30 protein-coding genes and 3 pseudogenes (2 of these 33 cut by a window edge) are annotated in these 57,671 nt (G+C 71.4%); 15 read left to right on the top strand and 18 right to left on the bottom strand.

Annotated features, from left to right (window positions below):
* A protein-coding gene (locus tag AB0A69_RS26940; protein ID WP_361427172.1) for a cytochrome P450 crosses the window boundary here: on the bottom strand, positions 1 to 521 show its 5' end (the start). Its footprint begins 847 nt before the window's first position; only the first 521 of its 1,368 coding nucleotides appear in the window; it begins with the start codon at positions 519 to 521; the stop codon falls past the left edge of the window.
* Between the two features lie 281 nt (positions 522 to 802).
* Here AB0A69_RS26940 and AB0A69_RS26935 point away from each other — a divergent pair, with 281 nt between their 5' ends.
* From AB0A69_RS26935 to AB0A69_RS26910, 6 genes are all read left to right on the top strand, one after another.
* Positions 803 to 8,119 (top strand): amino acid adenylation domain-containing protein, encoded by a 7,317-nt coding sequence (locus tag AB0A69_RS26935; RefSeq protein WP_361427169.1) that lies wholly within the window; start codon positions 803 to 805, stop codon positions 8,117 to 8,119.
* Entirely contained in the window at positions 8,116 to 9,300 is a 1,185-nt protein-coding gene (locus AB0A69_RS26930) for an FAD-dependent monooxygenase (RefSeq protein ID WP_361427166.1), read from the top strand. The genes AB0A69_RS26935 and AB0A69_RS26930 overlap by 4 nt, the downstream gene beginning before the upstream one ends.
* Positions 9,297 to 10,715 carry a short-chain dehydrogenase gene (locus AB0A69_RS26925; protein WP_361427163.1) on the top strand — a complete coding sequence of 473 codons (1,419 nt, stop codon included), beginning with the start codon at positions 9,297 to 9,299 and terminating at the stop codon, positions 10,713 to 10,715. Before AB0A69_RS26930 ends, AB0A69_RS26925 begins: the two co-directional genes overlap by 4 nt.
* A 51-nt stretch (positions 10,716 to 10,766) precedes the next feature.
* Positions 10,767 to 11,651, top strand: coding sequence for an SDR family oxidoreductase (locus AB0A69_RS26920; protein WP_361427160.1), 885 nt, complete (start codon positions 10,767 to 10,769; stop codon positions 11,649 to 11,651).
* Between the two features lie 65 nt (positions 11,652 to 11,716).
* On the top strand, positions 11,717 to 12,184 hold the full coding sequence (locus tag AB0A69_RS26915) for a nuclear transport factor 2 family protein (protein ID WP_361427157.1): 468 nt from the start codon (positions 11,717 to 11,719) through the stop codon (positions 12,182 to 12,184).
* An 80-nt stretch (positions 12,185 to 12,264) separates the two neighbouring features.
* A complete protein-coding gene (locus AB0A69_RS26910; protein WP_361427154.1) occupies positions 12,265 to 30,354 on the top strand; it encodes a type I polyketide synthase in 18,090 nt (6,029 codons plus the stop codon).
* Between the two features lie 96 nt (positions 30,355 to 30,450).
* Here AB0A69_RS26910 and AB0A69_RS26905 read toward each other — a convergent pair whose 3' ends face one another.
* Complete coding sequence (locus AB0A69_RS26905; RefSeq protein ID WP_361427151.1) at positions 30,451 to 31,203, bottom strand: helix-turn-helix transcriptional regulator; 753 nt, start codon at positions 31,201 to 31,203, stop codon at positions 30,451 to 30,453.
* A 419-nt stretch (positions 31,204 to 31,622) separates the two neighbouring features.
* On the opposite strand from AB0A69_RS26905, the gene AB0A69_RS26900 reads away from it, so the two are divergent.
* From AB0A69_RS26900 to AB0A69_RS26875, 6 genes and pseudogenes are all read left to right on the top strand, one after another.
* Positions 31,623 to 32,222 (top strand): ATP-dependent Clp protease proteolytic subunit, encoded by a 600-nt coding sequence (locus AB0A69_RS26900; RefSeq protein WP_361427148.1) that lies wholly within the window; start codon positions 31,623 to 31,625, stop codon positions 32,220 to 32,222.
* A gap of 153 nt (positions 32,223 to 32,375) precedes the next feature.
* Positions 32,376 to 32,999 (top strand): ATP-dependent Clp protease proteolytic subunit, encoded by a 624-nt coding sequence (locus AB0A69_RS26895; protein WP_361427242.1) that lies wholly within the window; start codon positions 32,376 to 32,378, stop codon positions 32,997 to 32,999.
* Between the two features lie 6 nt (positions 33,000 to 33,005).
* Positions 33,006 to 33,806, top strand: a complete 801-nt coding sequence (locus AB0A69_RS26890) for an alpha/beta fold hydrolase (protein ID WP_361427145.1) — start codon at positions 33,006 to 33,008, stop codon at positions 33,804 to 33,806.
* 24 nt (positions 33,807 to 33,830) lie between these two features.
* A complete protein-coding gene (locus AB0A69_RS26885) occupies positions 33,831 to 34,829 on the top strand; it encodes a hypothetical protein (RefSeq protein WP_361427142.1) in 999 nt (332 codons plus the stop codon).
* A gap of 268 nt (positions 34,830 to 35,097) precedes the next feature.
* A pseudogene (locus tag AB0A69_RS26880) lies at positions 35,098 to 35,858 on the top strand (inositol monophosphatase family protein).
* Positions 35,859 to 36,746: 888 nt separating this feature from the next.
* Complete coding sequence (locus tag AB0A69_RS26875) at positions 36,747 to 37,754, top strand: PIN domain-containing protein (RefSeq protein ID WP_361427139.1); 1,008 nt, start codon at positions 36,747 to 36,749, stop codon at positions 37,752 to 37,754.
* Positions 37,755 to 38,310: 556 nt separating this feature from the next.
* Here the strand turns inward: AB0A69_RS26875 and AB0A69_RS26870 are convergent.
* From AB0A69_RS26870 to AB0A69_RS26835, 8 genes and pseudogenes are all read right to left on the bottom strand, one after another.
* Positions 38,311 to 38,667, bottom strand: a pseudogene (locus AB0A69_RS26870) (lysine--tRNA ligase); the annotation flags it as partial.
* 1,257 nt (positions 38,668 to 39,924) lie between these two features.
* Positions 39,925 to 41,373: pseudogene (locus AB0A69_RS26865) on the bottom strand (SAV_2336 N-terminal domain-related protein); the annotation flags it as partial.
* Positions 41,366 to 42,352 (bottom strand): ATPase, encoded by a 987-nt coding sequence (locus tag AB0A69_RS26860; protein WP_361427136.1) that lies wholly within the window; start codon positions 42,350 to 42,352, stop codon positions 41,366 to 41,368. The gene AB0A69_RS26860 and the pseudogene AB0A69_RS26865, both read right to left, overlap by 8 nt.
* Complete coding sequence (locus AB0A69_RS26855; protein ID WP_361427133.1) at positions 42,349 to 44,322, bottom strand: hypothetical protein; 1,974 nt, start codon at positions 44,320 to 44,322, stop codon at positions 42,349 to 42,351. Before AB0A69_RS26855 ends, AB0A69_RS26860 begins: the two co-directional genes overlap by 4 nt.
* Positions 44,323 to 44,432: 110 nt before the next feature.
* The gene (locus tag AB0A69_RS26850; protein WP_361427130.1) at positions 44,433 to 45,398 is read right to left on the bottom strand and encodes a hypothetical protein; all 966 of its coding nucleotides are present in this window, start codon (positions 45,396 to 45,398) and stop codon (positions 44,433 to 44,435) included.
* A gap of 260 nt (positions 45,399 to 45,658) precedes the next feature.
* Positions 45,659 to 45,937, bottom strand: coding sequence for a hypothetical protein (locus AB0A69_RS26845; RefSeq protein WP_361427127.1), 279 nt, complete (start codon positions 45,935 to 45,937; stop codon positions 45,659 to 45,661).
* A gap of 188 nt (positions 45,938 to 46,125) precedes the next feature.
* Positions 46,126 to 47,451 carry a class I SAM-dependent RNA methyltransferase gene (locus AB0A69_RS26840; RefSeq protein ID WP_361427124.1) on the bottom strand — a complete coding sequence of 442 codons (1,326 nt, stop codon included), beginning with the start codon at positions 47,449 to 47,451 and terminating at the stop codon, positions 46,126 to 46,128.
* 67 nt (positions 47,452 to 47,518) lie between these two features.
* Complete coding sequence (locus tag AB0A69_RS26835; protein WP_361427121.1) at positions 47,519 to 49,585, bottom strand: APC family permease; 2,067 nt, start codon at positions 49,583 to 49,585, stop codon at positions 47,519 to 47,521.
* A gap of 248 nt (positions 49,586 to 49,833) precedes the next feature.
* Between AB0A69_RS26835 and AB0A69_RS26830 the strand changes: the two genes are divergently transcribed.
* Both AB0A69_RS26830 and AB0A69_RS26825 read left to right on the top strand, forming a co-directional pair.
* The gene (locus tag AB0A69_RS26830; protein WP_355356886.1) at positions 49,834 to 50,502 is read left to right on the top strand and encodes a TrkA family potassium uptake protein; all 669 of its coding nucleotides are present in this window, start codon (positions 49,834 to 49,836) and stop codon (positions 50,500 to 50,502) included.
* A complete protein-coding gene (locus AB0A69_RS26825) occupies positions 50,502 to 51,182 on the top strand; it encodes a TrkA family potassium uptake protein (RefSeq protein ID WP_361427117.1) in 681 nt (226 codons plus the stop codon). The genes AB0A69_RS26830 and AB0A69_RS26825 overlap by 1 nt, the downstream gene beginning before the upstream one ends.
* A 195-nt stretch (positions 51,183 to 51,377) precedes the next feature.
* On the opposite strand, the gene AB0A69_RS26820 is transcribed toward AB0A69_RS26825, so the two are convergent.
* The 5 genes from AB0A69_RS26820 to AB0A69_RS26800 form a co-directional block, all read right to left on the bottom strand.
* The gene (locus AB0A69_RS26820) at positions 51,378 to 52,094 is read right to left on the bottom strand and encodes a DUF3159 domain-containing protein (protein ID WP_361427114.1); all 717 of its coding nucleotides are present in this window, start codon (positions 52,092 to 52,094) and stop codon (positions 51,378 to 51,380) included.
* A gap of 3 nt (positions 52,095 to 52,097) precedes the next feature.
* The gene (locus tag AB0A69_RS26815; RefSeq protein ID WP_355356880.1) at positions 52,098 to 52,496 is read right to left on the bottom strand and encodes an OB-fold nucleic acid binding domain-containing protein; all 399 of its coding nucleotides are present in this window, start codon (positions 52,494 to 52,496) and stop codon (positions 52,098 to 52,100) included.
* Between the two features lie 143 nt (positions 52,497 to 52,639).
* On the bottom strand, positions 52,640 to 53,413 hold the full coding sequence (locus AB0A69_RS26810) for a DUF3710 domain-containing protein (protein WP_361427111.1): 774 nt from the start codon (positions 53,411 to 53,413) through the stop codon (positions 52,640 to 52,642).
* 1 nt (position 53,414) lies between these two features.
* The gene (gene dut / locus AB0A69_RS26805; protein ID WP_361427108.1) at positions 53,415 to 53,936 is read right to left on the bottom strand and encodes a dUTP diphosphatase; all 522 of its coding nucleotides are present in this window, start codon (positions 53,934 to 53,936) and stop codon (positions 53,415 to 53,417) included.
* Complete coding sequence (locus AB0A69_RS26800; RefSeq protein WP_361427105.1) at positions 53,936 to 54,511, bottom strand: hotdog domain-containing protein; 576 nt, start codon at positions 54,509 to 54,511, stop codon at positions 53,936 to 53,938. The genes dut and AB0A69_RS26800 overlap by 1 nt, the downstream gene beginning before the upstream one ends.
* A gap of 58 nt (positions 54,512 to 54,569) precedes the next feature.
* Between AB0A69_RS26800 and AB0A69_RS26795 the strand changes: the two genes are divergently transcribed.
* On the top strand, positions 54,570 to 55,052 hold the full coding sequence (locus AB0A69_RS26795; protein WP_361427102.1) for a DUF3093 domain-containing protein: 483 nt from the start codon (positions 54,570 to 54,572) through the stop codon (positions 55,050 to 55,052).
* Between the two features lie 26 nt (positions 55,053 to 55,078).
* On the opposite strand, the gene AB0A69_RS26790 is transcribed toward AB0A69_RS26795, so the two are convergent.
* The 3 genes from AB0A69_RS26790 to AB0A69_RS26780 form a co-directional block, all read right to left on the bottom strand.
* The gene (locus tag AB0A69_RS26790) at positions 55,079 to 56,029 is read right to left on the bottom strand and encodes a hypothetical protein (protein ID WP_361427099.1); all 951 of its coding nucleotides are present in this window, start codon (positions 56,027 to 56,029) and stop codon (positions 55,079 to 55,081) included.
* Between the two features lie 13 nt (positions 56,030 to 56,042).
* On the bottom strand, positions 56,043 to 56,339 hold the full coding sequence (locus AB0A69_RS26785) for a DUF4193 domain-containing protein (RefSeq protein WP_003955561.1): 297 nt from the start codon (positions 56,337 to 56,339) through the stop codon (positions 56,043 to 56,045).
* A 407-nt stretch (positions 56,340 to 56,746) separates the two neighbouring features.
* A protein-coding gene (locus tag AB0A69_RS26780) for an ATP-binding protein (RefSeq protein ID WP_361427096.1) crosses the window boundary here: on the bottom strand, positions 56,747 to 57,671 show its 3' portion. Its footprint extends 302 nt past the window's final position; 925 of the gene's 1,227 nt are visible here — the last part of the coding sequence; its start codon lies beyond the right edge, outside the window; it ends in the stop codon at positions 56,747 to 56,749.

The raw sequence follows: 57,671 nt of genomic DNA, 5'->3' as shown, positions 1-57,671 counted from the left end.
GGGAACTGGCGGCGCACCACGTCCACGGCGGCCTCGATGTCGGCTCCGAAGAGAATACGGCTCACCGCACGAAGGGCAAATTCCGTCATTACCGCGGACGCGTCCACGACACCGTCGGGCTGTGTCTGCCAGCCGGAGACGGACCGAATTATTTCAGCATGCACCGCGCCCGCGTATTCGTGCACCCGGCGCCGGGTGAACAACGGCTGAACCATGCGCCGCTGGAAGATGTACTCGTCGTCCTGGCTGGTGAGCAGGCCATTTCCGACGGATTCCCGGATCTCGGTGTACGTCGGATTGTCCTTGCGGAAATTGGCCGACTGCGAGGCGAGTACCTGCTGGACACCGTCGGCGGAGAAGACCCCGTACATCTCGGTCCGCGCGCCCGGCGGGCCGGCCTGGAAGCGCACCACGTCGCCGACGGTGCTCCGGGCCCGGAGGTAGGCCGCCAGCACATCGTGCCGCAGCTCCTTGAGCGATCCGAGTAGGGGATGGCCGACGACCAGCGGTACCTGTCTCACGGACTTCCTTTCCGGTCGAATTTCCTGGGACTCAGGATTCTGGCCAGATCACACCACGCTCCGCCAGGGGGGTAAGTGGAGTGTCCATATTTTTCCGAATGATCCAGGCAGGCGGTTCTCGGGTATGAGGAACCTATTGCCGGTGCGCCTGGTATCGGGAACCTATTGCCGGTGTGCCTGGTATCAGGAATACCAGGCACCGGAATTTCTGGATCGGCACGGACACATCCGTGCAGGCTGTGACCCTGAAGTCAGCATGCGATCGACTGAGCAGGGGAATCGTGAGTTCATCCGTGTGGTCACCGTTGACGGCCTACCAGCGCGACATCTGGGTGGCGCATGCACTGTTTCCACGGCTTCCCCAGTTCAACCTGTACCTGGCGCGCCGCTTCTCGGGCGCGGTGCGGACCGAGGAGCTCGCGGCGGCGCTCGGCGCCGTGGCGGCCCGTCACGACGCGCTGCGGCTGGAGTTCCGTGAGGTGGACGGGGTCCCGCAGCAGCGGGTGGCGCAGACCCGGCCGCAGGTCGAGGTGCTGGACTTCAGCGGGAGCGGAGCGGACGCCGGCGCCCGCATCACCGAGTGGATCGAGGCCGCGTACGACCGGCCGTTCGCCCTCGGCGAGGGACGGGCCTGCGAACTCGCCGTGCTCAAGGAGAGCGCGGACGCCGCCCACGTCTTCATCAGGGCGCACCACATCGTGGCGGACGCGTGGGCGCTGAACCTGCTGCTCGCGCAGACCGTCGCGGCGGCGGCCGCCGAGGAGCCGGCTCCCGACGCGGAGCCGGAGCCGTCGGCCCTGGCCGCCTTGGCGGACGAGGAGCGCTACCGCGGCTCGGCGCAGTACGCGAAGGACCAGGAGTACTTCCGCACCATGCTGGCCGGGCTGGAGCCCCCGCTGTTCGCCCGCAAGGCGCCCAGCGGGCAGCGCACTTCGGCCCGGCACTCCTTCGCGCTGCCGGCCGGCGCCGTCGCCCGGATCCGGGAGCGCGGCGAGTCGCCGTTCGCCTTCGTCGCGGCGGCCTTCGCGGTGCACCTCTCGCGTCTGCACCTGACCGAGGACGTGGTGCTGGGTGTTCCCCTGTTCAACCGCCGCGGCCGGGACCAGCGCCGCACGGTCGGGCAGTTCGCCAACACCCTGCCGCTGCCCGTGAGGGCGGACGCGTCCGCCACCTTCACCGAACTCGTCGGCTCCGTCCTGCGGGACTCGCGCGAACTCCAGCGCCACGAGCGGATGCCGCTGGGCGACGTGCTGCGCGAGGCGCCGGCCGCCGTCGGAGGGGGCGCGGCCCGGTCGCTGTTCGACGTGACGCTCTCGTACGTCCAGTGGCCCGCCGCCCACGACCTGCCCGGCACCACGCAGGAGACCACCGGCGCCACCCGCGCCCACGACCATGATGTGCTCGCGGTCGTCGTGAACGAGGTCGCGGACGGCGAGGACGTCCTGGTCGAGCTCGACTACGCCACCGACGTCTTCGACTCCGACTTCCCCGTGGAGTCCTTCGGCCGCCATGTGCGGAACCTGGTGCTCGCCGCCCTGGAGACACCCGACCGTCCGGTGTCCACGCTCTCCGCTCTCGACCCGAAGGAGCGGGCCGAACTGGTCGAGGGCCACAACCGCACCAGCGCCGCCTTCCCCGAGGACGCCACCCTGCACGGCCTCTTCGCGGAGCAGGCCGCCCGCACCCCGGACCGTACGGCGGTGACCGGCCCCGGCCCGGACGACTCCCTCACCTACGCCGAACTCGACGACCGCGCGGCCCGCCTCGCGCACGCCCTGCGCGGCGACGGCGTGGAGCCCGGCGACCGGGTCGCGGTGCTGATGGAGCGGTCGCCCGCGCTGCTGCCCGCGGTCCTCGGCGTGCTCAAGGCGGGCGCCGCCTACGTGCCGGTGGACCCGGGCCACCCGGCCGAGCGGATCCGGCTGCTGCTGGAGGACAGCGGTGCACGTGCCGTACTGACCGGGCCCGGCGCCCCCGCCCTGCCCGAACTCCCCGGCGTGGTCGTCCGACGGGCCGACGGGGAACTGCCCGAGGTGCCGGCCGGGGCCCTGCCCGAGAGGGCCGGACCGCGCAACCTCGCCTACGTCCTGTACACCTCGGGTTCCACCGGCCGCCCCAAGGGCGTCATGGTCGAGCACCGCTCGGTGGTCAACCGGCTGAACTGGATGCAGCGCGGCTACCCGATCGGCCAGGACGACGTCCTGCTCCAGAAGACCCCGGTCACCTTCGACGTGTCCGTGTGGGAGCTGTTCTGGTGGCAGTCGGCCGGCGCCGGGCTGACCCTCCTCGCACCGGGTGCCGAGAAGGACCCGCGGGAGATGCTGGACACGATCGCGGACCGGAAGGTCACCGTCGCGCATTTCGTGCCCTCCATGTTCGGCCAGTTCCTGGAGCTGCTGGAGGAGCGCCCCGAACTCGTCCGGCGGGCCGCGTCACTGCGCCGGATCTTCTGCTCCGGCGAGGCCCTCCAGCCCGAACACGTCAACCGCTTCAACCGGGTCTTCGCTGCGGCGTCGGCGGCGCCCGCGCTGGTCAACCTGTACGGCCCCACCGAGGCCACCGTCGACGTCTCGTACTGGGACTGCCCCACCGGCCCGGACACGCGGGTGGAGCGGGTCCCGATCGGCCGGCCCATCGACAACACCGAGCTGCACGTCCTCGACCCGTACGGCAACCCGCAGCCCGTCGGCGCCCCCGGCGAGCTGTGCATCGCCGGCGTCGGTCTGGCCCGCGGCTACCTGGGGCGTCCGGACCTCACGGCGCAGTCCTTCGTCGACCACCCGTTCACACCCGGCGAACGCCTCTACCGCACCGGGGACCTGGCCCGCCGGCTCGCCGACGGCAGCCTGGAGTACCTGGGCCGGATCGACGGACAGGTCAAGATCCGCGGCAACCGCATCGAGCTCGGCGAGGTCGAGCACCGGCTGTCGCTGGTCCCGGGCGTCCGCGGCGCGGTGGTCCTGCACCGTGTCTCGCAGGACCGCGGCGGCTCGCTCATCGGCGCGTACCTGGCCGACTCCGAGCTCGACCAGTCCCTGCTGCGGTCGGAACTCGCCCGTAACCTGCCCGAGTACATGATCCCCGCCCGGTTCGCGCGGATCGACGCGATCCCGCTGACCCCCAACGGCAAGGCGGACCGGCGCACCCTGCTGCGGACCCTGCCGCACCGGACCGCCGCCGACGCCTCCGCGCACACCGCCCCGCGCGACGCGACCGAGCAGGCGCTGGCGGAGATCTGGTCCGAGGTGCTGGGCGCCGAACGGGTCGGCGTCCACGACGACTACTTCGTGCTCGGCGGCGACTCCATCACCATGCTGCGCGTCCGGGCCGCGGCCGAGAAGCGCGGCCTGGCCGTCACCCTCCCCGACATGGCCCGCTACACCACCATCGCGACCCTGGCCCCCCAGGTGCGCCCCCTCGATCCGCAGACCACCCCGCAGGCGGCGCCTCTGGAGCCGTTCGCGCTGGTCACCGGCATGGACAAGGCCAGGCTGCTGGGGATGGGCGCCGTCGACGCGTACCCGGCCACCCAGCTGCACCTGGGCATGATCTACCACGGCAGCGAGGAGGGCAGCACCACCGTCTACCGCGACGTGTTCCGCTACCGGCTGCGCGTCGACTGGGACGAGCGGGCCTTCCGCGCCGCATACGCGCGGCTGCTCGAGCGGCATCCCGTGCTGCGGTCCTCCTTCTCCCTGGGCGAGTACACCGAGCCGCTCCAGATCGTGCACCCCGAGGTCACCGGCACCCTGGACGTCGTCGACCTGCGCGGCGCCGAAACCGAAGCCGAAACCGAAGCCGAAGCCGAGACGCGGGTCCTCGCCCACATCGAGGAGCGCCGCCACTTCCCGTACGACCACGAGCGGCCGGGGCTGCACCACACCCGGGTGCACGTCCGGGAGGGCGTGCTGGACCTGGTCCTCAGCTTCCACCACGCCATCCTGGACGGCTGGAGCGTCGCCAACGTGATGAGCGAGCTGCTCCAGGACTACCAGCACGGGCTGGGCGCGCCGGTCGGCCCCGTCCCCGACCGGACACTGCCGTCCGCCGCCGAGCACGTACGCCAGGAGCGGGCGCTGCTGGACTCGGCGGAGGCCGCCGACTACTGGCGCACCCTGCTCGACGGGGCCGAACCGGCGCAGCTCGACCCGTTCGTGCCCTACGAGGCGCCGCGGGCGGGCGGGGACGTCGTCCACCACATCGAACTCCCCGAGGACGTGGAGCGCGGGGTCAAGGACCTCGCCCGGGAGCACGCGATACCCCTGCGGCTCGTGCTGTTCGCCACGCACTGCCTGACCCTGCGGCTGCTCACGGGGGCCGAGGACGTCACGACCGGCCTGGTCACCCACGGCCGCCCCGAGGTCGCCGAGGCCGAACGGATGGCCGGCCTGTTTCTCAACACCATGCCGTTCCGGCTGCGCGGCGGCCGGGGATCCTGGCTCGACCTGCTGCACGACGTCGTCGGCCAGGAGCGGGACTCGCACCCCTACCGGGCCTACCCCCTCAGCGCGATCCAGAGCGACCGCGGCGGCGCCCCGCTGCTGGACACCGCGTTCACCTTCGTGCGGCTGCACAACCTGGAAGCGCAGCTGCGCACCGACCGGCTCGAGCTGCTCGACCTGACGACGTACGAGGAGACCAACTTCGGTCTGCTCACCAACGCGATCGTCGACCCGCGCGACGGCCGGGTCCGGCTGCGCCTCAACTGCGCCGGCCGTGCCTTCACCGCCACCCAGGCGGCTCTCTTCGCCGACGTGTACACCGCGGTGCTGCGCCGGATCACGGAACACCCCTCGGAAGCCGTGCAGTTCGACTTCCTCGCGTCCCGGGGTGACCTCCCGGCCAACCCGGCGCCCGAACCGGCCGACGTGGTCAGCAGGTTCACCGCCATGGCGGCCCGGCAGCCCGACGCGGAAGCCGTCGTGTTCGGCGACGTCCGCTGGACCTACCGCGACCTCGACCGGGCCGCCTCCCAGGTCACGGCACGGCTGCGGGAGCTCGGCGTACCGGCCGGCGCCGGGGTGGGCATCGCCCTGGACCGCTCGCCGGAGATGATCGCCACCGTGCTCGGCGTCCTGCGCGCCGGCGCGGCCTGCGTCCCCCTCGACGTCAGCTACCCGGCCGAGCGGATCGCCCTGATGATCGGGCGGGCGGCGCCGTTCCGGGTCATCGCCCACGCCGCGCACGCCGCTCTCGTGCCCGACCCGGAGCTCCTGCTCCCCGTGGAGACGATCCCGATGCCGGGTACGCCCGGTTTCGACGAGGCCGCCCCCGCGGCGGAGGCGCCGGTCGCGCTGCCGCTCGACAGCCTGTGCCTGATCCTCTTCACGTCGGGCTCCTCCGGTGAGCCCAAGGGCGTCGAACTCCCGCACCGCCTCTGGGCCAACTACACGCAGTGGCAGCTGCGCGCCGAGACCAACGCGCCCGGCGCCCGTACCCTGCAGTTCGCCCCGCTCAGCTTCGACGTCTCCTTCCAGGAGATCTTCTCCACCATGGCCTGCGGCGGCACGCTGCACCTGGTCTCCGAGACCGACCGCCGCGACCCGGCGACCCTGCTGCGCCTCCTCGACGAGCAGGAGATCGAGCGCTGGTTCATGCCGTTCGTCGCGCTCCAGACCGTGGCGGAGACCTCCGACCTGCTGGGCATCCGGCCGCGTGCCCTGCGCATCCTGATCTCCTCGGGTGAGCAGCTGCGCGTCACCGAGGAGCTGCGCCGGTTCTGCGCCGTACGGCCCACCCTGCTGGAGAACCAGTACGGGCCGACCGAGACCAACATCGCAAGCGCCTACCTGCTGTCGGGCGACCCGGCGGACTGGCCCGCCCTGCCGCCCATCGGCACGGCCATCGACGGCGCCGAGATCCACGTCCTGGACGACCGGCTGCGGCCGGTCCCGGTCGGCGTGCACGGCGAGATCTACCTCGGCGGCGCCTGTCTGGCCCTGGGCTACAAGGGCCGCCCGGACCTGACGGAGGAGCGGTTCGTACCGCACCCCACCCGGGCCGGGGCGCGCCTCTACCGCACCGGCGACGTCGGGCGCGTCCTGCCCGACGGGAACGCCGTGTGGCTGGGCCGCGCCGACGACCAGGTCAAGGTACGCGGGTTCCGCGTCGAGCCGGCCGAGGTGGAGATCGCCATCACCGCCCTGTCCGACGAGTTCCCGGGCATCCGGGGCGCCGCCGTGGTCGCCCAGAAGCGCGGCCCCGGCGGGGAGTCGTTCCTGGTCGGGTTCCTGCTCGGTGAGGAGGGCTCGGCCGACCTGGGCGAGATCCGCACCCGGCTGCGCCGCGTGCTCCCCGACTACATGGTGCCCGCCCACCTGGTGTGGCTGGACCGCCTGCCGATGACCCCGAGCGGCAAGCGGAACGACGCCGCCCTGCGCCGCATGGAACTCAAGACGGCCGAGACGGTCGCGCCCACCCTGCCGCGCGACGCCATGGAGCAGTCCCTCGCCGCGATCTTCGGGGAAATGCTGAACCTGCCCCACATCGGTGTGCACGACGACTTCTTCGCCTCCGGCGGCACCTCGCTGACCGCGATGCGGCTCATCGTGACCATCGAGAAGCGGTTCGGCCTGCGCATGCCCCTGACCGCCTTCGTCGCCGCGCCGACCATCGCGATGCTCGCCGACAAACTGCGCTCCGGTGCCGCGGTCGCCGCCTTCGACCCGGTCGTGCCCATCAGGGCCGTCGCGTCCGACGAGGGCGGCCGCACCCCGGTCTTCCTGGTCCACCCGCTCGGCGGCAACGTGCTCTGCTACGTACGGCTCGCCCGGCATCTGCCCGACGACCAGCCGCTGTACGCACTCCAGGCGGCCGGCGGCGAACCGGGTACCGAACCGATCACCACGATGGCCGGACTGGCCCGCAGCTACCTGGACGCGATCAAGCGCATCCAGCCGGAGGGCCCGTACCGGCTCGGCGGCTGGTCGTTCGGCGGGTTCGTGGCCTTCGAGATGGCGCGCGAGCTGCGCCGGACCGGGGAGGCCGAACTGGCTCAGCTGATCCTGCTGGACTCCATCGCGCCGGATCCGGGCCAGCGGCCCGAGGTCGCCGAACAGGCCATGATGGAGTGGTTCTTCTGGGAGCTGATCTGGGTCGACCGCGGCGGCAGCGCGCCCGTCGACCGGATCCCGGCCGACCTGACCACCGACGACGAGCGGCTGGACTACATCGCCGATCGCGCGGCGGCCGTGGGCATCGTCCCGGTGGCCACGGCCCGGACCGCCATCCGCCGGCTCTTCGAGGTCTACAAGGCGAACTGGAACGCCCTGCGGGACTACATGCCCGCACCCGAGCCGATCGACCTGACCCTGGTCAAGGCGACCGCGCCGCTGCCGGACGTCCTGCGCCCCATGCACGGCGCCGCCCGCACCCTGCACGAGGCCCCGGCGAACGGCTGGGCGACCCTCACCAGCGGCCGCGTCGACGTGGTGGAGGTGCCCGGCGACCACCTGCTGCTCCTGGACGAGCCGTACGTGCGCTCCGTCGGCCAGGCCATCACCCCGCACACCGTGCCCGACGCGGCGCGGGAACCGCGGGCCGCGGACGCGCCGCACGCACAGACCGAGCACACCTCCGACGAAGGGACCGCACAGTGACGGCCGGCAGGAACATCAAGGCGATCGTCGTAGGGGCGGGCATCGGCGGGCTCACCGCCGCCGCCACCCTGCGCAAGGTCGGCCTGGACGTCGAGGTCTACGAGCGGGCCCGGGAGCTGAAGCCCGCCGGCGGTGCCCTGTCCTTCATGACCAACTCCGTGCTCGCGCTGCGCACGCTCGGCATCGATCTGCGCCTGGAGGAGCACGCGGAGATCCTGGAGGAGCTGCACTTCCTGACCACCTCCGGCAAGGTCATCCGCACCCTGCGGTTCAAGGAGATCTGCGACCGGCTCGGCGCGCCCAGCTTCGGCATCTCCCGCACCCTGCTGCAGCGACTGCTGCTGAAGGAGATCGACGACTGCCCGCTCACCCTCGACGCCGCCGCCACCGGGTACGAGCAGGACGCGGACGGGGTGACCGTACGGTTCGCCGACGGCCGCGAGGCCCGCGGTGACGTACTGATCGGCGCCGACGGCTTCGGCTCGGCGATCCGGCGCCAGGTGGCCGGCCCGGAGGAGCCGCGCGAGACCGGCTACCTGTGCTGGGTCGCCACCCCCGACTTCACCCACCCGCGGGTGCCCAAGCAGTACGGCGCCCACTACTGGGGACGCGGCAAGCGCTTCGGCATCGCCAACATCGGCAACGGCCAGGTCTACTGGTGGGGCACCAAGAACATGCCCGTCGAGCGGGCCCGTGACTGGCGCGGCGGCAAGGACGAGATCCTGGACGCCTACGCAGGCTGGGCCCCGGAGGTCGTGGCGGCCGTCGAAGCCACCCCGATCGAGGCGATCACCGCCTTCCCCGCTCGCGACAGGCCGTTCCTGGAGCAGTGGGGCGACGGCCCGGTGACCCTGCTCGGGGACGCCGCCCACCCGATGATGACCAGCCTCGGCCAAGGCGCCTGCATGGCCGTCGAGGACGCGGCGGTCCTCGCCCACTGCCTGCGCGACGCGATCGCCGCCGGGGACGGCGCCCGCCGGGGGCTGCGCTCCTACGAGGCCGCCCGGCGGGCCCGCACCCGGAAGATCGTCGAGGGTGCCCACGCGCTCAGCGGCCTGGAACAGACCGAGTCGCGGCTGCGCATCCTCGGCCGCGACCTGTTCTTCCGGTTCGCGCCCTCGTCCGTGCTGGACAAGACCAACGCCGAATACCTCGACTTCGCCCTGGAGGCCAGGCAGTGACCACGTGGAACGCGGCCGACGCCGCCGCCGAGGCGGACCGTCCGCTGAGCCCCCTGGAGCGGTGGTACTGGATCTGCGACCAGATCTCCCCGCTCAACGTCATCTCGCACGCCCGGCTGTACGGGCCCTTCGACGCGGGGCTGGCCTCGCGCGCGCTCGCGGCGCTCCAGAGCCGTCACCCCCTGCTGCGGTCCGCGATCACGGCCGACGCACAGGGCCGCAACCCGCGGTTCCGGCCCGCGCCGGGCCGCGAGGTGCCGCTGCGCACCGTCACCGTCACCGCCCCGGCCGCCGGCCCGGACGGTGACGGGGGTGGCGCGGAGGCATGGGAGCGGGAGGTCAACGCGTACGAGCTCGTCACCGCCGTCAACTGGCGCACGGGGCCGCTGGCCCGCGCCCTGGTCGTGACCCGGCCCGGCGGCGACGGCGCCCCGGACGTGCACGACCTGGTGCTGGCCGTGCCGCACTGCATCGCCGACGGCACCACGGTGCTCACGCTGATGCGGCAGTGGGTCGAGCTCGCGGCCGCGATCGCCGCGTCCGAGTCCCGGGACGCGGAGCGGGCGCTGCGGACCGGCTCCCTGCGGACCCTGCCCGCGCCCGAGCAGCTGCTGCCGGCCGCCCACCGGGGCCTGGCGGGCCTGCGCAAGGTCGTCGGCCAGCAGATCGCCGACCAGGGCACGGCCAAGCGGATCAAGCCGCGCCGCTTCGAGCCCACGTCCCGCGTGCCGTTCGAGGGCCGTGTCACCCAGCTCCTGGGCCGCTCGCTCGCCGCCGACGAGCTCGCCGAACTCGTCGCGGCGTGCAAGCGCGAACAGACCACCGTGCACGGGGCGCTGGCCGCGGCGATGGCGACCGCGGCGGCGCAGGACGCCGGCGACCGGCCGGGCCCGCTGGTGATCGGTTCGCCCATCACCTTCCGCGACGCGCTGGTCCCGCAGGTCACCGAGGACGAGATCGGCACGTACGTCGCCACCGTGCCCTCGATCGTCGACTACCGGCCGGGTGCCCCCCTGTGGCCGATGGCCCGGGCCATCAGCCGGGACCTCGCGCGCCGCCGACGGCGCGGCGAGCACCTGACGGCCGTCGCCACGCTCGGGCCGGTGGCCCCCAAGTCCGTGGCGAAGAGCGAGCGTTTCCTCCGCTTCATGGAGGAGAAGGGCCCGATCACCCTCTGCGTCTCCAACGTCGGCCGGTACGACTTCCCGGACGCCGTCGGGCCCTGGCGGGTGACCTCGGCCGAGTTCATCGCCGGACTGTCCGTCAACGCGTACTACTGCGCCGCGATCACCACCGCCCACGGCCGTCTCGCCTGGAACTTCACGCATGTCGAGGGCGCCGTCCCCGCGGACCGGGCCGAGCGCCTCGCCGCCTCCTCGCTGGAGGCGGTCCGCACCGCCGTCAAGCACCCGTAGGGGGTGCCTCCTCCCTCCCCGCCCACGCAGCACCTACCCCGGAGAACCACCGTGCCGAACAGGACGCCACTGCTGTCCCCCCACGGGAAGGCCGTCGTCGTCACCGGAGCCTCCTCCGGTCTCGGCGAGGCATGCGCCCGCAACCTCGCCCGGATCGGCTTCCAGGTGTACGCCGGTGTCCGGCGCACCGAGGACGCCGAACGGCTCACCGCGTCCGGGGCCGCCCGGCTCGTCCCCGTGATCCTGGACGTCACCGACGAGAAGACCATCGCCGCCGCCGTCGACCGGATCGCCGAGGAGAACCCCGAGACCGGCCTCTTCGGTCTGGTCAACAACGCGGGAATCGCCGTGACCGCACCGCTGGAGTGCGTCTCCCCCGAACTGCTGCGCCGGCAGCTGGACATCAACGTGGTCGGGCAGCTGGCGGTGATCCAGGGCTTCCTCCCGCTCCTGCGCACCGGCGCCGGACGGATCGTCAACATCACCTCCGGGCTGGGCAACGTCGCCATCCCGTACCTGGGGGCCTACGCGGCGGCGCAGTTCGCGAAGGAAGGGCTCAGCGACGCGCTCCGCCGCGAACTGGCGCCGTTCGGCATCCCGGTCTCCGTCGTCCAGCCCGGAGCGGTCATGACGCCGATCTGGGACAAGATGGCGCTGGAGGCCGGCCGCACCCTCGAGGACGCCCCCGAGGCGGTCGCCGAGCTGTACCGGGACACCTTCCTGCGCTTCCTGGAGACCAACGAGCACTCGGCGCGCACGAGCGCGGTCACGGCGGACGACGTGGCCCGCACCGTCATGCGGGCGCTGGTCGTCAAGCGCCCCCGGACCCGCTACGGCGTCGGCAAGGACGCCACCGGCGGCCGGCTGCTGGCCCGTCTGCTGCCGGACCGGGCCATCGACAAGGTCTTCGGCGGCATCGTCACCGCCGCGTCCTGAGCCGCCGGCACCACCCCCATCCGTCCCGTATGCCCCGCGCAACCCCTCACAGAGAAGGAACACGCATGACCCACACCCCCCAGGAACTCAAGGACCTCTTCCGCCACAGCCTGGAGCTGCTGTCCACGGGCCGCGTCGAGGAGTGGGTGGGCCTGTTCGCCGAGGACGGCGTCCTTGAATTCCCCTACCCCGCCTGGGGTTTCCCGAGCCGGATGCAGGGCCGTGAGGAACTGCTCGCCCAGATGACCATGTTCGGCCAGCAGCTCAAGGTCGCGTTCTCCGAGCCCGAGTTCTACGCCGCGGGCGAGGACGGCCTGGTCATCGCCGCGTTCACCGGTGAGGCGACCCTGCTGGCCACGGGCGGCCAGTACACCCAGACGTACCTGTCGGTGGTCCGCTTCGAGGACGGCCGGATCACGCTCTACCGCGACTTCTGGAACCCGTGGCTGGTCATGGAGGCCGCAGGCGGCGAGATCGCCTGGAAGCAGGCCCTCCAGGCCCTCGCCGCCGGAACGGGCACCGCGGCCTCCTGACCGGCCGTCCACCCCTCGCGGCCCCGGCCATCACCCGGGGCCGCGCCCCTCGTCCGCACCTCACAGGAGACACACCCCAGATGATCGACCAGCACGGCAGCGACAGCAGCGCAGCGACGGACGCGGACCGAGCACGGGACGAGCCGATCGCCGTGATCGGCCTGTCCTGCCGGCTGCCCGGGGCCGAGGGCCCCGTCGCCTTCTGGGAACTCCTCAGGTCGGGCCGCGACGCGATCGGTGAGGTGCCGGAGGGCCGTTGGGAGTCCCCGGCCGGCGGGCACGACGGCCCCGACGGCCCGCCGGAGCGGCGCGGCGGGTTCATCGCCGACGCCGACGCCTTCGACGCGGCCTTCTTCGGCATCTCGCCGCAGGAAGCCCTGGCGATGGACCCGCAGCAGCGGCTGATCCTCGAACTCGCCTGGGAGGCCCTCGAGGACGCCCGTATCCTCCCCGGCAGCCTCGAAGGCAGCAGCACCGGCATCTTCATCGGCGCCATCTGGGACGACTACGCCAAGCTGCTCCACTCGTACGGCGCGCCCGCCATCGGCCCGTACACCGTGACCGGCGCCCACCGCGGCATCATCGCCAACCGGGTCTCCCACGCCCTGGGCCTCCAGGGCCCGAGCCTCACCCTCGACAGCGCCCAGTCCTCCTCGCTCGTCGCGGTGCACGCGGCGTGCGCCAGCCTGCGCAGCGGAGAGTCGACCACGGCCCTGGCCGGCGGCGTCAACCTCAACCTCATACCGGAGAGCACCCTCGCCCTCGCCCGCTTGGGCGCCCTCTCCCCGGACGCCCGCTGCCACGTCTTCGACGCCCGGGCCAACGGCATCGTGCGCGGCGAGGGCGGCGGCCTCGTCGTCCTCAAGCCCCTGTCGGCCGCCCTGGCCGACGGCGACCCGGTCTACTGCGTGATCCGGGGCAGCGCCGTCAACAACGACGGTGCCACTCCGGGCCTGACCACTCCGGGCGAGGCCACGCAGAGTGCCGCACTGCGCGCCGCCTGCCGCCGGGCCGGCATCGACCCGGCCCACCTCCAGTACCTGGAGCTGCACGGCACCGGCACCCCCGTCGGCGACCCGATCGAGGCCCGGGCCGTCGGCGCCGTCACCGCCCCCGGCCGCCCGGACGAGCACCCCCTGCGCGTCGGCTCCGCGAAGACGAACGTCGGCCACCTGGAAGCCGCCGCGGGCATCGTCGGCCTGCTGAAGGTGGCCCTGAGCATCCGCCACCGGGCACTGCCGCCCAGCCTCCACTACGACGTCCCGAACCCGGCGATCCCCCTGGACCGGCTGCGGCTGCGCGTACAGGACGAGCTCGGCCCCTGGCCGCGGGAGGACGCCCCGCTGCTCGCCGCCGTCGGCTCGCTCGGCATCGGCGGCACCAACTGCCACATGGTGCTGGCCGAGCCGCCCGCCACCGCCCCCGGGGACGCGGCGGGCACGGCGGGCACGGCGGGCACGGCGGGCACGGCGGGTACGGCGGAGGGCCCGCAGCCGGAAGCGCCGCTGCCGTGGGTGCTGTCGGGCCGCACCGAAGCGGCGGTACGCGCCCAGGCCCAGCGGCTCGCCGACCACCTCGACGCCCGTCCGGCCGCCGGTGTCGCCTCCACCGGCCTCTCCCTGGCCACCACCCGGACCGCCTTCGAACACCGGGCCGCCGTCGTGGCGGGCGCCCGCACCGAGCTGCTGGTGGGCCTGCGCGCCCTGGCCGGCGGACTGCCGTCCGCGCACGTGGTCACCGGTACCGTCCGGCCGGGCCGCACCGCCGTCCTGTTCGGCGGCGGCGGCAGCCAGCGCGTCGGCATGGGCCGTGAGCTGTACGCCGCCCACCCCGTCTACGCCGCCGCCTTCGACGCGGTCTGCGACGAACTCGACCGGCACCTCGACCGGCCCGTCCGCGCGCTGATCTTCGCCGAGCCCGGCAGCGCGGACGCCGCCCTGCTCGACCGTACCGACTACGCCCTGCCCGCACTGCTGGCGGTCGAGGTCGCTCTCTACCGGCTCTACGAGAGCTGGGGCGTCACTCCCGACTACGTCACCGGCCACTCCATGGGCGAGCTGGCGGCCGCGCACGTCGCCGGGGTCCTCTCCCTGCCGGACGTCTGCACCCTGGCCGCCGTCCGGGCCCGCCTCATCCAGTCCCGTGCGGGCGGCGCCATGGCCGCCGTACAGGCGGGGGAAGAGGAGGTCCTCGCGTCGTTCGAGACCCTCGGCGAGCACGTCGGCGCCGTGGCCGTCGCCGGGCTCAACTCCCCGGACGGGACCGTCGTCTCGGGTGACGAGGACGCCGTGCTCGCGGTGTGCGCGTACTGGCGTGAGCAGGGCCGCAAGTGCAAGCGGCTCGCCGTCACCGTCGCCGGCCACTCGGCGCACATGGACGCCATCCTCGACGAGTTCGAGCGGACCGCGAGGACCCTCGACTACCGCGCCGCCCGCATCCCCGTGGTGTCCAACGTCACCGGCCGGATCGCCACGGACGAGCAGCTCACCGACCCCCGCTACTGGGTCCGGCACATCCGTGCCACCGTGCGGTTCGCGGACGGGGTGCGCTCCCTGCGCGACGCGGGGGTCACCACGTTCCTGGAACTCTCCCCGACCCCGGTGCTCACCCAGGCCGTCACCGCCACCCTGGAGGGCGACGGGCCCCGCCCGGCCGTCTTCCCGGCGCTCGCACGCGACGGCGGGGAGCGGCAGTCCGCGATGGCCGCCCTGGCCCGGCTGCACACGGCCGGGGTGGCGTGCGACTGGCACGCGGTGTTCCCGGCCGGCACTCCGCTGGTCTCCCTCCCGCCGTACGCGTTCCAGCGCAAGCGCTACTGGCCCGACCCGGCCGGCCGGCCCCGGGCCCAGGGCACCGGCGGCCTGCGCGCGCTCGGCACCCCGGACGACGGCGAAGCCGACGGCACGGCGGCGGTGCTGCGCGGCCGGCTCGCCCCGCTGTCCACCGCGGAGCAGGAACACGCCCTGCGGGAGCTGATCGACACCGCCGCCGCGGTGGTCCTGCAACAGGCCGGGGACGAACCGCTCGACCCGGCCGCGGCCTTCTCCGATCTCGGGTTCGGTTCCCTGCGCGCCGTCGAGCTGCGCGGCCACCTCGAAACCGCGACCGGACTGCGGCTGCCGGCCTCGCTGCTCTTCGACTACCCGACCCCCGCGGCGCTCGCCGCGCACCTGCGGGAGCAGCTGTCGGCGGACCCGGGGGCGACGGCGGCGGCGCGGCCCCAGACGGTGTCGGTCGCGGCGGCGGACGACGATCCGATCGTGATCGTGGGGATGAGCTGTCGTTTCCCGGGTGACGTCGTGGACCCCGAGGGGTTGTGGCGGCTGGTCGCCGAGGGCCGGGAGGGAATCTCGGAGTTCCCGGTGAACCGTGGCTGGGACCTGGAGGGGCTCTACGATCCGGATCCCGAGCGGCGCGGTACGTCCTATACGCGGCACGGCGGGTTCCTTCATGACGCGGACCGCTTCGACGCGGAGTTCTTCGGGATCAGCCCGCGCGAGGCGCTGGCCACCGATCCGCAGCAGCGGTTGCTGCTGGAGACGGCGTGGGAGGCGTTCGAGCGCGCCGGGATCGACCCCACCGGCCTGCGCGGAAGCCAGACCGGCGTGTTCACGGGCCTGATGTCCCCGGACTACGGTCCTCGCCTGCACGAGGCCGTGGAGGACACCGACGGTTATCTCCTGACGGGCAGTTCGAACAGTGTGGCGTCGGGTCGGGTGGCGTACACGTTCGGTCTGGAAGGCCCGGCGGTCAGCGTGGACACGGCCTGCTCGTCGTCGCTGGTGGCGCTGCACCTGGCCGTGCAGGCCCTGCGGCGCGGCGAGTGCACCATGGCGCTCGCCGGCGGTGTGACCGTGATGTCCACCCCCGGAACGTTCGTGGAGTTCAGCCGCCAACGCGGCCTGTCCCAGGACGGCCGCTGCAAGGCCTTCTCCGACGACGCCGACGGCACCGGCTGGGGCGAAGGCGCCGGCCTGCTCCTGCTGGAGCGGCTGTCCGACGCCCGCCGCGCCGGCCGCCGGGTCCTGGCCGTCATACGAGGCAGCGCCGTCAACCAGGACGGCGCCAGCAACGGACTGACCGCCCCCAACGGCCCCTCACAGCAACGGGTGATCCGGCAAGCCCTCGCCTCGGCGGGGCTGTCGGGTGCCGACGTCGACGTGGTCGAAGCACACGGCACCGGAACGAAGCTGGGCGACCCCATCGAAGCGCAGGCACTGCTGGCCACCTACGGCCAGGACCACCACCCCGACAACCCCCTGTGGCTCGGCTCGGTCAAATCCAACATCGGCCACACCCAAGCCGCCGCAGGCGTGGCCGGCGTCATCAAAATGGTCATGGCCATGCACCACGGCACTCTCCCCGCCACCCTCAACGTCACCGAGGCATCCCGCCAGGTGGACTGGTCGGCAGGCGCCGTCAACCTCCTCACCGAAGCCCGACCCTGGGAAGCACCAGGCCGCCCGCGCCGCGCTGCGGTATCCGGCTTCGGCATCAGCGGCACCAACGCCCACCTCATCCTCGAAGAACCCGAACCGCACACCGACGACGAACCCACCCAGCCGACCACGGACCCCGTGTCGAGCGGCCCTGTGCTCTGGCCGCTGTCCGCCGCCGGTCCCGAGGCGCTCCGGGCTCAGGCCGCGCGCCTGCGCGACCACCTCACCACCGAGGCGCCCGCCGCCGACGCGGTGGCGGTCGCCCATGCCCTCGTCACGACCCGCGCGGCGCTCGGACACCGGGCCGTGGTCGTCGGCTCCGAGCGGGCGGAGCTCCTCGCCGCGCTGGACGCCTTCGCCCAGGGCGACAGCCCGGCGGCCGTACGGACCGGCGTGGCCCGCCCCTCCGGGCGTCTGGCGGTGTTGTTCGCGGGGCAGGGCTCCCAACGGGCGGGCATGGGCCGCGAACTGTACGCAGCACACCCCGTCTTCGCCGAAGCCTTCGACGAGATCTGCACCACCTTCGACCCACTCCTGGGACGCTCCCTGGCAGAGATCGTCTTCGCCGACAAGGACACACCCCAAGCCGCCCTCCTGAACGAAACACGCTTCGCCCAACCAGCCATCTTCGCCACCGAAGTAGCCCTCTACCGACTCCTCCAGACCTGGGGAATCCGACCCGACTTCCTCGCCGGACACTCCATCGGCGAAATCACCGCCGCCCACCTCGCCGGCGTATGGACCCTCACCGACGCCTGCACCCTCGTCGAAGCACGCGGCCGACTCATGCAATCCGCCCCACACACAGGCGCGATGGCATCCCTCCAAGCACACGAAACCGAAGTCCGCGCCACACTCCCCCCCGGAGTCGACATCGCGGCCGTCAACGCCCCCGACGCCACCGTGATCTCCGGCGACACCCAAGCCATAGACGCACTCATCACCACCTGGAAGAACCGCGGCCGCAAAGCAACCCGCCTCCGCGTCAGCCACGCCTTCCACTCCGCACACATGGACCAGATACTCGACGCCTTCCACCACACCCTCGAAACACTCCACTTCCACCCCGCCCAACTCCCCCTCATCTCCAACATCACCGGCACCCTCACCACCGACCAGGAACTCACCGACCCCACCTACTGGACCCGCCACATCCGCGAAGCCGTCCGCTTCGCCGACGCAATCCACACCCTCCGCACCCACGGCACCACCACCTTCCTGGAGGTCGGGTTCGACGCCGTGCTGACCCCGGCCGTCGCCGCGACCCTCGGTGACGACGAGCAGGTGCGGGCCATCCCTGCCGTACGGCGCCAGGGCGGCGAGGCCGCGTCCGTCGCGGCGGCACTGGCCGACGCCTACGCGTGCGGCGCGCTCACCCCCGACTGGGACGCCGTCCTGGGTACCGGCGATGCCGGAGCCCTCCGTTCCCGCCCCCTCGCCCTGCCGACGTACCCCTTCCAGGGCGAGCGGTACTGGCTGGAGGCCACCGCCCCGGCCGGCGACCTGGGCCGTCTCGGCCTCGACAGCGGCGCCGACCACCCGCTGCTGGCCGCCGCCGTCGAACTCGGCGACGACCAGGGGCTGCTCCTCACCGGCCGGCTGTCGCTGCGCACCCACCCGTGGCTCGCCGACCACGCGGTCGGCGACCAGGTGCTGCTGCCGGGCACCGCCTTCGTCGAGCTGGCCCTGCACGCCGGCGACCGGGCGGGCTTCCCCGTACTCGACGAGCTCACGATCGAGTCGCCCCTGTTCCTTCCCGCGCAGGGAGCCGTACAGCTCCAGGTCGCCGTCAAGGCGCCGGAGGCCGACGGCCGGTGCGCGGTGACCGTCCTCTCCCGGCCGCACCGGACCCACGGTGCCGCCGACGGTGACACCCCGTGGACCCGGCACGCCTCGGGACTGCTGGCCGCCGAACCGTCCCGGCCGCAGCCCGCACCGCAGCAGGCGGAGGCCTGGCCTCCGGCCGGTGCCGAGGCCGTGGACGTGGAGGGCGCGTACGCGGCGCTGGCCGGGCTCGGGTACGCCTACGGACCGGTGTTCCAGGGGCTGGCCGGCATGTGGCGCAAGGGCGGCGAGCTCTTCGCCGAGGTGCGGCTTCCCGAGGAAGCTGTGCGCGACGCCGGCGCGTTCGGGCTGCACCCGGCGCTGCTCGACGCCGCCCTGCACCCGCTCGTGCTGGCGGACGCCGCGGCGGGCGAGACCGTGGCGCCCCGCGTCCCCTTCTCGTTCTCCGGCGTACGGCTGCACGCGGTCGGCGCCGACCTGCTGCGGGTACGGATCTCCCCGGCCGGCGACGGCACCGCCGCGCTGAGCCTCACCGACGGCAGCGGTGCCCCGGTGGCCCGGATCACCGAGCTGCTGCTCCGTCCGATGGACCTGGGCGCCACCAGGCCCGGCGGCGAGACGCTGCTGGCCGTGGAGTGGCAGCCGCTCCGGCTCGAAGCGGCAACCACCGCGCAGAGCCCCCGTTTCGCGGTCCACGAGGTCGTCGCCGGGCAGCCGGCCCAGGCCGCCGGCGCCCTGGCGCTCTCCCGGATCCACGCATGGCTGGCGGAAGCGGAGGAGGGCGTACTGGTCGTCCGTACCCGCTCCGCGGACACCGACCCGGCGGGCGCGGCCGTCCGCGGACTCGTCCGCACGGCGCAGACCGAGCACCCCGGCCGGTTCGTCCTGCTGGACACCGACGGTGGTGACGTCCCATGGGACCTGGTCGCCGCCGCGGTGGAGTCCGGCGAATCCCAGCTGTCCCTGCGCGACGGGCGGTTGTCCGCAGCCCGGCTGGTCCCGGTCGCGGGCGAGAGCGCTGCCGCCGGGCGTCCGGGCTTCCGCGCCGGGGGCACGGTGCTGGTCACCGGCGGTACCGGCACGCTGGGCATGCTGGTGGCACGGCACCTGGTGACCGAGCACGGCGTACGGAACCTGCTGCTGGTCTCGCGCCGCGGCCCCGCCGCCCCCGGAGCCCCCGAGCTGACCGCCGAACTCGAAGCACTCGGCGCCCACGTCGACATCGCAGCCTGCGACATCGCAGACCGGACCGCGCTGGCCGAGCTACTGGACGGCATCCCGGCAGACCGCCCCCTGTCCGCCGTGATCCACACCGCCGGTGTGCTGGACGACGGCATTCTGGAGGCCATGACGGCGGAGCGGCTGGCCACGGTCTTCGCACCGAAGGTCGACGCGGCCCGGCACCTGCACGAGCTGACGCGGGACCTGGACCTGGACGCCTTCCTCCTCTTCTCCTCCGTGGCGGGCACCCTGGGCACCGCGGGGCAGGCCAACTACGCGGCGGCCAACGCCTGCCTGGACGCGCTGGCCACCGAGCGCCGTGCGGCCGGGCTTCCCGCGATCTCCCTGGCCTGGGGCCTGTGGGCGGAAGCCGGCGGTATGACCGTCGAGATGGCCGACGCCGACCTCGCCCGGATGCGCCGCGCCGGCATCGCGCCGATGTCGAACGCCGAGGGACTGGCCTTCCTCGACACCGCCCTCGCCGGGACCGCCCCGGCCGTCGTCGCGGCCGGCCTCGACCTGGCCCAGCTCCGCGGCCGGGCCGCGGTGGGCACCCTGCCCGCCCTGTTCCGCCGACTGGTCCGGGTTCCGGCCCGCCGTCGCACCGCGGGAGAGGGCGCGGACGGGTCGTGGGCCGCGCGGCTGCGAGCCATGCCCGCCGCCGAGCGCGAGCAGACCGCACTCGCCCTCGTACGGGCGCAGGCCGCCGCCGTGCTCGGGCACTCGGGCACCCGGGCCGTGCCCGCCGACCGGGCGTTCAGCGAGCTGGGCTTCGACTCGCTGACCGCGGTCGAGCTGCGCAACCGGCTCAACCAGGCGACGGGGCTGCGGCTGCCGGCGTCGCTGCTCTTCGACTACCCGACCGCGAGCGCTCTGGCGGCGCACCTGCGGGCCGAGGTACTCGGCACCGACGAGCCCGGCGTCGACGTGCCCGGGACCGACGGCACGTCGACGGGGGCCGATGTCCTCCCCGTCGACGACGATCCGATCGTGATCGTGGGGATGAGCTGTCGTTTCCCGGGTGACGTCGTGGACCCCGAGGGCTTGTGGCGGCTGGTCGCCGACGGCCGGGAGGGAATCTCGGAGTTCCCGGCGAACCGCGGCTGGGACCTGGAGGGGCTCTACGATCCGGATCCCGAGCGGCGCGGTACGTCCTATACGCGGCACGGCGGATTCCTGCACGACGCGGACCGCTTCGACGCGGAGTTCTTCGGGATCAGCCCGCGCGAGGCACTGGCCACCGATCCGCAGCAGCGGTTGCTGCTGGAGACGGCGTGGGAGGCGTTCGAGCGCGCCGGGATCGACCCCACCGGCCTGCGCGGAAGCCAGACCGGTGTGTTCGCCGGCGTCATGTACCACGACTACGCCTCGCGGCTCCAGCCCATTCCGGAGGGATACGAAGGCCTGCTGCTGACCGGCAATACCGGCAGCGTGGCGTCGGGTCGGGTGGCGTACACGTTCGGCCTGGAAGGCCCGGCGGTCAGCGTGGACACGGCCTGCTCGTCGTCGCTCGTGGCGCTGCACCTGGCCGTACAGGCCCTGCGGCGCGGCGAGTGCACCATGGCGCTCGCCGGCGGTGTGACCGTGATGTCCACCCCCGGAACCTTCGTGGAGTTCAGCCGCCAACGCGGCCTGTCCCAGGACGGCCGCTGCAAGGCCTTCTCCGACGACGCCGACGGCACCGGCTGGGGCGAAGGCGCCGGCCTGCTCCTGCTGGAGCGGCTGTCCGACGCCCGCCGCGCCGGCCGCCGGGTCCTGGCCGTCATACGAGGCAGCGCCGTCAACCAGGACGGCGCCAGCAACGGACTGACCGCCCCCAACGGCCCCTCACAGCAACGGGTGATCCGGCAAGCCCTCGCCTCGGCGGGGCTGTCGGGTGCCGACGTCGACGTCGTCGAAGCCCACGGCACCGGAACCCGGCTGGGCGACCCCATCGAAGCGCAGGCACTGCTGGCCACCTACGGCCAGGACCACCACCCCGACAACCCCTTGTGGCTCGGCTCGGTCAAGTCCAACATCGGCCACACCCAAGCCGCCGCAGGCGTGGCCGGGGTCATCAAAATGGTGATGGCCATGCACCACGGCACTCTCCCCGCCACCCTCAACGTCACCGAGGCATCCCGCCAGGTGGACTGGTCGGCAGGCGCCGTCAACCTCCTCACCGAAGCCCGACCCTGGCAGACGGAAGGCCGCCCGCGCCGCGCCGCGGTATCCGGCTTCGGCATCAGCGGCACCAACGCCCACCTCATCCTCGAAGAACCCGAACCGGCGGAAGCACCCCAGACCGACAGCACCGTTCACGAGGGCAGCAGCCCCTGCCTGCCCCCGTTCATCCTCTCCGCCCGGGCCGAGCAGCCCCTGCGGGACATCGCCGCGCGGGTGAGCGAGGTCCTCGCCCCCGCCGACGTGGACCCCGCCGACGTGGCCTGGTCCCTGCTGACCACCCGCGCCGTCCTCGACCACCGCGCCGTCGTCACCGCCACCGGCCGTGACGACGTACGCGAGGCCTTGGACGCCCTCGCCGCCGGACGGCCCGACCCGCGCGTGGTCACCGGCCTCGCCGCCTCAGGCGGTCTCGGGGACACCGTGTTCGTCTTCCCCGGCCAGGGGTCCCAGTGGACCGGCATGGCCCTCGAACTCCTGGAGAGCTCACCCGTCTTCCGGGACCGGATGGCCGAATGCGCCGAGGCGCTCGCCGAGTTCACGGACTGGTCCCTGCTGGACGTCCTGCGTGGTGCGCCCGGTGCGCCCGGCTACGACCGGGTGGACGTCGTCCAGCCCGTCCTGTTCGCCGTCATGGTGTCGCTCGCCGCGCTCTGGGAGTCGTACGGCGTCCGCCCGGCCGCGGTCGTCGGGCACTCCCAGGGCGAGATCGCCGCGGCCGCCGTGGCGGGGGCGCTCAGCCTCCAGGACGCGGCTCGTGTCGTCGCCCTGCGCAGCCGCGCCCTCGGTGCGCTCGCGGGCACCGGCGGCATGGTGTCGGTGCCCCTGCCGTACGAGGAGACGGACCGCCGCATCGCGGCCTGGGCCGGCCGGCTCTCGGTCGCCACCGTCAACGGGCCCGGCTCGTGCGTGGTCTCCGGAGACCCGGACGCACTGGACGAACTGCTCGCCGTCTGCGCGGCCGAGGAGATCCGGGCCCGGCGCATCCCCGTCGACTACGCCTCCCACTCCGCGCACGTGGAGGCCATCGAGGAGGAGCTGCTCACCCTGTTGGCGCCCGTCGCACCCCGTGCCTCGCGCGTCCCCTTCTATTCGGCCGTCACCGGTGACGTGCTGGACACCGAGGAACTCGACGCCGCGTACTGGTACCGCAACCTGCGCGCCACCGTGCGCTTCGACGTGGCCACCCGGACCCTGCTGGAGCACGGCCACGGCGCGTTCATCGAGGTCAGCCCCCACCCGGTGCTGACCACCGCCGTCCAGGACTCCATCGCGGCGTCGGCGGCCCCGGGGGCCGAGGCGGTGGCGCTGGGTACCCTGCGCCGCGACGAGGGCGGGCTGGAGCGCTTCCACGCCTCCGTCGCCGCCGGATACACCGCCGGGCTGGAGGTGGACTGGAAGGCCGCCTTCGACGGCGAGGGCGCCACCCGTCCCCGCCGCCACGTCGACCTGCCCACCTATCCCTTCCAGCACGTCTCGTACTGGCTCGACGCGACGGCCCCGGCCGGCGACATGAACACCGCCGGCCTGCGCAGCGCCGACCACGCGCTCCTGGCGGCCGCCGTCGAGTTCGGTGACGGACGCGGACTGCTGCTCTCCGGCCGGCTGTCGCTGCGCACCCACCCGTGGCTCGCCGACCACGCCGTCAGCGGCACCGTGCTGCTGCCCGGCACCGCCTTCGTCGAACTCGCCCTGCGGGCTGCGCGCGAGGCCGGGTGCGCCCACGTGGAGGAGCTCGTCATCGAGGCGCCGATGGTGTTCGCGGAAGGCACCGCCCTGCGCCTCCAGGTCTCCGTCGGCGAACCGGCCGCGGACGGCCGGCGCAGCGTGACGGTCCTGTCCCGGACCGATGACGACGACCCGCAGGGCACCTGGGTCCGGCACGCCACCGGCACGCTGAGCACCACGCCGGCGCCTGCCGCCCCCCTGCCGGAGGCGTGGCCGCCGCCGGGCGCGGTCCCGGTGGACCTCGAAGGCGCGTACGAGCGGCTCGCCGCCCAGGGTTACGAGTACGGACCCGCCTTCCAGGGCCTGCGGGCCCTGTGGCGCGGCGACGACGGAACCGACGTGTACGCCGAAGTGGCCCTCGCGCCCGAGGAGAGCGCCGGAGCCGACGCGTTCGGTCTGCATCCGGCCCTGCTGGACGCGGCCCTCCACCCGGTGGTGCTCGGCGCGCTGGGCGCGACCGAGGAAGGCGCGCTGCCGTTCTCGTGGAGCGGGGTCACCCTGCACGCCGAAGGTGCCCAGGCGCTCCGCGTGCGGCTGCGTACGGTCGGCCGCGACGAGATCGCCGTCTCGGTCGCCGACGCGCTCGGCGGCCCGGTCGCCGACGTGGGTGCGCTGAGCCTGCGCGTGGTCGACAAGGACCGGCTGCGCGCGGCCGGGACCCGGCAGGTGCCGCTGCTGCGGATGGACTGGCAGCCGTACGAGGTCCCCGCGGGCTCGGCCACCGGAGCCGGCTTCCAGGTATGGGAGCCGGAGGCCGGCTCCGGCGAGGTCACCGAGGTGCTCGCCGGGGTGCTGGCGCGGCTGCAGTCACACGTCGCCGACGACACGACGGAGCCTCTGGTCGTGGTGACCCGGCAGGCCGTGGCCGCTCCCGGCACGGCCGCGCCGAATCCGGTCGCGGCGGCCGTCTGGGGGCTGGTCCGCACGGCGCAGACCGAGCACCCCGGCCGGTTCCTCCTGCTCGACCTGGAGAGGGACGCCGAGCTGCCCGTGGTGGCGGAGACCGGCACCGAGACGCAGTTCGCCGTACGGGGAGGGCGGTGGTTCCTGCCGAGGCTGGTCCCGGCCGCGGACGACGGTGCTGCCGCCGGGCGTCCGGTCTTCCGCGCCGGGGGCACGGTGCTGGTCACCGGTGGTACCGGGGCGCTGGGCATGCTGGTGGCACGGCACCTGGTGACCGAGCACGGCGTACGGAACCTGCTGCTGGTCTCACGCCGCGGCCCCGCCGCCGACGGCGCCCGCGAGCTGACCGCCGAACTCGAAGCACTCGGCGCACGCGTCGACATCGCAGCCTGCGACATCGCAGACCGGACCGCGCTGGCAGGACTGCTGGACGGCATCCCGACGGACCGCTCCCTGTCCGGCGTGATCCACACCGCCGGCGTCCTCGACGACGGCACCCTGGAGACCATGACGGCGGAGCGACTGACCACCGTTTTCGCCCCCAAGGCCGACGCAGCCCACCACCTGCACGACCTGACGCGGCACCACGACCTGGACGCCTTCGTCCTGTTCTCCTCGTACGCCGGCACCATCGGCAACGCGGGACAGGCCAACTACGCCGCAGCCAACACCTACCTCGACGCACTCGCCGAACACCGCCACACACTCGGCCTGCCCGCCACCTCCATCGCCTGGGGCCTGTGGGAGGACGCCAGCGGCATGACCGGTGAGCTCAACGCCGCCGACCTGGCCCGCCTCGGTCGCTCCGGCATCGCGCCGCTCGCCGCCGACCAGGGGCTCGCCCTGTTCGACGCCGCCCTCGCCGGGACCGCCCCGGTCGTGGTCGCGGCCCGCCTCGACCTGGCCGCCCTGGCCCGGAGCGGCGGACCGGTCCCGAGCGCTCTGCGGGGTCTCGTACGGCCCACCGCGCGGCGGGCCGCGACCGCCGCCACGGGGGCCGGCGACTCCGTCGGCGGCGGGCTCGCCGACCGCGTGCGCGCTCTGGCGGCCGATGAGCGCCGGCGGCTGGTCACCGAACTGGTGGCGGCCGAGGTGGCCGCCGTACTCGGGCACACCGACCCTCGCGCCGTACCGGTGGACCGTCCCTTCATGGAGCTGGGATTCGACTCGCTGACCGCGGTCGAGCTGCGCAACCGGCTGAACCGGGCGACCGGGCTCAAGCTGCCGGCGTCGCTGGTGTTCGATCACCCGACCGTCGCCGTGCTCGCCACACAGCTCACCCGGGAGCTCGGGGGCGATGACGAGGGGACGGGGACCGAAGCGGGCGTGAGCGCACCGCCTGCGGTGTCGGCCGTCCTCACCGACGACGAGCCGATCGCGATCGTCGGGATCGGCTGCCGCTTCCCGGGAGGAATCACCGACCCCGAGGGGTTGTGGCGGCTGGTCGCCGAAGGCCGCGACGCCATCGGGGACTTCCCCGACGGCCGCGACTGGGACCTGGACGCCCTGTTCGACGCCGATCCGGAGCAGCGGGGGACGTCGTACACGCGGCGCGGTGGCTTCCTCTACGACGCGGACCGCTTCGACGCGGAGTTCTTCGGGATGAGTCCGCGCGAGGCGCTGGCCACCGATCCGCAGCAGCGGTTGCTGCTGGAGACGGCGTGGGAGGCGTTCGAGCGGGCGGGGGTCGACCCGGCCGGCCTGCGCGGAAGCCAGACCGGTGTGTTCGCCGGCGTCATGTACAACGACTACGCCTCACGCATCAAGCGGGCGCCCCGGGACCTGGAGGGTTACCTGGTCAACGGCAGTTCGAACAGTGTGGCGTCGGGTCGGGTGGCGTACACGTTCGGTCTGGAGGGCCCGGCGGTGAGCGTGGACACGGCGTGCTCGTCGTCGCTCGTGGCGCTGCACCTGGCGGTGCAGGCGCTGCGGCGCGGTGAGTGTGCGATGGCGCTGGCCGGTGGTGTGACGGTGATGTCGACTCCGGCGACGTTCGTGGAGTTCAGCCGGCAGCGAGGTCTGTCCGAGGACGGCCGGTGCAAGGCGTTCTCCGACGACGCGGACGGCACCGGTTTCGCCGAGGGTGCGGGGCTGTTGCTGCTGGAGCGGCTGTCCGACGCCCGCCGCGCCGGCCGCCGGGTCCTGGCCGTCATACGAGGCAGCGCCGTCAACCAGGACGGCGCCAGCAACGGACTGACCGCCCCCAACGGCCCCTCACAACAACGCGTCATCCGCCAGGCCCTGGCCTCCGCCGGACTCACCGGCGCCGACATCGACGTCGTCGAAGCACACGGCACCGGAACGAAGCTGGGCGACCCCATCGAAGCGCAGGCACTGCTGGCCACCTACGGCCAGGACCACCACCCCGACAACCCCTTGTGGCTCGGCTCGGTCAAATCCAACATCGGCCACACCCAAGCCGCCGCAGGCGTGGCCGGCGTCATCAAAATGGTGATGGCCATGCACCACGGCACCCTCCCGGCCACCCTCAACGTCACTGAAGCTTCCCGCCAGGTGGACTGGTCGGCAGGCGCCGTGAACCTGCTGACCGAAGCCCGACCCTGGGAAGCACCAGGCCGCCCGCGCCGCGCCGCGGTCTCGGGATTCGGCATCAGCGGCACCAACGCCCACCTCATCCTCGAAGAACCCGAACCGCACACCGACGACGAACCCGCCCAGCCGACCACGGACCCGGTCCCGGTCCCGTGGGTGCTCTCCGCCCCCACCGGCGCCGCACTCCGCGCCCAGGCGGAGGCCCTCGTCGCACACGTCGAGGCCGACCCGGCAGCCGCTGTCCCGGCCGCGACCGGCCTGGCTCTGGCCACCGGTCGCACCGCCTTCAGCCACCGCGCGGCCGTGGTGGGCAGCGATCAGGAGGAGTTCCTGACCGGACTGCGGGCCCTGGCCGAAGGCCGAGCGGTGCCGTCCGTCGTCCAGGGCCGGCCCGTCAGCGGGTCCCGCCTGGCGGTGTTGTTCGCGGGGCAGGGCTCCCAACGAGCGGGTATGGGCCGCGAACTGTACGCAGCACACCCCGTCTTCGCCGAAGCCTTCGACGAGATCTGCACCACCTTCGACCCACTCCTGGGACGCTCCCTGGCAGACATCGTCTTCGCCGACAAGGACACACCCCAAGCCGCCCTCCTGAACGAAACACGCTTCGCCCAACCAGCCATCTTCGCCACCGAAGTAGCCCTCTACCGACTCCTCCAGACCTGGGGAATCCGACCCGACTTCCTCGCCGGACACTCCATCGGCGAAATCACCGCCGCCCACCTCGCCGGCGTATGGACCCTCACCGACGCCTGCACCCTCGTCGAAGCACGCGGCCGACTCATGCAATCCGCCCCACACACCGGCGCGATGGCATCCCTCCAAGCACACGAAACCGAAGTCCGCGCCACACTCCCCCCCGGAGTCGACATCGCGGCCGTCAACGCCCCCGACGCCACCGTGATCTCCGGCGACACCCAAGCCGTAGAGGCACTCACCACCACCTGGAAGAACCGCGGCCGCAAGGCAACCCGCCTCCGCGTCAGCCACGCCTTCCACTCCGCACACATGGACCAGATACTCGACGCCTTCCACAACACCCTCGAAACACTCCACTTCCACCCCGCCCAACTCCCCCTCATCTCCAACATCACCGGAACCCTCACCACCGACCAGGAACTCACCGACCCCACCTACTGGACCCGCCACATCCGCGAAGCCGTCCGCTTCGCCGACGCAATCCACACCCTCCGCACCCACGGCACCACCACCTTCCTGGAGGTGACACCGGCCGCCGTACTGTCGCCCGCCGTGGAACGGGTCCTCGACGAGGCGGCGGAGGACCGCCCGGCCGTGGCCGTCGCGGTTCCGGACCCGGCCGCATTGGCCGTGGCGGTGGGCCGGATGTACGTGACCGGAGCCGCCGAGCTCGACTGGGCGGCGCTGTTCCCGCGGGGAACACGGCCGGCGCCCGTGCCCACGTACGCCTTCCAACGACAGCGCTACTGGCTCTCCCCGTCACCCGAGGAGCACTCGGCTCCGGCCCTGCCGGGGGCCGGGCACCACCCGGTGCTCGGCGCCGGCCTGGAGCTGGCGGACGGCAGCACGGTCCACACGGCCCGGCTGTCCGCCGCCACCCACGCGGAACTGGTGGACCAGGAGCTGGCCACGGGCGGCGTGCTGCTGGACGGCACCCCCCTGGTGCTCACCCGGCACGCCCCGCTGCGCCTGCCCGCCGACGACGCCGTGGACGTACAGCTCGCTCTCGCCCGCCCCGATGCGCGCGGGCACCGCGCGGCCGTCCTGCACTCCCGCCCGGTGGCGGCGACGGGCGCCCGGCCCGGGCCGTGGCGGCGCCACGCCGAAGCGGTGCTTCCGGCCGTGGTCGGCTGTGCGCCCGCCGCCGCGCTGTACAGGGTGGACCACATCGCCCTGCCGTCCGGTGCGCCGGCACCGGAGCCGGCCCCGATCGACCCGGGGGACGTCCTGTTCACCGTGCCCTCCGGAGCCGGACCGCGGGAGGCGGCCGCGGAGACGCTGGCACGGATCCAGCGGCTGGCGGCCGAGGAGGACCCGGCCGTACGACGTCTCGTCGTGGTCACCTCCCGCGCGGTCACGGTCGACGGAGAGCCGCTCACCGCCGGTCCCGACGCTGCCGCCGCCCGCGGACTGGTCCGTAGCGCGCAGTCGGAACTGCCGGGCCGGCTGGTCCTGCTGGACACCGACGGCAGCGACGCCTCGACGGCAGCCGTGCCCGCGGCACTGGCGACCGGGGAACCGGAGCTCGTGCTGCGTGCCGGGACGGTGTACGTGCCCCGCCTGGTCCAGGCCGGTCCCGCCGATCCCGCTGCGGCCGCCCGGCCGGTGCTGAGCCCGCAGGGCACGGTGCTGGTCACCGGCGGTACCGGCACGCTGGGCATGCTGGTGGCACGGCACCTGGTGACCGAGCACGGCGTACGGAACCTGCTGCTGGTCTCGCGCCGCGGCCCCGCCGCCCCCGGAGCCCCCGAGCTGACCGCCGAACTCGAAGCACTCGGCGCCCACGTCGACATCGCAGCCTGCGACATCGCAGACCGGACCGCGCTGGCCGAGCTACTGGACGGCATCCCGGCAGACCGCCCCCTGTCCGCCGTGATCCACACCGCCGGTGTGCTGGACGACGGCATTCTGGAGGCCATGACGGCGGAGCGGCTGGCCACGGTCTTCGCCCCCAAGGCCGACGCAGCCCACCACCTGCACGAGCTGACGCGGGACCTGGACCTGGACGCCTTCGTCCTGTTCTCCTCGTACGCCGGCACCATCGGCAACGCGGGACAGGCCAACTACGCCGCAGCCAACACCTACCTCGACGCACTCGCCGAACACCGCCACACACTCGGCCTGCCCGCCACCTCCATCGCCTGGGGCCTGTGGGAGGGGGACGGCATGGGCGGCAGCCTCGCTGTCGGCGATCGGAGCCGGATGGACCGGTCCGGCGTACGGGCGATGCCTGCCAGGGCGGCCCTCGGTCTGCTCGACGCCGCGCTGACCGGGGCGGATCCAGCCCTGGTCGCCGTGGACCTGGACGGGGCGGCACTGGCGGAGCGGGTGGCGTCGGGAGCCCTGCCGGCGATCCTGTCCGCGCTCCCGGCGGGCGCCTCGGACCAGGCCGGGTCCGAGGGCGCCGCCGCCGAACCGGTGGTGCTGGACGCCGAGCAGGCGTACGCGCTGGTGCTGCGCACCGTCGCCGAGGTCCTCGGTTACGACGATCCGGACGAGGTGGAGGTCGAGGAGGAACTGCTCGACCTGGGCTTCGACTCGCTGATGGCGGTCGACCTGCGCAACCGGCTGACTACCGAGACGGGGCTGGTCCTGCCCAGTTCGCTGGTGTTCGACTTCCCGACGATCCGCAAACTGGCGGACCACCTCGCGGAGCAGCCGGCCCCGCACACCGACGCCTAGGGCGCCTGTCACAGGTGGCCCGGGGGCCGTGGCGCACACGATCCGTGCGCGACGGCCCCCGGGCTCCCCCATCGCCAGGTCCTCAGGCCTGCGGGATCAACACGCCTGGGCCGCGAGGAGCCTGCGCGGCATCTCCCTCACCGGTGTGTGGACGATCAGCCGCACCGCGCCGTCCGGGTCCCTGTGGAGCAGCTCGACCATCCGTACGTCGATGACTCCACGCTTGGGGTGGCGCATGCGGTGCGTCCTGCTGAGGGGCCCCGCCACCTGGTGCTCGTCCCACCACATGCGGAACCTGGGGCTGCGCGCGGCGAGTTCCTCCACGAGCGGGCCGGTGCGCGGACAGGTCCGCCAGTCGGTCACCTCGGCCCGGAAGCAGGCGATGAAATGGCGGCAGACGTCCTCCCAGTCGACGAAGAGGCGGTGCGCCTCCTCGGAAGTGAACATCCACACAAGGAGGTTGCGCTCACGACCCGACAGGTTGCCGAAGTTCGCCAGCCAGTCCGGCACCGCACGATTCCAGCCAAGCAGGTCGCCCGAGAGGGAGCAGACATAGGCGGGGAAGGGGTACATCCCCTCCGCCACGGCGACGAGCGATCTCCAGGACTTGGGCACCTTGGCGGCGGGCTGCGGGGAGGGCCGCTCGCTGGACAGGTTGAGCAGGTAGTCGCGTTCGAAGACGGAGAGTCCGAGCACGCTGGCCAGGTTGTTCAGGACCTCGGGCGAGGGAGAGACGTCCCGGCCCTGTTCGAGGTACGTGTACCAGGTCGGGCTGAGCCCGGCCAGCACGGCGACTTCTTCGCGGCGCAGTCCGGGAGTCCGTCGTCGTATCCCCTGAGGAAGTCCCACCTCGCAAGGCAAGATGCTTTCTCGCCGCTTTCTCAGAAAATTGGCTCGTTCTAGCCTACGGTGCTCCTCTATGGCCACGCTCTACCCCCCGCAGGAACGGTGCTTGTGATCTTCCGGATCTAATCACAGTCGCCCAATGCGCTTGCCGTGGCGAACCATTACCGCTGGCCAGCCGGGATGACGTGCGCTCTCAGCGAACGAACTACGGTTCGGCTGAGTCCCCGTGGTGATCGTGCTACGGTCCGATGAGTGAAGATCGGTAAGTGTCACGTCAGTTGAGCGCATCGGTCGGATCAGCAGGACCGGAACGGCAGTGATACATCGAACGGTGGCTGTGGCCGCCAGTGGATCCACTTGGGGGTTCAGTGACTCGTCAGGATGACTTTCAGCCGGCGGAATTCGGCCATGAGACGCCCCGAATGAACAGCGACGCACCGGCGCCCTGGGGAATGGGCGACCAGGTATTCAGCAGCCTGCTCCGGCACCGCATTATCTTCCTGGGCCAGGCCGTCGATGACGAAATCGCCAACCGCATCACCGCGCAGCTCCTGATGCTCGCCGCCCAGTCCGAAGAGGACATCTACCTGTACATCAACTCGCCGGGTGGCTCGGTCACCGCCGGCATGGCGGTGTACGACACGATGCAGATCATCAAGAACGACGTCGTCACCATCGCCATGGGCTTCTGCGCCTCCATGGGGCAGTTCCTGCTGACCGCCGGCGCCCCCGGCAAGCGCTTCGCCCTGCCGCACGCGAAGATCCTCATGCACCAGCCGTCGGCCGGCTTCTCCGGATCGGCGAGTGACATCCGCATCTACGTGCAGCACCTCCTCAAGACGAAGCGCGAAATGGCGGAACTCATCGCGCAGCACTCCGGCAACGACGTGGAGCGCATCACCAAGGACTCCGACCGCGACTACTGGTTCTCCGCGCAGGAGGCCAAGGAGTACGGCCTCATCGACGACGTGATCCAGTCCACTCCGGCCATCTCGGGTGGCGGCGGGCTCGCGGCCCGCTGACCTGACGGCACTACATCACCCCGGTGCAGGCGGTACGGCTGGTGACGGTACGTCACCCGCCGTGCCGCCGCGCCGCATCGGCGTGCCCTCAGCACGCCCTGCCCCGCCCGCTCCCGCCACCAAATCCCGGACATCACGGAGGCTGCCTTGTCCATGCACGACTACGCGCCCCAGGCCCGTTACGTCATCCCCCGCTTCGTCGAGCGCACCTCGCAGGGCGCGCGGGAGTACGACCCGTACGCGAAGCTCTTCGAGGAGCGGGTCATCTTCCTCGGTTCCGAGATCGACGACACGTCCGCCAGCGACGTCATGGCCCAGCTCCTCTGCCTGGAGTCGGCCGACCCGGACCGCGACATCTCGATCTACATCAACTCGCCCGGCGGCTCCATCACTTCGCTGCTCGCCATCTACGACACGATGCAGTTCGTCAAGCCCGACATCCAGACGGTCTGCATCGGCCAGGCGACCTCGGCCGCCTCGGTGATCCTGGCGGCCGGCACCAAGGGCAAGCGCATCGCGCTCCCCAACTCCCGCGTGCTGATGCACCAGCCGGCCAGCCCGGGCCAGCAGGGGCAGGTCTCCGACCTGGAGATCCAGTGGCTGGAGATCGAGCGCATCCGGGACCGGATCGAGACGATCATGGCCCTGCACACCGGCCGCGACCGGGACCAGATCCGCGAGGACCTCGACCGTGACAAGATCCTCACCGCCCAGGATGCCCTGGAGTACGGGATCGTGGACCAGGTGGTCGTCCCGCGCGGGAAGAACGGTTCCTGAGCGGTCATGACCGTTCCCCCTCTCCGCAGCGGCTGGTTGCGGCGGTTCTCCAGCGGCTCCCCCGACGGGACGACGCTGCTGTGCTTCCCCCACGCGGGCGGAGCCGCCAGCACCTACTTCCCGATGTCCAAGCTCCTCGCACCCCTCATCGGGGTGTGCGCGGTGCAGTACCCCGGGAGGCAGGACCGGCGTTCGGAACCGCCGCTCGACGACATGGCCGAGCTCGCCGACCGGGTCACCGAGTCCCTCACGGAACTCGACCCCGGCCGGCCGCTGGCCCTGTTCGGGCACAGCATGGGAGCCCTGCTGGCGTACGAGGTCACGCGTCGGCTGGAGGCGGCCGGAGGGATCCGTCCGGTCCACCTGATCGTCTCCGGCCGCCGGGCGCCCGGCCTGCCCGCGACCCGTCCGGACCTGCACGGCCAGGACGACGAGACGCTCCTCGCGGAGCTGCGCCGGATCAGCGGGACGGCCGAACAGGTGCTGGCCGACGAGGAACTGGTCCGGATGCTGCTGCCGACGCTGCGCTCCGACTACAAGGCGGTGGAGTGCTACGTGCCGCCCGCGCCCGGGGACGGCGTGCTGTCCTGCCCGATCTCGGTGTTCACGGGCACCGAGGACAGCCACGTCTCCCCGGAGGGGGCCGCGGCCTGGGAGGCGTACACCACCGGCGCCTGTGATGTGCAGGCGTTCACCGGTGGGCACTTCTTCGTCCAGACCCATCGCGAGGAGGTGGCCTCGGCCATCGCCGGCCGGCTCCACGGCCGCCCGTCGGCGGTCGGTCAGCGCGCGGGCCACACCATCTGACGCGTCCTTTTCCGGGGGGAATCCATGCCCGTGCGTGACCTGCACAGGCCCTTGACGTACTTCGTCGCGGCGATGGCGGCCGTCGGCGTCGTCAGCGCCGTCGGCCTGGTCGTCGACGACCGGGTGCTGCTCGGCATGCCGATCTGGGAGAAACCGCTCAAGTTCGCGCTGTCCCTGGGCGCGTACGCGGCGACGCTCGCCTGGATGCTGTCGCTCCTCGACCGCGGCCGGCGGATCAGCTGGTGGGCCGGGACGGTGATCGCGGCTGCCTCGTCCGTGGAAGTGGCCCTCATCATCGTGCAGGCCGCACGGGGTAAGCGGAGCCACTTCAACGACGAGACCGTGCTGGACGCCGGCCTGTACGCCGTGATGGGCGTGACCGTGGCCGTGCTGTGGCTGGCCGGGGTGGTGGTCGCCGTCCTGATGTTCCGGCAGCCGCTGCCCGACCGGGCGACGGCCTGGGCGATCCGGCTCGGTTCGGGCATCGGGGTCGTCGGGCTCGCGCTCGGCTTCCTGATGAGCCAGCCGACGCCGGAGCAACTGTCGGGCGAAGTGGTGGGCACGGTGGGCGCCCACAGCGTCGGAGTCCCGGACGGCGGTCCGCACCTGCCGCTCACCGGCTGGGCGGCCACCGGGGGCGATCTGCGCATCGCCCACTTCACCGGGATGCACGCCCTCCAAGTGCTGCCGTTGCTGGCCCTCGCGCTGGCCGCGGCGGCCCGCCGACACCCGGAAGCCCGGCTCGCCGACCCGGCCGTACGCACACGACTGGTGATCGTCACGTCGGCCGGTTACCTCGGCCTCGTCGCCCTGGTGACCTGGCAGGCCCTGCGGGGCCAGCCCCTCATCGCCCCGGACGCGCCCACCCTGATCGCGGCGGGCGTACTCGCCCTGGCCTGGCTGACAGGAACGCTGCTGGCCCTGCGCCGAAGTCCCCGGCAAGGGCAGGGCCCGCAGGCGACGGCAGAGGATGCCACCCGTCACGGCGAAGAGGCGGCGCGCGTTCACGACCGGGTCGCGTGAGGACCGACGCGATCGCCTTCCCGTCGGAAAGCCCTCATGGACGACGACGGGCGATGCGGCCGCCCGGCGACACTCGGCCAGGTGCCGTGACCGGGCGCTGCCGAGGGGGTGTGCTGGAGACCCTGGTGCGATCGAGTCCGGAACCCCGCAGGCAACCAGCGCCCGGGCCGCGAAGGTCCGCCTGCGCCGGCCGTCTCGCCCCGATAGTCTCCACGGCGTGAGCAACTCCGCCTCTCCCTACGCGCGTTCGGACGATACCGCAGTCGCGATGGCGGGGGCGCGGGCTGGTGTGGACATCGTCCGCGCCCTGTACGGCCAACGGCTCGACCGCATCGACAAGGGGGCCGGGGACTTCGCCACCGAGGCCGATGTGGAGGCCGAGAAGGCGATCCTCGACGTCCTTCGTGCCGCACGGCCCGATGACGCGGTGCACGGCGAGGAAGGCGGTCGGCGGGGCGCCGCCGACGCTGTGCGCCAGTGGTGGGTGGATCCCCTGTGCGGCACGCTGAACTACGCCGTCGGCACCATGCTGGCGGCCGTCAACGTGGCGCTGCGCGACGGGCCGGCGGCGGTGGCCGACTCGTTCAGCGGCGAAGTCTTCTTCACCGACGGGGAGACCGCCTGGGTGCGGCGTGACGGGACCGACGACGCACTCCTGACGCCCAGCGCCCGCCTCCCGTTTGGTGGACGTCAACCTGGATCCGCCGTTCCCCAGTGCGCCTGGGTTCCGGGCCGTGGATCTGCTGGCCCACCCCCGTGTTCGTCGAACGTTTCCGGCCCCGGGTCGTGTCGACGACCCTCGCGCTGGCCTGGGTCGCCGCCGGCAAGCGCGCCGCGTACGTCACCGATGGCGGCGACCTGTCCGGAAGCGTGCACTTCGCGGCCGGCATCGCTTTGTGCCGGGCGGCCGGCTGCACGGTTACGGGGATCGACGGCGCCCCGATCGGTACGGGGGGCCAGGGGCTCGTGATCGCCGCCGACGACGAGACCCACGGGCTGCTGCTGTCGATGATGCGCGGCAGAAGCTAGCGCTGTGCGCTAGCTTCAGCGTGCGCACGCCCACACCGGCCGGCTCGCCACGCACTCTGCGGCCGCGGGCCTGGCGGACCGCCGCCCCGGCGACATGCGGTGCGCAGCGCAGTCGCCACACCAGCCTTTGCCGCCCAGCCGACCGGAACGAGCGCGCCAGCAGGGCGAGCACGGCGCCACCCTGCCCCAGCAGGAGCAGCACCGGCAACTCAAGGTAATCCGCCTGCTCACGACAGGCCTCACGCCGGACTCGCCTCGCGGCTCTTCCTGAGCCCGACCACGGTCACGAGCCACATCGGTCGCATCCTGCCGAAGCTGGACCTGACCGACGCGTCCAGGCCGTCGCCCTCGCCTACGAGACGGGACTGATCCCCCCGCGGAGCCGGATCGCAAGCGCCCACCGGCGCGCCCGCCTGAACCCTCAGGGGAGGGCAGGCGCCGATGGGCCGCGTGCTTCACCCGCTGGACGAGCGGGCAACGGCTACCACGAAGCCGCGGGTCAGGCGTCCTTCTTCACCGGCTCCAGAATCGCCACGCACTCCACGTGGTGCGTCATCGGAAAGATGTCGGCCTGGGCGCAGGCAGGAAAGCAGCAGTCAGAGATGTTTGGAGTCCCGGATGAGAGCCGCCGGGCGCCCAGAGCGTCAAATGAGCGTCACGGCCCTACGTCGCGGCACCGGAAATCTCGTGCGTCATGGCTACCCGTAATACGCAGCGTCTCCCCGGCACAGAGCCTGACGCCGGGTAGAGGGGCGTCGGTGCGCCCAGTGCGTACGAGAGGCCCACCGCCGAAGGAGCAGCGTGATCGAAATGCGCTGACGAGGCCGCTCCGGGTCTTGGAGGCTTGTCCCGCCTGTTGCACGCCGCCCGGGGACGGAGCCACCTACTTTGATCATCCTGGACACGAACATGCTGTGGGGTGTCTCCCCTGACAACGCGAGCGTCGACCTGCTCAAGACCATCCGGGCGACGGGGGTGCAAGGCGTCGCCGTCCCGTGGACGGTCATGGAGGAACTGGCCGCGCAACGGGCGCTGAAGTACAAGGAGAAGTACGACGCCGCCCTCGACGCGCATAAGGCGTTGCGGATGATCACGCCCTGGGAGACCAACGCCCTTATGCAGCCCCTCCAAACCGATAAGGTGCGGCAATACTGGCGGGATGGCTTCGCCGCCATCCTGGAGGTGTTGCCTCCAAGCGCGTCAGTACTGCAAGAGGCCGCCTACCGGAAGGCAAACGTCATCCCGCCATGCAAACAGCTGGAGATGAAGGGGGTGAACAAGCCGGTGAAGACTGGCTCGCGTGATGCCGCGATATGGCTGACAGCCGTCGAGTACGCGCGCGAGGACCCAGACGAGACGGTGTACTTCGTCAGCAAGAACACGAACGACTTCGGTGACGGCTCGTCTTACAAGGGGCGGACGAGACTGCGGCTGGACATCCAGGAGTTTGGGGATCGCTTCAAGCACTACGCATCCCTCGACCCCGTTGTCGCCGAGTTCACTCAGCCTACCGAGGTGGACGATGTCTTGGTGCCGGAGCAGGTGGGCACCCCCGAGGCGGCATCGATCACCGCCCGGGAAGCGGGAGCCAAGTGGGGTGCCGACGTGGAGAGCGTGCACGCTTTCGACGTACCCACCTTTCTGGGAGCGCTCTGGCCCGACTCGGAAGACAGCGAACGCCCCGTTATGGGCAGTGTCGGCCCCTGGATCACGACGCCCCACGCCCAAGTAGACCTCGTCAGCGATGTAAGCGCCTACCGGATCGGTGACCACGTGTGGTACACAGCAACGGTGCGCTGGCTCCTCACCGGTCTGGCCCTACTTGGCAGGCAAACGGGGATCGGACGCGGGATGTGCCTGGGAGACGCGCCTGCTGTTGAGCCCAACCAAGGTTGAGTCACAGTTCACTATCCTGCGCAGCAGCTCTCCGAGGCCCCTCACCACAGAGGACTTCCAGCGGCTTCCGGACCCTGGTACATCCGCCGCTCTTCCCGGCTACTCGGCGGAGGTGTGGCAACAGCTGGCGAAGTGGCAGGAAGCCGAGAAGCCGACTCTCTTGCAGAGCGCTCTGATGACTATGGCCCTGTGGGCCGGTAGCCGGCGTCGGGACGGGTAGGGCAGCCTCGGCTACTTGTCAGCGTCCGCTGCACCTGCGGGCGGCCGGGGGCTAGAAGGACGATGAGGATCTTGGTGAGGGGCTGTCATGCCGCGGTGGCCGCCGGACCTTCGACGGTCGCCGGGCTGTCCGCGAGGCAGGCGGCAGGCACAGTTTCAGCCGGGACGGCATATGAACAGGGGATGGCAGCGCAGGAGAGTGACCCGCATCGGTGAACAGGTCGAGCAGGCGCTCGCCGGACAGGGTTTCACTGCACCATCGTGTCGCAGTCGGCCAGCTGAACACCGAGCTGGCCTGCTTAGGGCGGTCGCAGCGAGGGCACCTCTGTCCATTGAATCAGCCATCCGCTGACTGCCCCAGCAACCTACGCACCTTCTCGGCGCCAATGTCCAACAAGAGCGTAGGCAGATGAGGTCCAGTCTCCTGCCCGATCAACAGCTGATACAGCAGTGCGAAGTAGGCCCGTTGGAAGGTCTCGATCTCCGGCGGCAACTCCTTGGGGGTGGCGTCGGCCGGGAGCCCGGCCTGGATTATCGGCACAGAGTTCACCAGATGCGTCAGCCCCTCTAGCGACCAGTGCGATTGGAGGTTGTCGAGCAGCAGTTGGAGCGACTCTCGTTCTGTCCCATCGAGCAGAGCGAGCCTCTCGGCGTCCGGCTCCTTCCGCACGATGCTCTCCTGATCTGCCGGATGCTCAGGGACCTGGCCGATGCGTGCGGACTGTTGATGCACGGTGCCATGGGGCTCGGAAGTGTCGCCGTAGACGTCCAACTGATCGGCGACCGCGCGCAACAGTCCGGCGATCTTCCTCCCGTCCATCAGGTTGGGGAAGCTGCCCCTCTCTAGCATCGGGGTGATGTTCTCGAGGAGGGTGGTCAGGTCCTGCACGATTGAGGCCAGTTCGCCGGGCTTCTTGCGCCGCGTCAGGGCGGCGGGGATTTCTGGAGCAGGGCGACCGGGAAGGTGGAACCAGGCCGTGACCTGGCCCTCCTTGAGCTCCAGCCGGGCCGAGGAGTAGCGCTCAGGTTCGATGAAACGGCCACCATGCCTGACGGCATCCTCATACAGGGACTGAGAGGTCACGAGTAGGAGGTCGGCCCCCTCAGCGTCGAGCAGTTGCCGGGCGACGGTGGAGTCGGCCAGCCGGCAGGCGAGGTCGACGGCGCGTCCGCTCACGCCGCGCTCGTCGTGCCGGACCGGGCCGATGTGCACCCCGATCCGCATGCCCAACGGTGCGTGCAGGCCACGGTTCTCGTCACGCAGTTGCTCGTGCACCTCGCGCAGCCACGGGCCGAGTAATTCAGTTACGGGGATCTGGTCCTCAAGCGACATCAGCACGCCGTCGCCACGGTCTTGCATATGCAATGCGCCGAGCGACACGTTGGCACGGGCGAACGCTGTCTCCAGCACTCGATACATTTGGGCGCGCATTCGCGGCTTGTCGACATCGTCGTATGCGCCGGAACGCCTGGCGTCAACGCTGATAACCAACTCGTTGCGCATGTAGCGCATTTCGGTGAGTTCCAGAGCACCGTCGTTCGCTCGTGCCCTGTGCCCGCCTTGTCGGCTTCCGCCTGCCGTCTCCGTCAGCGCCTCGTTTTGACTCGGCTCACTCGTATGGGCTGCGTGATTGTCCGAGGCCCTGGCAAGAAGCAAGCGGAAAAGCCGCGCCAGGGTGAGGTAGAGCTCCGTGGCCTGAGGGCTGTTCTGTGGCACCTTGAGGCTGGTGGGAACGGCGGTGGGTCGCGGCTCGCTCGATGTTTCTGCTGTTAGGCCGACTGCGGGGAGGCATCTGGGTTCGGGCATGGAATCCGTTGCCTCGACTCCCAGCAGCCGTGCCGTGGTAGCCGCCGCGTAGGCGATAGGGCGGAGGCCGGTGGCCAGGGTTTCATCGGCGTTGGGCGAGTGGAGGACGACAGGGATTCCATGAGGGGCTTGAAGGTGGGCCGCAAGGTGGTCGCTCAGGGCGAAGTGGGTGTCCCAGAGTTGGTCTCGGGTGACCAGGCTGGTCAGGTGGACGGCTGCCGCGGGATGGAAGTGGTAGATCGTGTCGGCCGATTCACAGCGAGTGGCAGTGAGGAGGCCAGCGGTGAGGAACTCGGCGGTGTCGGCCAGGGTGGCTTCAGGGACAAGGCGGTCGCGGAGGACGTCGAGGACGGGCAGCGTGAAGGAACCGAGGGGGGATGCCGCGATGGCGAGGCGGACGGCGTTGGACTGACGATCGTCCGTGAACGCCTCGGCCTGGACGCGTACCTGGTCGCTGGTGGGTGCTCTGTCCGCCTGGTTGGTCGGGCCTTGGTGGCGGCGACGCAGGGGCAGTCTGCCGGTGGCGGGGACGAGGACGGCTTCGCAACCCTTCGGGTCTGTGCGCATCAGGGTGCGGGCCCACGCGAGGACCTGGTCGGGGGCCAATTGCAGGACGGGCAGAGCTTGCCAAGGTTTCGTCTTCTCGGTCTCACGGAGAAGCCGTGGGCGGCGGTAGGAGAGGAGACGGCCGGGTGAGGCGGGAACGGTCGCGGTCGCGGTGGTGCGGGGAAGATCGAGGCCAGAGCGCTGCCAGAGCCGCCTGGGTAGCGGATTGATCAGGGCGAGCGGGGCGGTGCGACCCCAGATGTGGAGGGTTCGCCACAGCGCATCTTGCCGCCAGGCCGGCGCAGCGCAGTCGGAGACGACAAGGAGGAGACGGCGCGTCGGCTGGGTGTGGTGGGCGGCGTCCGGGTGCATGGAGAGGGCACGACCTTGGTGGTCGTGCAGGATGGGGATGTCGCCGGGCGGGTGTTCAAGGTGCCAGATGCGGACGTCACGGAAGGCGGCCAGGGCGCGCAGCATCTTGGTGAGGACGCGGACTGTCTCGTCCCACACCGCCATGGCGGTGCCGCGGTCCAGAACGACGATCACCTCCAGCCACGGCTCCGACGCAGGAGTGAGCTGGGGGACGAGCATGCCGGTACGGGTGTAATGATCGACGGTGGCGTCGACGTCGAGGCGACGATGGACGCCGGAGAGCCACGGGCGGCGCAACGGGCGTAGCGCACGGCCAATGTCGAGGGCGTCGGGGAGGGCGGTGGCACGACCGATACTCACGCGTTTGCCAGGAATGGCGTGAGTGCCGACCTGGTCCTTGAGCCATACGGCGGCGACAGGCTGATGGGCGGCGTCTATCGCGTCTCCACTTCCCAACGCCTGGGAACCTTCTGCGGAAGCGGTGATGTTGGTCTGGCCCTGTTTCCGGCGTTGCGCCGTAACGTCCGCGGCATCGGAGGAGGGGCTGTCGGGCTTCCGGTCGGCGTGCACCCAGGCGGAGGCGAGGAGTACTGCGTCGAGGAGCTCCTTGACGTCGATGTCGCCACCGGCCGCCTGAGCGAGCCGTGCCAGACGGGCGGCGGCGTCCTCAGCCACGCCCCAGCCCCTGCAGCAGCATGTCTTCCAGGTTCTGCCGCTGGTCGAGGTCCGGGACCTGGTCGCCGCGCAGAAGGTAGACGGCGTTCAGTAGCTGGTCGATCGCGACGTACTCGTCGTCGTTCAGCTTCTTGAGAAAAGTCTGCACGAGCGCGGCGGTGGCGCTGTTCTCGATGTCGCCAAGGTGGGCGGCGACGATATCAGTAAGGGTTTCTCGGGAGAGGGGTGGCATCTCGAAGCGGACGCAGCGGCGTAGGAAGGGGGCGGGGAAGTCGCGTTCGCCGTTGCTTGTCAGCACGATGACCGGGAATTCAGTGCACTGGACCCAGCCGTGCTCGATGGTGCGCTTGCCGTCCTTGTCGGCGGTGCGGACCTGGATGTCGGGCTTGGGATGCCTGGCTAGCTCGGGGATCTCGAAGCCGCCGCGCTCCAGGACGTCGAGGAGATCGCTTGGCAGGTCTAGGTCACTCTTGTCGATCTCGTCGATCAATAGTGCGCGGGGGCGGTCGCCGGGGAGAAGCGCGGTACCCAGGGGGCCAAGCTGGACGAAATCCCCGATGTCGTCCTCGCGCTCGTCGACCGCTGGCCGGGCCTTGCCGTCGAGAGTGCGCAGGTTGTGGGCATGGATGCGGCCGAGAGCGTCGTAGCGATAGAGAGCGTCGGCGAGGGCACTGCGGGAGGTGATGTGCCAGTGGAGTACGTCGCCCAGGCCGAGCTCGGCAGCGATCTGGCGGATGACGGTGGACTTCCCGGAGCCCGCGCGGCCGGTCAGCAGCAGAGGGCGACGGAGGTGCAGGGCGGCGTTCACTGCGTCGACGAGGCCGGGGACCGGGCGGTACGTCGTGGCGGGGTCCTTGCGCGAGTCAGTCTCCTGCTGCCGTGCGGGGGAGCGCCATGGAGGCGGGGGCGGCAGCTTCGGCAGCTCGACGTGGTTCTTCGGGGGGACTCCCGTGCCCCTGTAGTACGGGGTCCAGTTCATGCTCGCTCCTTGTGCGTCATCTCGTCCGGTGCTCTCAGGGCCGTGCTCGCCCTTCTCCGGCAGAATTCCTGCCAGTCCTTGTCATGCCAAGCGACTCTCACGGCTGCGAGAGGTCCGAGATCATCATCGTGTCCGGCGCCGACTTCACTCAGATGCTGCCGGTAGGCGTGTGCGATCCGCTGTGGCAGGGCCCGCCAGTGCTTCCCGACGGATGCCTTGATCACCTGCTTGTCGCTGACATCCTTCTGCCGCGGCCAGACCAGCGCGGGTGTGTGCTCGAGGAGTTCCTGCGCCACGAAGTCCCAGTCCCTCTCCGGCAGGGAGGCCACCGCCCATACACGCTGTCCGAAGCCGTGGTTACTCAGATGCTTCTGCAACTGTTCAACGGTCGCCAGTTGTTCGGCATGGAGCCACTCGGGGCCGGAGCAATCGCTGTCGTCCAGAGAGACCAGCAACTCCTCACCCACCTGGAGCATGTCGTCGACCGTGGCGCCGTGAGGGGGCGTCAGCAGGCCGGCCCAACGGGTGGTGACGGTGTAGTTGACACCCAGCTTCGTCTGCTTGCGGATGACTTGCTCCTCCGGAGGGCAATCCAGCAGCACGAGCGTCGGTGCAGCCACGTCGATGTGCTTCAACCGCTTACCCGCGATGTTCGCCCAGGGTGCAGACCAGGCCACGGCCTCGGTCAGAGCCGTCTTCAGACCTTTGTCTCCGGGGCCGCAGAGGAAGCGGCGGTTGCCGACCACGGCGCGGCCGAAGAGCAACCACGCGTCCACGCGGACGACGCTCTCGCCTCCGTCGTCGGCCAGCACCAGGACCAGCCGCGGGGCCCGATCACCGTGAGGTTGGCGGTTCAGCTCGCGCAGGTGGCTGTTGACCGTGGGGGTGAGTTCGAAGTCCTGCGCCCAGACGACGACATCTTCCGGCAGCCGGTCTCCGTGCCCCGTCACATGGGCCATGGCCGCGACCAAGTGGGCCAGCGCTCTGTGCCTGCCCTCTGCAGCGCCTCCATGATGAGCGGCGTACTCGACCAGATCCCGCAGGTTCGGCGGTGGTTCGTGCCGCAGGAAGTGCAGAGGAAGGCCCGCCAGCATTCCGACCAGCCGCAGGTCGTCTTCGGTCAGGTTCGGACCAAAGACTTTGTTGGTGACGTTCAGTGTCTTGCGGCCGGCCTCCAGCTCGGCCAGCACCTCGCGCAACCGGTGGACAGCGGCCCAAGAACCGGCGCTTGGAGTCTGCTGGTTCTCCTTCAACCACGCGGCGATTTCGCTCTCTGTGGATAACTGGAGGTTGCTGTCGATTCGCCGGGCAGCGTCCCGTACTGCTTTGCTCGCGATTGATCCCAGATCACGGTTGAAGGAGGCAGCGCGATTCCGGGCCAGCCAGAGGCTATCACCGAAATACGGTGCGCCGTCGTAGGTGTATAGGCCCGGCAGCTGATCATGGATCTGTTCGCGGAGCTGCTCAATCAGTTCGTCGTCGATCTTCAGGAACTCCCCGGCGCCTGGCAGACCCTCCTCGATCATGTGGGTGAGTTCTTTGCTCAGCTGGAGGTAGAACGCCGGCTCCTGCGCGGTGGCCCCAAAGAGCAGGGAGAACCGCACATTGCCTCCCCGTGGTCCCGCAGTGATCACCGGAGTGGCCGGTGCTGCCCCTCCAGCCAGGCAGGTGTCGACGATGGCGATCAGGCCAGCCAGACCCGGGTGGTTGAGGACGTCGCCGAGAAGGGAAGGGACGTTCACGTTGGAGAGCGGCGGGGCGTTTTCCTTGCCCGATGTGACGAAGTACAGCGGAGCGCCCTCAGCACACTCGCCGTGACCGAGCAAGGCGAGCACGAGGACACCGCCGTCACGCCGTGCATCCTGAGCGGCGCGCTCCACGGCCTCGCGGACTTGAGTATTGCCCAGATTGGTGCCGATCAGCAGGGAGTGCTCGCCGCGGTCCACGCAAGCCCCCAGCTTCGGGTCCACGAGGACAGCATGCAGAGCACGAGCAGCGTCCTCCAGCCCTTCCAACCTGGCGCCGCCCTCACACTGGGCGCCCACGACGAGCACATGCCGGGGCGGGTTAGTGGCGGCCGTCACGGCTGGAGGGCCTCGATCACCGGGCGGGCCACAGTCCCGTGCTCCAGGTACTTCGTGGCGGTATGCGTCCACAGACCGCGGGAGTCGACGCGCTCCGTCACAGCCTTGACACCGCTCCTGCTCGGGCGGATCCACTGGGCCAGATGCGGCCGACCCACCACGACGTCATCGCGGTCCCAGAAGTTGAGCCAGGAGGCGACGTTCTCAGGGCAGCGCCCCGGGCGCGGCACCAGACGATCCAGAACCACCGCTCCCAGGGCCAGAGGCGAACCCAAGGTCACCCAGAGAGGCACCATTCCCTCGTACTCGTGCAGTGCTTCGTAGGCGACCACTGTGCCCAGACTGTGCGAGACCACCACGAGAGGCCGCGCAGGGTCCAGACAGTCGAGCACCCGGCCGCGGATAGCCGCGCCCAACTCCGCTTTTTTGGCCCGGCGATCCAAATAACGTCCGACTTGGGCCAGTTGGAACAGAAGCGCCGAACCATTCATCCACTGCGCCGTCTGGCGCAGGCCGGGGAGGCTCAGCATGGTCGTCGTGACACCGATCAACCGACGGCCGATGTCACCCACGCCCTGCGCCTGTCGGCCCTGAACCGCAGCGTCGAGCCGGGAACGTGCGTCACGGATGACCCGGGCGTCCTGGGGGCTGCTCTCCGGGGGGAACTGCTCAGACAGTTCATCCAGTATTGAGTCAAGTAGTTCGGCCAGGAAGGGCACTTCATCTTCGTCCAGTTCCCTGGCTGCACGCCCCTGGGTTCCACGGCGGTTGAACAGATCACTGTAGTTGGCGAACGTGACATCCGCCAGCCAGCTCTGCGTCAATGCGGAGATCACATCGGCCATGTCGGCATCCCGTGTTCCAGCGGCAAGGGCCTCCAGCCACCTGCGGCAGTCAGTGGCGGTGTCGCGAAGACCGCCGATTCCGTGCACGAACAGCAGTTGAGGCTTCCCCGTTGCCATGCATCCCTCCTCAGTCCTGGCAGAGGGACATTGTGCTGCATCTGAGATCGCAAGGCAGCCGAACCACACAGGCTTGGGCCAGAACCTCAGGACCCACCTACGCCTGGTGGGAGTTGAGCCAGAGAACGCCTTCTAGTGCATCTCCGCCAGCAGTTCACGGCGCTGGACATCCCGAGTGAGAGGCGTACCGCTCGGTGCGGCCGGAAGGACCTTGCAGCTGGCAGGCTTCCAAGTCGCCGTGATGGCACAGTTCTCTCTTGTCACCGGACCATCCCGGGCCGCATAGCGTGCCAGTGACCGATCCACTGTTCCCGTGCGGTGCAGGAGCCAGCAGACCCGAGGAGCCATGAGCGATGGAGCGTGCAGGTGTGGCCCATGGAGTGCGGCGGGTAGTGCGGAACGAGCTGCAGCTCGCCGTCGCCGCCGGAGTGGTAGCCGGCCTCGACGGCAGGCCACCAGGCCTGGCGGCGCCAGTTACTGTCGGCGAGGAGGCGCCCGGAGCGGCCCTTGGTAATGGTGGTGAACACCAAACTGCTCATGCACCAAGCACACAACCACTGGCGTAGTGGGTCCAGCAGCTGCGCTGACGAGGCAGTTTGGGCAGCACTGAAGCACCTGACGCCCCATCAGAACGAGCGTCAAATGAGCGTCACGAGCGTCATTTCAGCGTCAAGATATCGCCCGTAACGCCCACACCGCACATAATACGCACGCACAAAACCGCAGGTCAGGAGCCCTTCGCGGCCGGTTCGAGGATGGCGACGCACTCCACGTGGTGCGTCATCGGAAACAGGTCGAACGCCCGCAGCGTCCGCGGCTTGTACCCCGCCTCGCGGAAGTAGGCGAGGTCGCGGGCCAGGGCCGCCGGGTCGCAGGCGACGTAGGCGATCTTCCGCGCACCCAGGCCCGCCAGGTGCTTGACCGTCTGCTTGCCGGCGCCCGCGCGGGGCGGGTCCAGGACGATGAGGTCGACCTGGGTGATGCCCGTGCGCGGCAGGGCCTGCTCGACCTTGCCCTGTTCGATGCGGACGCGGTCGAAGTGCTGGAGGTTGTGGCGGGCGTCCTCCACCGCGCGCTTGCCCGACTCGATGCCGAGGACCGCGCCCTTGTCGCCGACGCGGTCGGCGAGCGCGCCCGCGAAGAGGCCCACGCCGCAGTAGAGGTCGAGGGCGGTGTCGCCCTTGCGGGGCAGCAGGCCCTGCATCACGGCGCGCACCAGGGTGTCGGCGGCCTTCGGGTGGACCTGCCAGAAGCCGCCGTTGCCGACGCGGTACGTGCGGTCGTCGGCGCGCTCGCGGACGAAGGGGCGGCCGTGGACGCGGTGCACTCCCCCGTCCTCGGCGACCCGCAGCACCGAGACCGGCTTGTCGAGCTCGACCAGCGGGAGCCGGGCACCCGGGCGCGGGGTGAGCACGACGGCGCGGTCCTGCGAGCCGGACGCGGCGATCGCGTCGACGGCCTCCATGCCGGACCAGTCGCGCTTCTCGATGCCGAGCTCGCTGACGCCCGGCGCCGCGATCAGGCAGCGGTCGATCGGCTGGACCTCGTGCGAGCGGTGCTTGCGCAGGCCCGCGTGGCCGTCGGCGTCGACGGCGTACTGGACGCGCGTCCGCCACGCCGGCACCTCGCCGGCCGGGACCTTGTCGCCCTCGGCCGGCATGACCGTGCCGTCCCAGCCCGCCTCCTCGGGGGTCAGTCCGGCGAGCCGCTGGAGCTGCTCGGCGACGACCTCGCCCTTCAGGCGGCGCTGGGCGCCGGGCTTGGCGTGCTGCCAGTCGCAGCCGCCGCACTTGCCGGGCCCGGCGTACGGGCAGGGCGCCTCGACCCGGTCCTTCGACGCCTCCAGGACGCGGACGGCGTCGGCGCGCAGGAAGCGGGAGTCCGCTCCCCCGTCGGTGACGCGGGCGACGACCTTCTCGCCGGGCAGCGCGTGCCGGACGAAGAGCACACGGCCCTCGTCGGTGCGGGCGACGCAGTGACCGCCGTGTGCCACGGGGCCGACCTCGACCTCGTACTCCTCACCGACGAGTGACGAGTCAGGTGCGTTCTGCATGGCGGGGTGGCTCCAGAAGTAGACAGGGCTGCCGGGGCGGCAGCCCACCAGTCTACGTGGCCGGAGGTCATCCCTTCGCCGTCGGTTCCTTCGCCGTCGCTTCCTTCGGGCGCTCGTCGAACATGCCGCGGCGCACCGAGCCCGGCGCGTTCCACTCCTGGCGCTTCTTGGCCCGCTTCTTCGCCAGCTCCGAGGAGCGCAGCTGGTACGGCACCGAGGTCACCATCACGCCCGGGGTGAACAGCAGCCGGCCCTTGAGGCGCAGGGCGCTCTGGTTGTGCAGCAGGTGCTCGTACCAGTGGCCGACCACGTACTCCGGGATGATCACGCTGACCGCGTCGCGCGGGCTCTCGCGCCGCAGGGACTTGACGTAGTCGATCACCGGGCGGGTGATCTCGCGGTAGGGGGAGTCGAGGATCTTCAGCGGGACGTTGATCCCGCGCCGCTCCCACTCCGCCTTGAGCGCCTTCGTCTCCGCCGGGTCGACGTTGATGCTGAGCGCCTCCAGCTTGTCGGAGCGCATCAGCTGCGCGTACGCGAGGGCGCGCAGCGTGGGCCGGTGGACCTTCGACACCAGGACCAGGGAGTGGACCCGCGACGGGCGCACGGTGTCGTCCGTGGGGCCCTCGGGGGCGGCGATCTCGTCGGCGACGCGGTCGTAGTGCTTACGGATCGCGGTCATCGTCCCGTAGAAGATCACCATGCCCAGCAGGGCGACCCAGGCGCCGTGCGTGAACTTCGTCGCCAGGACGACGACCAGGACCAGGCCGGTGAAGAAGGCGCCGAAGGTGTTGATCGCACGGGCGCGGATCATGCGGCGCCGGGCGGCGGGGTCCCGCTCGGTCCGCAGGTGGCGGTTCCAGTGCCGGACCATGCCGGTCTGGCTGAGCGTGAAGGAGACGAAGACGCCGACGATGTAGAGCTGGATGAGCTTGGTGGAGTCCGCCCCGTACAGCCAGACCAGCAGGATCGCGGCGCCCGCGAGGAGCACGATGCCGTTGGAGAAGGCGAGCCGGTCGCCGCGGGTGTGCAGTTGGCGCGGCAGGTAGCGGTCCTGGGCGAGGATCGAGCCGAGGAGCGGGAAGCCGTTGTACGCGGTGTTGGCGGCGAGGAACAGCACGAGGGCCGTGGCCGCGGCCAGCAGCACGAAGAAGAAGGTGCCGTCGCCGAAGACGGCTGCCGCGACCTGCGAGATGACCGGGTTCTGCACGTACTCGGGGCCGACGGGCACGCCGTCGCGCAGCAGGTCGTGGGCGGGCTGCTCGGCCATCTTGACGTCGGTGGCCATGGCGAGGCCGATGATGCCGCAGAACATGGTGACGGCCAGGCCGCCCATGAGGGCGAGGGTGGTGGCGGCGTTCCTGCTCTTCGGCTTGCGGAAGGCGGGTACGCCGTTGCTGATCGCCTCGACGCCGGTCAGCGCCGCACAGCCGGAGGAGAAGGCGCGCAGCAGCAGGAAGACGAGGGCGAAGCCGGCCAGTCCCTGGTGCTCGGGCTTGATCTCGAAGTCGGCGGTCGGGGCCTTCATGGTCTGGTCGTCGAGGACGATGCCCTTGTAGGCGCCCCACACGATCATGATGAAGACGCCGGCGACGAAGACGTACGTCGGGATCGCGAAGAGCTTTCCGGACTCCTTCACGCCGCGCAGGTTCATGATCGTGAGGAGGAGGATTATCGCGATGGCCGAGAAGACCTTGTGCTCGACGACGAACGGGATGGCCGAGCCGAGGTTCTCCACGCCGGAGGAGATCGAGACGGCGACGGTCAGGACGTAGTCGACGAGGAGCGCGCTGGCGACGGTGAGTCCGGCCTTGGGGCCGAGGTTGGTGTTGGCGACCTCGTAGTCGCCGCCACCGCTCGGGTAGGCGTGGACGTTCTGCCGGTACGACGCGACCACCGTGAACATCAGGACCACGACGGCCACGGCGATCCACGGGCTGAAGTGGTACGCCGACACTCCCGCGATGGAGAGGACCAGCAGCACCTCGCCGGGCGCGTACGCCACCGAGGAGAGCGGGTCGGAGGCGAAGACGGGGAGCGCGATGCGCTTGGGGAGGAGGGTTTCTCCCAGCCTGTCGCTGCGCAGAGCCCGGCCGATCAGGATCCGTTTGGGCACGTCGGTCAGTTTGGACACGCAGAGGATCGTAAGCGTTCGAAAAGGGACGCGCCCACCCGCCACCTCTTACCGCCACGGAATCTCTGCCGGACGTCTCCATCGATGTCGCGGGCCGTACGCCTGCGCCGATGCGGGTACGAAGGGCCTGGCGGCATAAGCTCGTCATCGGGCAACACCGCACCGCAGGCTGAGAGAAAGAAGTGAGCAGGGTGTTTACGCAGGTCGGCTTCGTCGGCAGAGTCACCAGGAGTGCGGGGTAACCAGGCGTGCACATCGTCATCATGGGCTGCGGGCGCGTGGGAGCCGCACTCGCGCAGACCCTGGAGCAACAGGGGCACACCGTCGCCGTCGTCGACCAGGACCCCACCGCCTTCCGGCGGCTGGGCTCGGGCTTCGGCGGGCGCCGCGTCACGGGGGTCGGGTTCGACCAGGACACGCTGCGCGAGGCGGGCATCGAGGAGGCCGGGGCGTTCGCCGCGGTGAGCAGCGGTGACAATTCCAACATCATCGCGGCGCGGGTGGCGCGCGAGATGTTCGGCATCGAGAACGTCGCGGCCCGCATCTACGACCCGCGGCGCGCCGAGGTGTACCAGCGCCTCGGCATCCCGACGGTCGCGACCGTGCGCTGGACCGCCGACCAGATGCTGCGGCGGCTGCTGCCGTCCGGCGCGGAGCCGCTGTGGCGGGATCCGAGCGGCGGGGTGCAGCTCGCGGAGGTGCACACGTCGGCGGCGTGGATCGGGCACAAGATCAGCAGGCTGCAGGAGGAGACGGGCGTCCGCGTGGCGTTCCTCACCCGGCTCGGCGAGGCGGTCCTGCCGACGTCGCAGACGGTGCTGCAGGAGGGCGACCTCGTCCACGTGATGATGCGTACGGACGAGATCGAGAAGGTCGAGGCGGCGTTCGCCGCCGGCCCCGAGGAGGACGGTCACTGATGCGCGTCGCTATTGCGGGCGCCGGCGCGGTGGGCCGTTCCATCGCGGGCGAGCTGCTGGAGAACGGGCACGAGGTGCTGCTCATCGACAAGGCGCCGACCGCGATCTCCGTGGAGCGGGTGCCGCAGGCGGAGTGGCTGCTGGCCGACGCCTGCGAGATCACCTCGCTGGACGAGGCGGCGCTGCAGCGGTGCAACGTCGTCATCGCGGCGACCGGCGACGACAAGGTGAACCTCGTCGTCTCGCTGCTGGCCAAGACCGAGTACGGGGTGCCGCGTGTGGTCGCGCGGGTCAACAACCCGAAGAACGAGTGGCTCTTCAACGAGGCGTGGGGCGTGGACGTCGCCGTCTCCACGCCGCGCCTGATGTCGGCCCTGGTGGAGGAGGCGGTGAGCGTCGGCGACCTGGTCCGGCTGCTGCGCTTCAGCCACGGCGACGCGAACCTCGTCGAGCTGACGCTGCCCCCGGAGTCGGCCATCGCCGGTACGCAGGTGGGCGATGTGGCGTGGCCGCAGGACACCTCGCTGGTGACGATCATCCGCGGCTCGCGCGTGCTGACGCCGAGCCCGGAGGAGACGCTGGAGGCGGGCGACGAGCTGTTGTTCGTGGCCGCCCAGGCCCGCGAGGAGCAGCTGGAGGACCTGCTGTCGGTCCGCCAGGGGCAGGACACGGCGGGCTGAGGAAGAAGCCACCGGAAACCACAGAGGCCCGGCGCACCGCACGAGCGGTACGCCGGGCCTCTTGGCGCGGCCGGGCTGGGTTACGGGGGCCTCGCGGGGCTGTGCACGGCGGGCTGGCTGCGCCACCCTAGGCCCGGGGTGCTGTGCGCGGCGGATCCGGGGCGCGGCCCCGCCGCCGGAGCTGACGGAAGGGCGTCAGGCCTCGTTGCTCTGGGGCGCCGCCGCCTTGCGGGCCTTCTCCGCGGCCTCCTCCGCCTCCATCTCCGCGAAGACGTCGATCGGCGGCGGAGCCTTCTTCAGGAAGACCCACGTCAGGTACACCGCCAGCAGGAACGGCGGGATCTTCAGGGCGACCAGGACCCAGCCGAGCTGCGTCGTGTCGGCCCACCAGTACAGGGGGAAGAGGATCGCGCACTTGGCGAGGAGGATGAGGCCCCAGGCCCAGCTGGCCTTGGCGTACGCCTTCTTCCGGCCGGGGTTGCGGGTCCGCCAGGAGAGGTTCTCCTTGAAGACCGGTCCCAGCACCAGGCCGATCAGCGGTACGCCCGCCAGCGTGGTGACGATGTACGCGAGGCCGAGGCCCAGCGTGTAGAGCATGCCCGGCAGGTAGAAGTCCTTCGCGTTGCCGGTCATCATCGCGAAGATCACGCCGAACGCGACGCCGAAGACACCGCTGAACGCGTGCTTGACCGTGTCCCGGCGCACCAGCCGTACGGCCACCAGCAGCAGGGAGACCCCGAGCGCCGCGATGGCGGACAGGTGCAGGTCCTTGTTGATGGTGTAGATCGTGACGAAGAGCAAGCCGGGGAGGACGGTCTCCACCATGCCCCGCACGCCGCCGAAGGCGTCGAACAGGGCGGCTTCGGTCACGGCGTTGTGGTCGTCGGGGGTGGGCCTGTCGGGAGACGTCACCGGCTACTCCTGTCCGAGCGGTCGGAGCTCGTATTTGGGGTTGAAGAGGACCCGGCGGCCGTGGCTCATGGAGACCCGGCCGGAGGCGATGAGCCTGCGTCCGGGCTCTATGCCCACGATGGAGCGCCGGCCCAGCCACACCACGTCCAGCGGGGCGGTGCCGTCGAAGAGCTCGGCCTCCAGCGCGGGGACGCCGGCCCGCGGGCGCAGGGTGACCGTCCGCAAGGTACCAGTCACCGTGACGATCTGCCGGTCGGAGCAAGCCGAGATGGGCGTGCACCCCGACGCCTGAGCATCCTCCTGCAGCTCCTCGGACTCCAGGTCGCCCTGGGAGCTGGACAGCCGGTCGAGCATCCGGCGGAACCGGCCGGCCGGCTTGTCTGTACGCGGTGCAGCACTCATACAGAAAGCGTACCTAGGGGTCTCAGCGGTAGCCCATGCCTCGTTCGGTGGTGTAAAGGCGCCGGGGGCCCGGTCGGCCTCGGCCGTACCGTGCCCCCGCCCGTAAGCATCCGCCGTACCGCAGCCGCTCGAGCCGTCCGGGGTCAGCGGACCTCGGTGATCTCCGGGCCCCGCTGGAGCTGGCCCATGCCGCCCGAGAAGCGCGAGGACTCCTGGTCCTCCTGCTGGACGCCCTCGGGCACCATCTGCGCGTCGTTCGGCAGCTTCAGGACGATCGGGTCGCGCGGCGCCATCGGCCCCTCGCCCCGGACGACCACGGTGTCGCGGAAGATCTGCTCGAGTAGTCCGGCGGTCTGCGGCTGCACCGCGCCCTGACCGGAGATGACACCGCGCAGGAACCAGCGCGGCCCGTCCACGCCCACGAAGCGCACCAGCTGCACACCGCCGGTGCCGTCGGGCAGCTGCACCGGGACCTGGGCGCGCAGCTCCCAGCCCAGCGGGCCCTCGACCTCGTCGACGACGCCGCCCTGCTGGGTGATGCCGGAGGCGATCTCCTCGCGGACCTCGCCCCAGATGCCCTCCTTCTTCGGCGCGGCGAACGCCTGCAGCTGGATGGCGCTGTCGCGCAGCACCACCGTCGCGGCGACGATCGCGTCCCCCGCGACCTCCACGCGCAGTTCCATGCCCTCGACTCCGGGCACGAACATGCCGCCCAGGTCCACGCGGCCCTCGTCGGGCCGGGAGACCTCGGAAATGTCCCAGGGCCCGTCGGGCCGGGGCGCCGGCGGAAGGTTCACGCGGCGCGGCTCGTCCTGCGCCGCGTCGTCGGTGTCGACCTCGTCGACGACCTGCTCGGCCTCGCGCGCCACGTCCGCTGCGTCCTCAGCGGCCCTGCTCTTCTTGCGACGTCCGAACACGTCACTGTCCTTCCCGGTCGGATACGACCGAAGCGTATCGATTCCCACCCGTCCAGCCCTCCACGGCGGCATGACCGCCGGTGGACCCGAAGCCCCCCTCGGCCCGCGCCGAGCCGGGAAGCTCCGCCACCTCGTGGAAGCGGACCCTCTCGACTTGCTGAACGACCAGTTGGGCGATCCGGTCGAACCGTTCGAACCGGACGCTCTCGCGCGGGTCCAGGTTGACCACGATCACCTTGATCTCCCCACGGTACCCGGCATCCACGGTGCCCGGGGCATTCACGAGGGCCACTCCGCAGCGGGCGGCGAGCCCGGAGCGGGGGTGCACGAAGGCCGCGTACCCGTCGGGCAGGGCGATGGACACCCCCGTGGGCAGGATCGCGCGCTCGCCGGGCGCGAGTTCGGCGGCCTCGGTGGTGACGAGATCGGCGCCCGCGTCGCCCGGGTGTCCGTACGACGGGATGGGCACCTCCGGGTCCACGCGGCGGATCAGTACGTCGACGGGGTTACGGCTCTGGGACATCAGGGGTTCACCTCGAAGGCGCGGGCGCGCCGGACCTGGTCGGGGTCGGCCATGGCGGCCCGGATCTCCTCCGGGCGGCCGTTGTCGATGAAGTGATCGACCTTGACCTCGATGAAAAGGGCGTCGGCGCGGACCGCCTCGGGGCCCTGGGGGCCGCCGATCCGGCCGGTCGCCCGGCAGTAGATCTTGCGGCCGTGCACGGCGGTGACCTCGGCCTCGAGGTGCAGCACGGTGCCGACGGGCACCGGGCGCACGAAGTCGGTCTCCAGCCGGCCGGTCACGGCGATGACCCGCAGCAGCCAGCTCAGCGAGCCGAGCGTCTCGTCGAGCGCGGTCGCGAGCACGCCGCCGTGCGCCAGCCCGGGCGCTCCCTGGTGGTCGGTGGTCACCGTGAACTCGGCGGTGACGCTCACGCCCTCGCCGGCCCGCGCCGCCAGGTGCAGCCCGTGCGGCTGGGCGCCGCCGCAGCCGAAGCAGTGCTCGTAATGGGCGCCGAGGAGCTCGCCGGGGGCGGGCGCGTCGGGGTGCCGTACCGGCGGTATGGCCTCGGCGGGGGGCGTCAGTGCAGTGGTCACAGCCGCAGACCTTACCCGCGCGGCAGCCCCGGGGGCGCACCGTGCCAAGCTTGGGTGTATGCAGCCTTCCGCACCGGCTTCCGCCTCCCCCGCCGTACCGCTGTACGACGAACGTCTCACCGCCCCGCGCTCGTGGTGGCTGATCGCCGCCCTGGTCGGGCTGTCGGGCGCGCTGATCGCGCTGCCGCTGGGCACGCTGCCGATGCTCGGCGGCCTGATCCTCGCGGGCGCGCTGGCGGCGATCGGCGTCAGCACGTACGGCTCCGTCCGCGTGCGCGTGGTGGCGGGCTCGCTGGTCGCGGGGGACGCGCGGATCCCGGTGTCGGCGCTGGGCGAGCCGGAGGTGCTGGACGCCGAGGAGGCGCGCGCCTGGCGGACGTACAAGGCCGATCCGCGCGCCTTCATGGTGCTGCGCGGGTACGTGACCGAGGCGGTACGGGTCGAGGTGACGGACCCGGCGGACCCGACGCCGTACGTGTACGTCTCCAGCCGGGACCCTAAGGCCCTCGCGGCGGCGCTGACCGCGGCCCGCGCGGCCTAGAACGGCTTGGACCAGCTCAGAACGGCTTAGAAGCCGAGCTCCTTGGGGCTCTCGGGCTGGTCCAGCGGGGGCAGCTCGGGGAGGGCGTCCCAGGGCACCTGGCGGGTGCGCAGGTCCTTGCGGATCTGCTCGGCGAGGTTCTTGGTGTCGCGCCGGTTCATCATGGCGCCGACGGCGGCGCCGACCATGAACGGCATCAGGTTGGGCAGGTTGCGCACCATGCGCTTGGTGATCCGCTGGCGCAGCTCGCGCTTCATCCGGCCGCCGAGGGCGGCGTTGATGGTGGTGGGCCTGGTGACGTCGATGCCGCGCTCCTCCGTCCAGGAGGTCAGGTAGGCGGTGGCGCGCTCCCTGAGGTTGCCCGGGGGGCGCTGGCCGTAGACCTCGTGGAGCTCGGCGATGAGCTTGAGCTCGATCGCGGCGACGCCGGTGATCTCCGCGGCCAGCTCGGCCGGCATGGCCGGCGGTACGGGGAGCATGGCGGCCGCGCCGACGCCGGCGCCCACGGTGGAGGTGGCGTTGGCCGCGCCCGCGATGAGTTTGTCGGCGATCTCCTCGGGGCCGAGGCCCGGGAACTGCTTGCGCAGGGTGGCGAGGTCGCGGACGGGGACGCGCGGGGCGTTCTCGATGAGCCGGTCGGCGAGGTGGCCGAGGCCGGCGCGTGCTCCGTCGCGGCCCTTGCGTACGCCGCGCCGGACGGCTTCGACGGCTTCGAGGCGCCGTCGGACCTTGGTGGTGGGGTGCTGCTGCTGTGCCGGTAGGCCGCGTCCCGTGGGTCCGGCCTCGGCGGCTGCTTCGAGCGAGGCCGAAGGGCCTCGCTCGTCGTCACGCGCGCCGGGGGAGGGCAGGAGGGCGGAGTGCTCGGCGGACGCGTCCTGCGCGTCCGGTGCCGGGCCTGTGCCGCCCTGGTACGCCTCCGGCTTCCGGTGGAGAGGGAGCCGGAAGCGTCGCTTCCGAGACGGGGTGTCGCCTGCCACGGCCGACCGGACCTCAGTCGCAGTCTCGGCAGATCGGCTGGCCGTTCTTCTCACGGGCCAGCTGGCTGCGGTGGTGGACCAGGAAGCAGCTCATGCAGGTGAACTCGTCAGCCTGCTTGGGCAGCACCCGGACGGCCAGTTCCTCGTTCGAGAGGTCGGCGCCCGGGAGCTCCAGGCCTTCGGCGGCCTCGAACTCGTCGACGTCGACCGTCGAGGTGGACTTGTCGTTCCGGCGGGCCTTCAGTTCCTCAAGGCTGTCCGAGTCGACGTCGTCGTCGGTCTTGCGTGGGGTGTCGTAATCCGTTGCCATGTCGCTCTCCCCCTCTGGGTGTTTGCGGTGTCTCCAGCGCACGTAACGCGTGGGAGGCCGGTCTTGTGCCCGACCTGAGGCGGAGATTTTGCCTCACATCAAGGTCTGTTACTCAATCGACACCCAACCGGACCCCTTCGGAGTGATCGGATTTGAGTGGCGAACGGGACCGTACACGGTCCCGGAGTCGCGCCCTGCAGGCGCCACCCCGTGTACTTCCCGTGATCCAGGGCCCTGGAAACCCGGACTTTTCCTGGTTTTCCGGGGGAATTCTTGATCACGGAGAGTAGATGGCCGGAATCGGTCCTTTGTGATCGATCACACACGGTCAACGCGGGAACGGGTCCCGAAAATTCCGCGCAAAGCGAACACAATGACGACCGCGGCTGCGTGCCGTCCCTCCATGGTCACACCGGGAGGGTGACACGCATCACCAGGCCGCCGCCCTCGCGGGGCTCCGCGATGATACGGCCTCCGTGGGCCCGCGCGACGGACCGGGCGATCGAGAGCCCGAGCCCCACGCCCTTGTCGCTGCCGGTGCGCTCCTGCCGCAGGCGCCGGAACGGCTCGAAGAGATTGTCGATCTCGTACGCGGGTACCACCGGCCCCGTGTTCGACACCACGAGCAGGGCCTGGCCGGCCTGGGTCTCGGTGGTGACCTCGACCCAGCCCTCCTCCGGCACGTTGTAGCGCACGGCGTTCTGCACCAGGTTCAGGGCGATCCGCTCCAGCAGCACGCCGTTGCCCTGGACGACGGCGGGCGCCCGCTCACCGCGGATCTCCACGCCCTTCGCCTCGGCCTCGCCGTGCACCTGGTCGATGGCGCGCGAGGCCACCTCCGCAAGGTCCACGGGCTTGCGCTCGACGATCTCGTTGTCGCTGCGGGCGAGCAGCAGCAGGCCCTCCACCAGCTGCTCGCTGCGCTCGTTGGTGGCCAGCAGCGTCTTGCCGAGCTGCTGGAGCTCCACGGGCGCCCCGGGGTCGGAGAGGTGGACCTCCAGCAGGGTGCGGTTGATCGCCAGCGGCGTGCGCAGCTCGTGCGAGGCGTTGGCGACGAACCGCTGCTGCGCGGTGAAGGCCCGCTCCAGCCGGTCCAGCATGTCGTCGAAGGTGTCCGCGAGCTCCTTCAGCTCGTCGTCCGGGCCGTCCAGCTCGATGCGGCGGCTCAGGTCCGTACCGGCCACGTTGCGGGCGGTACGGGTGATCTTGCCGAGCGGGGACAGGACGCGGCCCGCCATCGCGTAACCGAACGCGAAGGCGATGACGCTCAGGCCCAGCAGCGCGAAGAGCGAGCGGCGCAGCAGGTCGTCCAGGGCGTGCTGGCGCTGTGCG

This window comes from Streptomyces sp. NPDC045431 (assembly GCF_040646655.1).
Lineage (GTDB): Bacteria > Actinomycetota > Actinomycetes > Streptomycetales > Streptomycetaceae > Streptomyces.
The sequence above is the reverse complement of the archived record's forward strand: the minus strand, read 5'-3'. Positions and strand labels throughout refer to the sequence as shown.

Coding starts and splice junctions, on each gene's coding strand:
- AB0A69_RS26840 (WP_361427124.1), bottom strand. CDS start 47,451: ATGCAGAACGCACCTGACTCGTCACTCGTCGGTGAGGAGTACGAGGTC.
- AB0A69_RS26900 (WP_361427148.1), top strand. CDS start 31,623: ATGAACAGCGACGCACCGGCGCCCTGGGGAATGGGCGACCAGGTATTC.
- AB0A69_RS26910 (WP_361427154.1), top strand. CDS start 12,265: ATGATCGACCAGCACGGCAGCGACAGCAGCGCAGCGACGGACGCGGAC.
- AB0A69_RS26785 (WP_003955561.1), bottom strand. CDS start 56,339: ATGGCAACGGATTACGACACCCCACGCAAGACCGACGACGACGTCGAC.
- AB0A69_RS26890 (WP_361427145.1), top strand. CDS start 33,006: ATGACCGTTCCCCCTCTCCGCAGCGGCTGGTTGCGGCGGTTCTCCAGC.
- AB0A69_RS26885 (WP_361427142.1), top strand. CDS start 33,831: ATGCCCGTGCGTGACCTGCACAGGCCCTTGACGTACTTCGTCGCGGCG.
- AB0A69_RS26850 (WP_361427130.1), bottom strand. CDS start 45,398: ATGGCAACGGGGAAGCCTCAACTGCTGTTCGTGCACGGAATCGGCGGT.
- AB0A69_RS26815 (WP_355356880.1), bottom strand. CDS start 52,496: ATGAGTGCTGCACCGCGTACAGACAAGCCGGCCGGCCGGTTCCGCCGG.
- AB0A69_RS26860 (WP_361427136.1), bottom strand. CDS start 42,352: ATGAACTGGACCCCGTACTACAGGGGCACGGGAGTCCCCCCGAAGAAC.
- AB0A69_RS26845 (WP_361427127.1), bottom strand. CDS start 45,937: ATGAGCAGTTTGGTGTTCACCACCATTACCAAGGGCCGCTCCGGGCGC.
- AB0A69_RS26915 (WP_361427157.1), top strand. CDS start 11,717: ATGACCCACACCCCCCAGGAACTCAAGGACCTCTTCCGCCACAGCCTG.
- AB0A69_RS26895 (WP_361427242.1), top strand. CDS start 32,376: ATGCACGACTACGCGCCCCAGGCCCGTTACGTCATCCCCCGCTTCGTC.
- AB0A69_RS26825 (WP_361427117.1), top strand. CDS start 50,502: ATGCGCGTCGCTATTGCGGGCGCCGGCGCGGTGGGCCGTTCCATCGCG.
- dut (WP_361427108.1), bottom strand. CDS start 53,936: ATGTCCCAGAGCCGTAACCCCGTCGACGTACTGATCCGCCGCGTGGAC.
- AB0A69_RS26795 (WP_361427102.1), top strand. CDS start 54,570: ATGCAGCCTTCCGCACCGGCTTCCGCCTCCCCCGCCGTACCGCTGTAC.